At 41.7% G+C, this 57,671-nt stretch carries 57 protein-coding genes (1 of these 57 cut by a window edge); 18 read left to right on the forward strand and 39 right to left on the reverse strand.

The window, feature by feature from the left end; translation table 11 throughout:
* Positions 1 to 414 precede the first annotated feature (414 nt).
* Both D0T57_RS08795 and D0T57_RS08800 read left to right on the forward strand, forming a co-directional pair.
* The gene (locus D0T57_RS08795; RefSeq protein WP_163272961.1) at positions 415 to 1,035 is read left to right on the forward strand and encodes an inorganic pyrophosphatase; all 621 of its coding nucleotides are present in this window, start codon (positions 415 to 417) and stop codon (positions 1,033 to 1,035) included.
* Positions 1,036 to 1,881: a metallophosphoesterase gene (locus D0T57_RS08800; protein ID WP_163272962.1), complete on the forward strand. Its 846-nt coding sequence runs from the start codon at positions 1,036 to 1,038 to the stop codon at positions 1,879 to 1,881.
* 1 nt (position 1,882) lies between these two features.
* Here the strand turns inward: D0T57_RS08800 and D0T57_RS08805 are convergent, their stop codons facing one another.
* Positions 1,883 to 2,761, reverse strand: coding sequence for a LuxR C-terminal-related transcriptional regulator (locus D0T57_RS08805; RefSeq protein WP_163272964.1), 879 nt, complete (start codon positions 2,759 to 2,761; stop codon positions 1,883 to 1,885).
* Positions 2,762 to 3,159: 398 nt separating this feature from the next.
* Between D0T57_RS08805 and D0T57_RS08810 the strand changes: the two genes are divergently transcribed.
* Positions 3,160 to 3,735: a superoxide dismutase gene (locus D0T57_RS08810; protein WP_185154652.1), complete on the forward strand. Its 576-nt coding sequence runs from the start codon at positions 3,160 to 3,162 to the stop codon at positions 3,733 to 3,735.
* Positions 3,736 to 3,933: 198 nt separating this feature from the next.
* The gene (locus tag D0T57_RS08815; protein ID WP_163272968.1) at positions 3,934 to 4,716 is read left to right on the forward strand and encodes an isochorismatase family protein; all 783 of its coding nucleotides are present in this window, start codon (positions 3,934 to 3,936) and stop codon (positions 4,714 to 4,716) included.
* Here the strand turns inward: D0T57_RS08815 and D0T57_RS08820 are convergent.
* The 3 genes from D0T57_RS08820 to D0T57_RS08830 all read right to left on the reverse strand — a co-directional run bounded on the left by D0T57_RS08820 (position 4,713) and on the right by D0T57_RS08830 (position 7,259).
* Positions 4,713 to 5,366 carry an EcsC family protein gene (locus tag D0T57_RS08820; protein WP_163272970.1) on the reverse strand — a complete coding sequence of 218 codons (654 nt, stop codon included), beginning with the start codon at positions 5,364 to 5,366 and terminating at the stop codon, positions 4,713 to 4,715. The two genes, D0T57_RS08815 and D0T57_RS08820, sit on opposite strands and share 4 nt — an antisense overlap.
* A gap of 110 nt (positions 5,367 to 5,476) precedes the next feature.
* Positions 5,477 to 5,833 (reverse strand): peroxiredoxin family protein, encoded by a 357-nt coding sequence (locus D0T57_RS08825; protein ID WP_368666909.1) that lies wholly within the window; start codon positions 5,831 to 5,833, stop codon positions 5,477 to 5,479.
* A gap of 400 nt (positions 5,834 to 6,233) precedes the next feature.
* A complete protein-coding gene (locus tag D0T57_RS08830) occupies positions 6,234 to 7,259 on the reverse strand; it encodes a hypothetical protein (protein ID WP_163272973.1) in 1,026 nt (341 codons plus the stop codon).
* Between the two features lie 781 nt (positions 7,260 to 8,040).
* On the opposite strand from D0T57_RS08830, the gene D0T57_RS08835 reads away from it, so the two are divergent.
* The 6 genes from D0T57_RS08835 to cydB all read left to right on the forward strand — a co-directional run bounded on the left by D0T57_RS08835 (position 8,041) and on the right by cydB (position 12,725).
* Positions 8,041 to 8,466: a YbaN family protein gene (locus D0T57_RS08835; RefSeq protein WP_163272975.1), complete on the forward strand. Its 426-nt coding sequence runs from the start codon at positions 8,041 to 8,043 to the stop codon at positions 8,464 to 8,466.
* Between the two features lie 15 nt (positions 8,467 to 8,481).
* On the forward strand, positions 8,482 to 8,796 hold the full coding sequence (locus D0T57_RS08840; RefSeq protein WP_163272977.1) for a DUF3467 domain-containing protein: 315 nt from the start codon (positions 8,482 to 8,484) through the stop codon (positions 8,794 to 8,796).
* 267 nt (positions 8,797 to 9,063) lie between these two features.
* The gene (locus D0T57_RS08845; RefSeq protein WP_185154653.1) at positions 9,064 to 9,297 is read left to right on the forward strand and encodes a DUF4492 domain-containing protein; all 234 of its coding nucleotides are present in this window, start codon (positions 9,064 to 9,066) and stop codon (positions 9,295 to 9,297) included.
* Between the two features lie 33 nt (positions 9,298 to 9,330).
* Positions 9,331 to 10,896, forward strand: coding sequence for a cytochrome ubiquinol oxidase subunit I (locus D0T57_RS08850; protein ID WP_368666911.1), 1,566 nt, complete (start codon positions 9,331 to 9,333; stop codon positions 10,894 to 10,896).
* 132 nt (positions 10,897 to 11,028) lie between these two features.
* Positions 11,029 to 11,253, forward strand: coding sequence for a hypothetical protein (locus tag D0T57_RS08855; protein ID WP_163272983.1), 225 nt, complete (start codon positions 11,029 to 11,031; stop codon positions 11,251 to 11,253).
* A 326-nt stretch (positions 11,254 to 11,579) separates the two neighbouring features.
* Positions 11,580 to 12,725: a cytochrome d ubiquinol oxidase subunit II gene (gene cydB / locus D0T57_RS08860; RefSeq protein WP_163272985.1), complete on the forward strand. Its 1,146-nt coding sequence runs from the start codon at positions 11,580 to 11,582 to the stop codon at positions 12,723 to 12,725.
* A gap of 61 nt (positions 12,726 to 12,786) precedes the next feature.
* Here cydB and D0T57_RS08865 read toward each other — a convergent pair whose 3' ends face one another.
* From D0T57_RS08865 to D0T57_RS08880, 4 genes are all read right to left on the reverse strand, one after another.
* A complete protein-coding gene (locus D0T57_RS08865) occupies positions 12,787 to 13,479 on the reverse strand; it encodes an NUDIX domain-containing protein (RefSeq protein ID WP_163272987.1) in 693 nt (230 codons plus the stop codon).
* A 172-nt stretch (positions 13,480 to 13,651) separates the two neighbouring features.
* On the reverse strand, positions 13,652 to 14,449 hold the full coding sequence (locus tag D0T57_RS08870) for a tetratricopeptide repeat protein (RefSeq protein WP_255490550.1): 798 nt from the start codon (positions 14,447 to 14,449) through the stop codon (positions 13,652 to 13,654).
* Positions 14,450 to 14,489: 40 nt separating this feature from the next.
* Entirely contained in the window at positions 14,490 to 15,296 is an 807-nt protein-coding gene (locus tag D0T57_RS08875; protein WP_163272989.1) for an energy transducer TonB, read from the reverse strand.
* A 246-nt stretch (positions 15,297 to 15,542) separates the two neighbouring features.
* Positions 15,543 to 16,301: an META domain-containing protein gene (locus tag D0T57_RS08880; RefSeq protein WP_163272991.1), complete on the reverse strand. Its 759-nt coding sequence runs from the start codon at positions 16,299 to 16,301 to the stop codon at positions 15,543 to 15,545.
* Between the two features lie 304 nt (positions 16,302 to 16,605).
* Here D0T57_RS08880 and D0T57_RS08885 point away from each other — a divergent pair, with 304 nt between their 5' ends.
* The 6 genes from D0T57_RS08885 to D0T57_RS08910 all read left to right on the forward strand — a co-directional run bounded on the left by D0T57_RS08885 (position 16,606) and on the right by D0T57_RS08910 (position 22,399).
* Complete coding sequence (locus D0T57_RS08885) at positions 16,606 to 17,712, forward strand: SPFH domain-containing protein (RefSeq protein ID WP_163272993.1); 1,107 nt, start codon at positions 16,606 to 16,608, stop codon at positions 17,710 to 17,712.
* A 9-nt stretch (positions 17,713 to 17,721) separates the two neighbouring features.
* A complete protein-coding gene (locus tag D0T57_RS08890) occupies positions 17,722 to 18,828 on the forward strand; it encodes a hypothetical protein (protein ID WP_185154654.1) in 1,107 nt (368 codons plus the stop codon).
* 90 nt (positions 18,829 to 18,918) lie between these two features.
* The gene (locus tag D0T57_RS08895) at positions 18,919 to 19,557 is read left to right on the forward strand and encodes an outer membrane beta-barrel protein (protein ID WP_163272995.1); all 639 of its coding nucleotides are present in this window, start codon (positions 18,919 to 18,921) and stop codon (positions 19,555 to 19,557) included.
* Positions 19,558 to 19,726: 169 nt separating this feature from the next.
* A complete protein-coding gene (locus D0T57_RS08900) occupies positions 19,727 to 20,503 on the forward strand; it encodes a LiaF domain-containing protein (protein WP_163272997.1) in 777 nt (258 codons plus the stop codon).
* Positions 20,503 to 21,309 (forward strand): LytTR family DNA-binding domain-containing protein, encoded by an 807-nt coding sequence (locus D0T57_RS08905; protein WP_163272999.1) that lies wholly within the window; start codon positions 20,503 to 20,505, stop codon positions 21,307 to 21,309. Before D0T57_RS08900 ends, D0T57_RS08905 begins: the two co-directional genes overlap by 1 nt.
* Before the next feature lie 268 nt (positions 21,310 to 21,577).
* On the forward strand, positions 21,578 to 22,399 hold the full coding sequence (locus D0T57_RS08910) for a tetratricopeptide repeat protein (RefSeq protein ID WP_163273001.1): 822 nt from the start codon (positions 21,578 to 21,580) through the stop codon (positions 22,397 to 22,399).
* 5 nt (positions 22,400 to 22,404) lie between these two features.
* Here the strand turns inward: D0T57_RS08910 and D0T57_RS08915 are convergent, their stop codons facing one another.
* From D0T57_RS08915 to D0T57_RS08960, 10 genes are all read right to left on the reverse strand, one after another.
* Positions 22,405 to 23,304 (reverse strand): DUF4835 family protein, encoded by a 900-nt coding sequence (locus D0T57_RS08915; protein ID WP_163273003.1) that lies wholly within the window; start codon positions 23,302 to 23,304, stop codon positions 22,405 to 22,407.
* Positions 23,304 to 25,289, reverse strand: coding sequence for an OmpA family protein (locus tag D0T57_RS08920; protein WP_185154655.1), 1,986 nt, complete (start codon positions 25,287 to 25,289; stop codon positions 23,304 to 23,306). Before D0T57_RS08920 ends, D0T57_RS08915 begins: the two co-directional genes overlap by 1 nt.
* Positions 25,290 to 25,486: 197 nt before the next feature.
* Positions 25,487 to 26,122 (reverse strand): trimeric intracellular cation channel family protein, encoded by a 636-nt coding sequence (locus D0T57_RS08925; RefSeq protein WP_163273005.1) that lies wholly within the window; start codon positions 26,120 to 26,122, stop codon positions 25,487 to 25,489.
* 33 nt (positions 26,123 to 26,155) lie between these two features.
* Positions 26,156 to 27,226, reverse strand: a complete 1,071-nt coding sequence (mnmA, locus tag D0T57_RS08930; RefSeq protein ID WP_163273007.1) for a tRNA 2-thiouridine(34) synthase MnmA — start codon at positions 27,224 to 27,226, stop codon at positions 26,156 to 26,158.
* A 1-nt stretch (position 27,227) separates the two neighbouring features.
* Entirely contained in the window at positions 27,228 to 27,743 is a 516-nt protein-coding gene (locus D0T57_RS08935) for a hypothetical protein (RefSeq protein WP_163273008.1), read from the reverse strand.
* Between the two features lie 36 nt (positions 27,744 to 27,779).
* Positions 27,780 to 28,721 carry a DMT family transporter gene (locus D0T57_RS08940; protein WP_163273011.1) on the reverse strand — a complete coding sequence of 314 codons (942 nt, stop codon included), beginning with the start codon at positions 28,719 to 28,721 and terminating at the stop codon, positions 27,780 to 27,782.
* 41 nt (positions 28,722 to 28,762) lie between these two features.
* Positions 28,763 to 29,389 (reverse strand): DUF2238 domain-containing protein, encoded by a 627-nt coding sequence (locus D0T57_RS08945; RefSeq protein ID WP_163273012.1) that lies wholly within the window; start codon positions 29,387 to 29,389, stop codon positions 28,763 to 28,765.
* Positions 29,390 to 29,403: 14 nt separating this feature from the next.
* Positions 29,404 to 29,958, reverse strand: coding sequence for a nitroreductase family protein (locus D0T57_RS08950; protein ID WP_163273019.1), 555 nt, complete (start codon positions 29,956 to 29,958; stop codon positions 29,404 to 29,406).
* A 3-nt stretch (positions 29,959 to 29,961) separates the two neighbouring features.
* Positions 29,962 to 30,561: a riboflavin synthase gene (locus tag D0T57_RS08955; RefSeq protein ID WP_163273021.1), complete on the reverse strand. Its 600-nt coding sequence runs from the start codon at positions 30,559 to 30,561 to the stop codon at positions 29,962 to 29,964.
* Between the two features lie 103 nt (positions 30,562 to 30,664).
* Positions 30,665 to 31,396, reverse strand: a complete 732-nt coding sequence (locus D0T57_RS08960) for a phosphodiester glycosidase family protein (RefSeq protein WP_221412298.1) — start codon at positions 31,394 to 31,396, stop codon at positions 30,665 to 30,667.
* Between the two features lie 322 nt (positions 31,397 to 31,718).
* Here D0T57_RS08960 and D0T57_RS08965 point away from each other — a divergent pair, with 322 nt between their 5' ends.
* On the forward strand, positions 31,719 to 33,215 hold the full coding sequence (locus D0T57_RS08965) for an acetyl-CoA hydrolase/transferase family protein (protein ID WP_163273023.1): 1,497 nt from the start codon (positions 31,719 to 31,721) through the stop codon (positions 33,213 to 33,215).
* A 101-nt stretch (positions 33,216 to 33,316) separates the two neighbouring features.
* Positions 33,317 to 33,997, forward strand: a complete 681-nt coding sequence (locus D0T57_RS08970) for an RluA family pseudouridine synthase (RefSeq protein WP_163273025.1) — start codon at positions 33,317 to 33,319, stop codon at positions 33,995 to 33,997.
* 690 nt (positions 33,998 to 34,687) lie between these two features.
* Here D0T57_RS08970 and D0T57_RS08975 read toward each other — a convergent pair.
* The 21 genes from D0T57_RS08975 to D0T57_RS09075 form a co-directional block, all read right to left on the reverse strand.
* Positions 34,688 to 35,545, reverse strand: coding sequence for a gliding motility protein GldN (locus D0T57_RS08975; RefSeq protein ID WP_163273027.1), 858 nt, complete (start codon positions 35,543 to 35,545; stop codon positions 34,688 to 34,690).
* A 21-nt stretch (positions 35,546 to 35,566) separates the two neighbouring features.
* Positions 35,567 to 37,138 (reverse strand): gliding motility protein GldM, encoded by a 1,572-nt coding sequence (gldM, locus tag D0T57_RS08980; protein WP_163273029.1) that lies wholly within the window; start codon positions 37,136 to 37,138, stop codon positions 35,567 to 35,569.
* 38 nt (positions 37,139 to 37,176) lie between these two features.
* On the reverse strand, positions 37,177 to 37,977 hold the full coding sequence (gldL, locus tag D0T57_RS08985; protein WP_255490551.1) for a gliding motility protein GldL: 801 nt from the start codon (positions 37,975 to 37,977) through the stop codon (positions 37,177 to 37,179).
* A gap of 190 nt (positions 37,978 to 38,167) precedes the next feature.
* A complete protein-coding gene (locus tag D0T57_RS08990) occupies positions 38,168 to 40,357 on the reverse strand; it encodes an SUMF1/EgtB/PvdO family nonheme iron enzyme (RefSeq protein WP_163273040.1) in 2,190 nt (729 codons plus the stop codon).
* 259 nt (positions 40,358 to 40,616) lie between these two features.
* The gene (gene nifJ, locus D0T57_RS08995; protein ID WP_163273042.1) at positions 40,617 to 44,165 is read right to left on the reverse strand and encodes a pyruvate:ferredoxin (flavodoxin) oxidoreductase; all 3,549 of its coding nucleotides are present in this window, start codon (positions 44,163 to 44,165) and stop codon (positions 40,617 to 40,619) included.
* Positions 44,166 to 44,259: 94 nt separating this feature from the next.
* Entirely contained in the window at positions 44,260 to 45,450 is a 1,191-nt protein-coding gene (locus D0T57_RS09000; protein ID WP_368666910.1) for an ATP-binding protein, read from the reverse strand.
* 219 nt (positions 45,451 to 45,669) lie between these two features.
* Positions 45,670 to 46,482 (reverse strand): transporter substrate-binding domain-containing protein, encoded by an 813-nt coding sequence (locus D0T57_RS09005; protein ID WP_163273046.1) that lies wholly within the window; start codon positions 46,480 to 46,482, stop codon positions 45,670 to 45,672.
* Positions 46,483 to 46,496: 14 nt separating this feature from the next.
* Positions 46,497 to 48,569: a putative porin gene (locus D0T57_RS09010; protein WP_163273048.1), complete on the reverse strand. Its 2,073-nt coding sequence runs from the start codon at positions 48,567 to 48,569 to the stop codon at positions 46,497 to 46,499.
* A gap of 98 nt (positions 48,570 to 48,667) precedes the next feature.
* Positions 48,668 to 49,783 carry a bifunctional histidinol-phosphatase/imidazoleglycerol-phosphate dehydratase HisB gene (hisB, locus tag D0T57_RS09015; RefSeq protein WP_163273050.1) on the reverse strand — a complete coding sequence of 372 codons (1,116 nt, stop codon included), beginning with the start codon at positions 49,781 to 49,783 and terminating at the stop codon, positions 48,668 to 48,670.
* 15 nt (positions 49,784 to 49,798) lie between these two features.
* On the reverse strand, positions 49,799 to 50,521 hold the full coding sequence (locus tag D0T57_RS09020; protein WP_163273052.1) for a hypothetical protein: 723 nt from the start codon (positions 50,519 to 50,521) through the stop codon (positions 49,799 to 49,801).
* A gap of 5 nt (positions 50,522 to 50,526) precedes the next feature.
* Positions 50,527 to 51,252 carry a hypothetical protein gene (locus D0T57_RS09025; protein ID WP_163273054.1) on the reverse strand — a complete coding sequence of 242 codons (726 nt, stop codon included), beginning with the start codon at positions 51,250 to 51,252 and terminating at the stop codon, positions 50,527 to 50,529.
* Positions 51,253 to 52,281, reverse strand: coding sequence for a histidinol-phosphate transaminase (hisC, locus tag D0T57_RS09030; protein ID WP_163273056.1), 1,029 nt, complete (start codon positions 52,279 to 52,281; stop codon positions 51,253 to 51,255).
* Positions 52,282 to 52,309: 28 nt separating this feature from the next.
* A complete protein-coding gene (locus D0T57_RS09035) occupies positions 52,310 to 52,759 on the reverse strand; it encodes a cupin domain-containing protein (RefSeq protein ID WP_163273058.1) in 450 nt (149 codons plus the stop codon).
* 5 nt (positions 52,760 to 52,764) lie between these two features.
* Positions 52,765 to 53,202 (reverse strand): GNAT family N-acetyltransferase, encoded by a 438-nt coding sequence (locus D0T57_RS09040; RefSeq protein ID WP_185154656.1) that lies wholly within the window; start codon positions 53,200 to 53,202, stop codon positions 52,765 to 52,767.
* Positions 53,202 to 54,476, reverse strand: coding sequence for a histidinol dehydrogenase (gene hisD / locus D0T57_RS09045; RefSeq protein WP_163273062.1), 1,275 nt, complete (start codon positions 54,474 to 54,476; stop codon positions 53,202 to 53,204). The genes D0T57_RS09040 and hisD overlap by 1 nt, the downstream gene beginning before the upstream one ends.
* A gap of 3 nt (positions 54,477 to 54,479) precedes the next feature.
* On the reverse strand, positions 54,480 to 55,007 hold the full coding sequence (locus tag D0T57_RS09050) for a GNAT family N-acetyltransferase (protein ID WP_163273064.1): 528 nt from the start codon (positions 55,005 to 55,007) through the stop codon (positions 54,480 to 54,482).
* Entirely contained in the window at positions 55,004 to 55,858 is an 855-nt protein-coding gene (gene hisG, locus D0T57_RS09055) for an ATP phosphoribosyltransferase (RefSeq protein ID WP_163273066.1), read from the reverse strand. The genes D0T57_RS09050 and hisG overlap by 4 nt, the downstream gene beginning before the upstream one ends.
* 397 nt (positions 55,859 to 56,255) lie before the next feature.
* Positions 56,256 to 56,498, reverse strand: a complete 243-nt coding sequence (locus D0T57_RS15855) for a hypothetical protein (RefSeq protein WP_255490552.1) — start codon at positions 56,496 to 56,498, stop codon at positions 56,256 to 56,258.
* A 13-nt stretch (positions 56,499 to 56,511) separates the two neighbouring features.
* Positions 56,512 to 56,871 carry a hypothetical protein gene (locus D0T57_RS09065; RefSeq protein WP_163273068.1) on the reverse strand — a complete coding sequence of 120 codons (360 nt, stop codon included), beginning with the start codon at positions 56,869 to 56,871 and terminating at the stop codon, positions 56,512 to 56,514.
* Positions 56,872 to 56,943: 72 nt separating this feature from the next.
* A complete protein-coding gene (locus D0T57_RS09070) occupies positions 56,944 to 57,495 on the reverse strand; it encodes an RNA polymerase sigma factor (RefSeq protein WP_163273070.1) in 552 nt (183 codons plus the stop codon).
* 38 nt (positions 57,496 to 57,533) lie between these two features.
* Positions 57,534 to 57,671 carry the 3' portion of a tetratricopeptide repeat protein gene (locus tag D0T57_RS09075; protein ID WP_163273072.1) on the reverse strand. Its footprint extends 900 nt past the window's final position, so 138 of the gene's 1,038 nt are visible here — the last part of the coding sequence; its start codon lies beyond the right edge, outside the window; the stop codon is at positions 57,534 to 57,536.

The following is a 57,671-nucleotide window of genomic DNA, read 5'->3' on the forward strand; positions in this document are numbered from 1 at the left end:
ACAAGAGTTTGCGATAACACTCGTCGTGCTTTAGCCAAGCGCCCTTAGTTTTGCGTACGGGGCACCCACGCGGTGCAGGCGGCGTAGAATGAAGTGGGGTTGCTGTTATACAACTTTGCTAAGTCAACAGATGGCATACTGTTAGTTCACTTCATTCAGCCGTCAAGGCGCAAAGTGGGTCGTACGGCGAAGCGGGGCGCAAAAGCATTTTTGGTTCCTTTTGGGGCTTTGGCCAAAAGGGACGCAAGTAATCTGTGATTGCGCGCAGTATATAAAAAGAACATATAATTCAACTACTGATTGACATTATTAACATTTACACCCTTACAGATTTAGGAGATAAGCAAATATTGCTGTAACTTTGTATCCCGAAAATAACAAATGTGTAAAACAAAGGACATTCTTACTTACAAAATGAAGAATCATAGATTTAAAGCCCATCCTTGGCATGGAATCAGCATCGGGGAAAATGCACCAGAGGTTGTAACCTGCTTTATCGAAATAGTGCCAACCGATACTGTAAAATACGAAGTAGACAAAGAGACAGGTTACCTGAGTATCGACCGTCCGCAAAAATACTCGAACATAATTCCGGCCTTGTACGGCTTCATCCCTCAGACATATAGTGCCGACCGTGTAGCCGACATTACCAACAATGCACTGAACCGAAACGACATAGAGGGCGACAACGACCCTGTAGACATCTGCGTACTTACCGAAAAGGATATTACACATGGCGATATTATCGTAAAGGCGCGCCCTATAGGTGGTTTCAGACTATTGGACCACAACAAGGCCGACGACAAGCTGATTGCGGTACTCGAAGACGATGCCATCTACAGTTCGTTCAAAGACATAAAAGATGTGCCTGCCGAAGTAATAAACCGGCTGAAACACTACTTTACTACCTACAAAGACCTGCCGGAAGACAAATCGCCCCGTTGCATACTCACCGCTACCTATGGTGTGGAAACGGCTTATGAGGTGATCCGACGGTCGGTAGAAGACTACGACAATGAATACAGGAATAAGTAAATGAGCAAAAAAATTAAAATATTCATTTTATTGCTTCTCATCATTCTACCCTGCCTGATAATGGGTTATGCCCACTATGAGGCAATGAATGTACAGATCAAAGAAATGGTATTTTCCCACAAAGACATCCCACCGGCATTCGATGGGAAGAAGGTGGTGTTCGTTTCCGACATTCATTTCAACAGGTATTTTGCAGAAAAAGAACTGGCCTCGCTCGTAAACCGCATCAACGGGCTCAACCCCGACGTAATACTGCTTGGCGGCGATTATATATCTTCCGATACTTTAGATGTTGCCCCCTTGTTTGCAAGCTTGGCTAAGTTGCAGGCAAAATATGGAGTCTATTCCGTACTTGGCAATCACGACCATTGGGAAGATGCCTCTCTTATGCAGGCGGGATTGGAAAACAGCGGCATCCATATAGCCGACAACAATTCTTTCTGGATAAAAGAAGGTGCCGACAGCATCAAGATAGGCGGCGTAGGCGACTTCTGGGAAGATGAACAGCTAATAGAAAACACAATAAACGATATAAAAACATCCGATTTCTGTATCTTACTATCTCATAATCCCGACTATATGGAGGTTCTCGATTCGGAAGAAGTAGACCTCATGTTGTCAGGGCATACACATGCCGGACAAGGTACATTCTTCGGGCTGTGGGCACCGATAATGCCTAGCTCTATGCATCAGGAATATATTCAAACAGGGCAAAAATACCGTTACGGATGGAAACAGAAGGGCGAAATAAGCCTTTACGTGAGTTCGGGCGTGGGAATGGGGAAAATACCGTTCCGTTTCTTTGCATGGCCCGAAATCGCTGCGATTACCCTAAAAAAGAAATAATTTACAATTCGGCCTCATCGGCAGATATATATCCGTGCGAGATGCAGTAGAAAATCAGTCCCGACACGGTTTTTATTCCGAGTTTCGCCGTAATATTCTTTCTGTGCGACAATACAGTATTGAGGCTTATATTCAACTTATCAGCAATCTCCTTATTTATATGCCCTAAGGCTACAAGCCGCAAAACATCAAGTTCGCGTTGCGAAAGCGTGTGGTCTTTATTTTTCTTCGTATGACGATTGGCTGCTATAAGTTCCTGCAAATCTTCGATACCCGATTCGGATAATTCATCGAGCATGGGTTGCAATACTTTTTCGCGTATCCGGTTATGCTTCTCCAAATCTTTCTGCAAGCTGTCTATTGTGAATATTACAGCATAGCACATATTTTCGTTGAAGCTACCCGATATATGTTTGATAATGATGCTTTTTAGGTCGGTAAGTAAGGCCAGAGGCATATCTCCTTTCACCATTCCCTGCTCAATCTGCCTGGTCAGTTCGTCTTTGAACTCGCAAAATAGTTTCCCTATCAGCTTCAGTTGCGAATTGTTAGGATCGCTCATCGAAAGGAAAGCATTGACGTGCTTTTCCATATTATATAGCTGCCCGTGAAGCAAATATGCATCTGTTTGCTTGATATAATTGAGGACAAGTTCTATATCGAACTTTTGTAGTTTACGTTCAGGGAAATAATCTTCGTTCAGGAAAGTATTCAGGATGACAAGGAAGAAATCCGTATTTATGTTTGCCGTGCGGCAGATGTCGCCTATAGTTTTATCTCCTAATCCCAGCTTAATGCCAAAACGGTTGATTATCGGAATCAACTGGTGGTTTTCTTCTATAACTTCTGACAGTATGGACGAGGCGTCTAAAAATAACATGGGTAGGAGTTTCAAAATTCAATAGCAAAAATACACAAATCTTTTTTCATCCGGCAGAATCTTCGCATCTTATTATGAAGGTTACACGTATTATGAATACCATTCGTCCGGATGGATTACAAATATTGAAAGATGAAGGACAAGAAAAAAGTAATACCCTTATCCTCACAAGCTTCCGCCCGGTTATAGATTTTAACAATATGCAGTTAAAAATCATTTATATAAATTATCAGCTTTTTGGTAAACATTAATCTGTATGGATTGTTAAATTTGTATCAATGATTAATAAAGAGCACTCGGTTATGAAGAAAACTATTTTAGCATTAACAATACTTTTTGTATTTGCTTTTAATACACTAAGTGCCCAGAATAATAGTAACAAACAAAATAAAAAAGCTATGAAATTTGAATTACCTAAGTTGCCTTATGCAACAAACGCGTTAGAACCGGTTATTGGCCAGCAAACAGTAGAACTGCACTATGGCAAGCATCTACAAACGTATATCACCAATCTGAACAACCTGATACAAGGTACCAAGTTTGAGAATACAGATTTGGAAACAATAGTAAAAGAGAGCGATGGCGCCATCTTCAACAATGCAGGCCAAACGCTGAACCACAATATATACTTCCTTTCTTTCAGCCCGAAAGGCGGAGGCGAACCTAAAGGAAAACTTGCTGAAGCCATCAACAAGCAATGGGGTTCGTTCGACAACTTCAAGAAAGAATTTAATGCAGCAGGTACTTCACTTTTCGGTTCGGGATGGGTATGGCTGGCTAAAGATAAAGACGGTAAGCTGGAAATAACAAAAGACCCTAACGCCGGAAATCCTATTACGAAAGGACTGACTCCGCTATTGGGATTCGACGTATGGGAGCATGCTTACTATCTTGATTATCAAAACCGCCGTGTCGATCACCTGACAGAACTCTGGAAGATAATAGACTGGGATGCAGTTGGCGCACGCTACTAAGCAGAAATGTAAGGCAGATTGAAATATTCGAAAGCAACTTCTTGTTTGGGAGTTGCTTTTTTTTATTTCGCCAAAGTAGATAATTCGTATATTTGTTGACTAAGTAACTAGAGTTTATCTAAGAGCCTGTTTAAATTTTATCGAAATTTTATCTTGTAGGCTCTAAATAGAAACGAAAACAATATAGAAATACAACACATGAAAAGAACAGCAATACTCGGAATAGACCTGCAAAATGATTTTACTTCCCCATCGGGAACACTCTTTGTGCAAAATGCAGATATAGATGTAGTGCGAATAGCCGACTTTGTCCGCAAACAGGGAAGCAAAATTGATTATATTGCCCTTTCGCTCGATTCGCACCAACCGATACATATAGCACACCAGATATATTGGAAAGACAAAGAGGGTAATCAGCCCGACCTGTTTTCTGTTATAAAAACGGAAGATGTACAATCGGGCAAGTGGATGCCTCGATACAACAAAGATCTGGCTCTGACATATCTACAGCAATTGGAGGCGAAAGGCGATGTTTGCACCATATGGCCAATGCATTGCATACTAGGCACATCGGGATGGGCTATAGACAAGGCGGTCACAGATTCGCTGTCCGACTGGGCTATAAATACGGGAAGGTCTTACGGGCTGTTTTACAAAGGGTATTCGCAATCGACTGAGCACTATAGTATATTCAGGGCTGCTGTAGAGTGGGAAAACGAACCGGAAACATATCTGAATACGACATTACTAGACAGGCTCAACACATTTGATGAGGTTTTGCTCGTCGGGGAAGCTGCCGATTACTGTGTAGCCAACTCCTTAAATGATATATTGGACGAATGCAGCGAACTGGCAAAGAAAATCGTGGTTCTCACCGATTGTATGTCGTGGATCAATCCCGAAAACGAAAAGGCAAAGTATATATTCGAAAAAGCTGAAAAACAGGGTGTGCGTTTTACTACAACAGAGCAGTTTTCCTAATCATTTTCCACATCTAGGTTTATCACCTCCACCGTATTTTTGCCGGCAGGGTCTATAAATATCTTCTTGGCAACCTTTCCCACAGCATTTGTGGTAACGGCATCGAAAGAACCGCCGACCAGGCCGCCAACCAAAGGTATAGCTTTGCCCAGCGAAGCCGTAGCCTTGCCGCCGATACTTGCTGCCAGTTTTGCACTCACCTGCTCCAAAGCTTTTGTAGCAAGTTTCTCACCGGCTTTCACACTTATATCTTTCAGCAACTCCTTTGCGCCGTTGCCTACCATAGACATATAAACCAGCGACTTCACTTTGTCGTCGCTAATGTCGTGCCCGCCCATATAGGCTATGGCTGCTATCATCCTTATTTGCAGGTAAAGTACACTGGCTATATTAGCCGGAATAGTAAGGGGCATGACGGCTATCCCGCCCAATCCGGTGACAAAGCCACTGGTAGCCGCTTTTGCCACCTGCCACTTTATAAGCGAATCGACCTGTTCTTCCAATGTCCCCTTTTGGTTCAGGTAGCTATTGCCCAGTTGATATGCCGAGTCTGCACCAGTGATGCCGCCGATAGCTTTAGAGTATGCCCAATCGAGCGTTTTGGCTATAAGCCCTTTGTTTATTTCTGTATTTTGATTTTTTCCTGCCATTGTTTAATAATTTTCCGTATATTAAAAACAATAACTGTGCCACAGTAGCTAAAAGAATAAAGCGTTTTATCCCTAGAGATAAAACGCTTTAAATACAAAAGTCGAAATTGTTACTTCTCATTCATAATTCGATCTAAGCCCGATGGCGTAAGGTTTACTGCTATAATTACACCTTCTTCATCAAGAAGGAAATTCTTAAACCCTCGCTCTAACTCATAAAAATTGAACAGGCTCGACGACACATTATCTTTAGCCATAAATTGATATTTACTATCAATCTTGTCCATCAACAATGTCTTTTCGTACACCGCTTCATTTTTGTCAAAAGATACTGATACCATGTGTAAAGGATATTTCTTTTTGTCTATCATGTGCGAAAATAACACATTATCCTTACGTGAATAGGCATCGTATGCAGCCCAAAAATTTATCAGCACTTTTTGACCTCTCAGATCTGATAAATTCATTCTTGTTCCTGACTTGTTTTCTAAATTTTTAATATCAGGAAACTGGTTTCCCGGATAAATACCCTCCGAAAGACTAGAAGTTCTTGACACATTGGATGAAAAACTCATAAAAGTTATCCCTGCAATCAAGAAGTACTTCAAATACTTCATAAAATAATTATTTGGTTACCACTAAAGCCAAAATCCTCACTTCCTCACAGAAAAGGATAAAGACCCTCCCAACTTTTGGGAACAAAACAGTGTATCTACTCTTAAATACCGCCTTGTTTTGCATTTTATCGGCTGCAAAGATAATACTTTTTATCGTATCACACCAAATTTGCCCGATTTTATGTTAACAAACATATCTCAGGAATTGTTTAATTAATGTAAAATATTATTTTATAGATCCCATACTTACCTATTTATCAGGCATGAACGTGAGCGACCCGTTTAGATGATCTACAAGCATGATTCCATATACAGTATCGCCCTGCCCCACTGCCGCACCAATAAAAGCTCCTACCAAACCGAATCCGACAGCCAAGCCTACTTGCAGCCCCGTATTAGCAGGCCCCATAGTAGACGAACGGATAAAGAAATCGTCATTTTCATGGTCTAGCGAATAAAATCTATTTCCGGCTGCTATATATGGCCTACCTTCTACTACTACAGCATAACATTCTTTCGGTTTCACCTTTGTCCACTTCCCTGCCTTTTGGCTATTCGGTATTTTTACTTCTTTCAGCAGCCCGGTTTCTTCACCAAACTTGAATTGCAATTCGGTTTGTGCCGGCAACAAGCGGGAGAATGTGTGGTAGTCATAATATACACCGTCGGGAAGGATTTCTGTATTGTAAAGAGGAATACTGTTTTTCTCCAGTGCATCTATTTCGCTCAGGCTTGTTTTGGTGAGGGGCGTACTATAATCTTCGGCCTGTAAAAAGACATGCTGTATAAGGGTAGATGTTATAACATTCGATGCTTCTTTCAGCAATTTGCCTGTCACATCCATTGCTTTCACTTCCACCAAGGTATCAATAGTGCTGACAAAATGAAGCATTCCGCCTTTTTCTTCGAACAACGACATCCTTATTTTGCAGAAACCTTTTTCGGAGGTAGACTTTGTTTGTTCACTGAATTTTATATTCCTGAGTTGTACGACCAGAGAACCGCTTTGGGCATCGTTATCAATTACGCTATCGAAAAAGACTTGCAATTGTTCTGTCAAAGGTACTTTTGCCGTTACCGGAGTATATTTATTAAGCATCCCGGTTTGCACAAAGCCCAAGTCTTCGGGATTTGCCTGAGAATCGATGATTTGGAATTTGTTGTAAGGACAATCGCGAACCTTAATTTCAGGTATTTTAATTTCAAACGCCTTTTGCGCCAACAGATAGTTAATAGCAAAACAGCACAAGGCCAGCAATAAAATGATTCTTCTCATACTTACTAAGATGTAGATAAAACAATAATAGTTCTCCGATTTAGAAATGCTAATCGATCAAAGATAGATTTTATTTATATAGAAATAAAGTTTTTTTCAATCAATATATTCACTTTTTTTCATTCCTTTGTTAGTAATGCAAATCAGCAGTTAGAGTCTGACTGTAAAACGTTCTTTTAAATACTGCGCGCAATCATAGATTGGCTCCGCTTCGCTCTGCCGAACGGTGTTTGCTTGCGTTCCTTTTGGCCTAAGCCCCAAAAGGAACCAAAAACTCTTTTGCGCCTCGCTTCGCCGTACGACCCACTTTGCGCCTTGCCGGCTGAATGAAGTGAACTAACGACAACCCTTTGTTGCTTAGCAAAGTTGCATAACAGCAACCCCACTTCATTCTACGCCGCCTGCATCGCGTGGGTACCCCGTACGCAAAGCTAATGGCGCGGGCTGACGCCCAACAAGAATTTGCGATAACCCTAGTCGTGCGTTAGCCGACGTACATCAGTTTCGCAGGCGGGAACCTGTCCGGTGGAGGCGGCGGAGAAAGGGATGGGGCGGAGCCCGTTTATCCCTTTCAGCCGGCAAACCGTTGACAGGTCGCCGAGGGACGGAGCACTAGCCTTTTGGCCTAAGCCAAAAGGGAGGGCAAGCCCGGGAGGGCGCGGCAGGATGAGCTAAAGATGAAATATCTAACTCAAGATTGAGTTTATACATAAAAAAAGAACAATATTTAATTACTGATTAGCATTATTAACCATTATTCATTAGTCGATTTATTTCTGCAATGAGGTATTTGTATATAATATTAGGATCTGTCAGTCTGGCAATAGGTTTGCTTGGCATAGTGACCCCCGGGTTGCCGACTACTCCTTTTATCCTGCTGACAGCCTTCCTGTTTGCCAAAGGTTCGCCAAACTTATACAGGAAATTGCATGAACACAAACTAACAGGCAGCTATATAAAAAGGATAAACGGACGCATCAGCACCAAAGCCCTCCTGATATCCTTATCTATAATGTGGGCTATGATATGCTTTACTACATTTGTTGTATTCAGTTCGGAAACCAAACGGCTGGTTATGCTTGGGCTAGGCCTTATAGGAACAATCTCTCAAATTGTCGTATTCATTAATAAAAGAAGAAAATATGCAGCTAATATTGCCTTAAGCAATGACAGCCTTGAAGAGAAGAAAAACATTACATCGTATTAACTAAAATATAAATTCATGGAAAACAAAAACGAACAAGACGGCCAAATACAAATAGAACTACCTGAAGAAGTAGCACAAGGCACATATTCCAACCTTGCAATAATTGCACATTCTTCTTCCGAATTTGTGATTGACTTTGTACGTATATTACCGGGATTGCCAAAAGCGAAGGTAAAATCGCGCATAATACTGACTCCGGAACATGCCAAACGCCTGCTATATGCACTGAATGATAATATCAACCGTTTTGAGGCACACAACGGAGTAATATCAGTAGAAAACCCTGCCGGATTTATGCCTCCCATCAACGGGCCGATAGGGGAAGCTTAAAGTATATTCTTCGCCAATGCTCCCCTACCCTATACCTTGGCATTAGCCAATATAAGCAGGGAAGGAGCTTGCAAAAATCACCCCTATTTGCACCGGGGGTGAACATTATAAAAGGAGACATTGTTTACAAAGCAGTAGCCTGCACCTTTGGCTTCGGCTATAAAAAGTATTAACAAATAGACCCCTGTCCTTCAAACGGGCAGGCGTCTAAAATTCATTATCACAGATTAAGCAGCAACAACCTTGTTATATAAAACCGGTATGACTATGAAAGAACCATTGCCGAAATTCAATTTCTTTACTATGTTTAAAGATGGATTTAAAAACATGACCTTGGGCAAAACTTTATGGGCGCTCGTGATTATAAAACTTATCATCATGTTCCTCATTCTCCGTCCGTTTTTCTTCCCCAACTTCCTCAATTCTAAATTCGACGATGCCGAGAGCAAATCCGAGTATGTTAGCCAGGAGTTGATAAAACGGTCGACAGTCAATGAATAGAAACTTCAAAGAATATTTACATATAAAACTAATATTATGGAATTACTAAGTACATCGTTGATAGACTGGTCGAGAGCACAGTTTGCAATGACGGCAATGTATCACTGGTTGTTTGTCCCCCTGACGCTGGGTCTGGGTATCATCATGGCAATCATGGAAACAATGTATGTGCGCACGGGCAACGAGCAGTGGAAAAAAACCGCAAAATTCTGGATGACCATCTTCGGTATCAATTTTGCCATCGGGGTGGCTACGGGGCTTATCCTCGAATTTCAGTTCGGAACCAACTGGTCTAACTACAGCACGGTGGTTGGCGACATTTTTGGCGCACCACTGGCCATAGAAGCCATCGTGGCCTTCTTTATGGAAGCAACATTTATCTCCATCATGTTTTTCGGATGGAAACGTGTAAGTAAGAAAGCCCATCTGGCAGCGACATGGCTCACAATAACCGGGGCTACCATTTCGGCGCTGTGGATATTGGTTGCCAACGCATGGATGCAATTCCCTGTGGGAATGGAATTTAATCCTGAAACATCGCGCAACGAGATGGTCGACTTCTGGGCTATCGCCCTGTCGCCTGTGGCTATCAATAAGTTTTTCCACACTGTTATTTCCAGTTGGATACTAGGCTCGTTGTTTGTAGTCGGAGTATCTGCATGGTATATGCTAAAGAAGCGCAATATGGAGTTTGCCCGCCAAAGCATGAAAGTAGCTACGGTTTTCGGGCTTATAGCTTCTTTGCTTACCCTATACACAGGACACGGATCGGCAGTACAGGTAGCAGAAAAACAACCGATGAAACTTGCCGTGATGGAAGGATTGTATGAGGGTGGAACCAACGAAGGACTGGTTATATTCGGTATCCCGAATCCTGATAAAGAGTCGTACGACGACGGAAAAGATGCCTTCCTGTTTCCTCCTATAAAATTCCCCGGAGGACTTTCTTTAATAGCCTTCTACGATACAGAAGCATTCGTTCCGGGAATAAACGACATTATAAAAGGAGGTTATCTTCTGCCCGATAGTACAATCGCCTTATCTTTTGAAGAAAGGCAGGCAAAGGGTAAAATAGCTATTGATGCACTCAGGGATTACAGAAAGGCGAAAAATGAGGGAAATAATCCTCTTGCCGAGCAACATAAAGAAACCTTGTTGGCCAACTATGCCCATTTTGGCTACGGATACCTGCAAAATCCGGGACAAATGGTTCCCGACCTTGTAAAAACCGTGTACTGGACATTCCATATAATGGTTTATCTGGGTGGATATTTTATAGCCTTATTTTTAGCCCTTACTTTCCTTATTTACCGTAAGGAGGAATGGCTCTTCAAATGGAAATGGCTATTGTGGATATGCGTATTTACTATTCCATTGGGATACATTGCCGGGCAAGCGGGATGGATGGTTGCGGAAATCGGCCGCCAGCCGTGGGCTATACAGGATATACTGCCGCTTCAGGCTTCGGTGTCGGCTATATCGAGCCAGTCGGTAATAACTACATTCTTTGTATTCCTTGCCTTGTTTACGGCTTTGCTTATTGCCGAAATACGTATTATGCTCAACCAGATACGCAAAGGGCCGGAGGATGCCCACTAATAATTGGGACCGGTAATTGCAGAATATTGGGATTGATTTATCTATATAGGGAGTCCAAACCACCTCCCCCGACCCCTGCAATGGGAGGGGCTGTTAAGTTCTAAACGAAATAATACTTTAAAAGAATAAAATATGACACTGAGATACACGAAGAAGCCACTGAGAAACACTGAGGGAGAAAAAATCTCATCAGAACTTAACAGCCCTACTCCAATGAGGGGAGTAAGGCAAAGCCACGCCAAGAGGAAGAAAAAAGTAACAAGAAAAAAAGGAGAATGGGTGTTACTTGTGTTACTTTTTAGAAAGACACAAGATACCAGTAGACGAGTTAATGAGTTGGTTTCTATTAAAATATGAGCTTGTACCTCGTATCTTGTTTACTTGTATCTAAAGAAAAAAGTAACAATAGAAAAACAGCTAAAAAGCGTTACTTGTGTTACTTTTTAGAAAGACACAAGATACCAGTAAACGAGTTAATGAGTTGGTTTCTATTAAAATATGAGCTTGTACCTCGTATCTTGTTTACTTGTATCTAAAGAAAAAGTAACAATAGAAAAACAGCGAAAATGGTGTTACTTGTGTTACTTTTTGGGTTTGCAATGGAGAATGAGGCCTTGTAACTAAAATGCAATTATCGGTTGACTATAATAAATGATTTTATCAACTAAAAAAAGAATATAACTATGGATTATTCATTTTTACAACATTATTGGTGGTTCCTAATCTGTCTTATAGGCGGTTTGCTGGCATTCCTTCTCTTTGTACAGGGTGGGCAGTCGATGTTGTTTTCATTGGCTAAAGACGAAAAAGAGCGCAAGATACTTGTTAATGCCTTAGGACGTAAATGGGAATATACATTTACCACGCTGGTAACTTTCGGAGGGGCATTCTTTGCGTCTTTCCCCTTGTTTTATTCTACCAGCTTTAGCGGGGCATACTGGGTGTGGATGCTTATATTGTTCTGCTTTGTGATACAGGCTGTTTCATACGAATTTCAGTCGAAACCGGGCAACACCTTCGGACAAAATACATACCGTATGTTTTTGTTTATAAACGGATTGCTGGGCACTTTCCTTATAGGGGCAGCACTGGCTACTTTCTTTACGGGTTCCGACTTTGTGGTAAATAAGGCGAATATGGCCGATATAACGAACCCTACAATCAGTCGTTGGGGCAGCGAATGGCATGGCTTAGAAGCTTTGGCCAATCCCCGCAACTGGATGTTGGGGCTTGCCGTATTCTTCCTTGCACGCACTCTTGCCTGTCTGTTTTTTATCAACCGTTTGCAAGACGAAGGTTTAGTAGCCCGTTCGCGGAAGTTCCTGCTTTACAACGGGATGCCATTTGTCGTATTTTTCCTTGTTTTTGTTATCTGGTCTTTTCTTTCGAACGGTTTCGCCGTAAACCCTGAAACGAAGGAAGTATTTTTGCAGCCATATAAGTATTTCAACAATCTGATTGAGATGCCGGTTGTAGGCATAGTATTCCTTGCCGGGATTGTTTTGGTTTTGTTTGGAATAGGTAAAACCCTGCTGAGCAAAGACTTCGACAAAGGCATATGGTTTACCGGAGTGGGAACAGTGCTTACTGTATGTATGCTATTGTTGATAACCGGTTACAACAATACTGCTTACTACCCGTCGGCAACAAACCTGCAAAGTTCGCTCACTATCGAAAATTCATCTTCCAGCGAGTTTACCCTCACCGTGATGAGTATAGTATCGTTATTGGTTCCATTCGTGCTGGCATATATAATATACGCATGGAACTCATTGGAAAAGAAGAAGTTCAAGATAGAAGACCTGAAAGACGACGGGCACGTATATTAGTGTATGTTGGATATAAAAAATAAGAGAGGGTGCTCCCTCTCTTATATATATTAATTATCAATCAAATAGAAAAATAAAAGCCGCTTTGTAACAACTGGTCGTATTTTTCTTTATTGAACTTATAATAGAAAGCTCCTCTTTTGGAACCGGACTTATCTTTCTCATCCAGTTTTTCCAATATATTCATTTCCAGTATTTTCTTCCGGAAATTCCTTTTATCTAAAGTTGTCTGATATATGGCTTCGTATAAGGATTGCAGTTGAGGCAGGGTAAATTTTTCGGGCAACAGATTGAATCCAAGAGGTTGGGTCGCAGCTTTCTTCCTCAATATATTGATAGTGTCGTCCAACATCTGGTTGTGGTCGAATACCAGTTCGCCGACCTTTTCTAGTTCTTCCCAGCGGGCGTTATGAACTTTGCACAATTCTTCGTTGAAGAACTCTAAATTGAGAAGGGCATAGTAGGCTATGGATACAACCCGTTCGCCGGCATCGCGGTCGATATCGCCGTAAGTACCGACTTGTTCCATGAATACGTCTTGTATTCCTGTATATTCATATAATACGCGAGAGACAGTTTGAGAAAGGCTTTCGTTCGATTTCAGGAATCCGCCCATTAGCGTATCGGCACCTTCCAGGGGTTCGAATTTACGCTTTGAGATAAGTAGATATAACTTTCCTTCTTTGAAGCCAAGGATTATACAGTCTACCGATACATAGAATTTGTCTTGTTCTCTATAAAATAATGGAGCCATTCAATATATTATTATTAAGCTACAAAGGTAGTGATTTTTTAGAAATGAGGTATTATCCAGTAGGATTGAACAGGGCAACCCCTTCAACGATTGCAACTCACAGATCAGCAAGCTTCATCCACCGGCTTAACCGGCACCCGAAGACGCAATATATGCCTATATCTCTTCGGCACTATAATTTAGCCTCAACAGCTTTTATACCGATTTCTATCTCTTTCTTAAAATCAGGCTGGGTTTCACCATCAATATACTCCAATGCCATACGGTAATCACCGAGGGATGCAGTATAATCTTCCATCTGGAAATGGGTGTTTCCCCGGTTGAAGTAGATGACAGCCGAAGGCTCTATGGCTATAGCCGCATCGAAATCGGCAAGCGCTTCGCCGTAATGCTCCATCTTTTCGTGTACCAGCCCGCGGTTGTTATAAGCGCTGGCATAGTCGGGCAACAGCCCTACAGTCGTATTGAGGTCGGCAAGAGCCTTATCGTACATCCCCATATCGCTGTAGATAGACCCGCGGTTGTAGTAGGCCATGCTGTCGGTGTCGTCGAGCCCTATAATGTCCGACATGGTGTGCAGGGCTTTCATTCGGTCGCCATTCTGGTAGTAGGCTGTAGCCAAAAACGAGTATGTCTTGGCAAGTACCTTGTCGCGCCACTGGGTATCTTTCTTATATTTCTCGTCGTTGTTGATACGCTCTATCAGCTTGTTGAGCATATTTATCTTCTGCTGGGGGGTGCTTAGTTTGCCGAGGGCAACAGCTACATCGTTTGCAAACTTCACAAGGCTTTTGTCTCCTTGTTTGCGCCTGCGGGCTATAAGGTAAAACATCAGGGCAAAGAGGATAAACATCAGGGCGAAGAGCGTCACAACCCCGGCTATGCCATAGCCCAGGAAATTGACATTGCACGATGGCAGCAAAACCAGCAGTGCGATAGCGGGAGTATATATGCGTATATATTTCATCATAGAGGTAATTGATATTCGATACTATTTTAGCCGATGGGTTTTACTTAGGCAGTTCGAACGGAATGGGTAGCACTACGTTCATAGCCACAGGCTTGCCGTCTTTTGTTCCAGGAATCCACTTAGGCATTTTCTTTATCAGGTAAAACGCCTCTTCGTTGCAATCTCTGAAGACGCCTTTGAAAAGCCTGATATTGGTAATCTCACCGTCGGGCATCACCGTGATGTTGTACACCACCCTACCCTCTATGCCATATTCTATTGCCAGTTTAGGGTATTTGAGGTTTGCCTTGAGGTAGGCGTCCAATGCTTCCTGGCCTCCGGGGTATTGCGGGTCGCGGTTTTGCGAATCGGGAGCGAGTTTGGTCTCTGCTTTCTCTGCCATATGTTCTTCTTGACAAAGGCATATCCTATCTTTTTCCTTCAGTGTGCCATCTTTCTGTTGTTGCTTAAGCGCATCGTTGAGGGCAAACGAAACTTGCAGGTAGTACGAAAAGGCTTGGTCGCTATTTTGTGGAATTTTGCAAGCTGCCAGTTGTACTGCACTTACCACCTGTTCGTCAGCTAAAGGGTCGAAGCCTTTTAATATCTTTATATTCGATGCTTTCTTTTGGTCATTCACATCGAACTGCAAGTCTACTTCTCCTTCCATTTCTATCTGGATAAGTAGTGACGGGTAGTTGATGATATCTTTCAGATGTTGTACAAACGTTTTTGTTTCATCATTGTCTACAATCCGGATATCATTGGTGCTTCTATCCTGTTTATATATTTTTATGGAAATTCCGTCATCGGCAAAAAGGCCGCCAGTGGCGAGGAGTAAGAATATTGCAAGTACGGTAATACGCATTTTCAAGTGGTTATAAAATTCGGTTACAGTTTATTGTTGCACAAATATAATGAAAAGTAAAAGTATAATGGAATTTTAGAACCTGTTTAAATTTTAGCTAAATTTAAATATTTGAAGGTCGATACAGCTAATTCTTAGCAACTTTTCTCTATTCTTTTAGTACATACTCGTACAAAAAAAGCATTGCACAGACAGAGGAAATCCTTTTGCCGTGCAATGCATTCAATTATAATAAAAAGCTTCTACTTACTTGCTAAAGTGCATGATAGTCTTATTATCTTTTCTGAGAACCAGCTTGTTGCCATCCTTGTCGATGTCGATCCTTCCTGTAAATGTCTTGACAAATTCTTGTTCAACATCCATCTTCGGACACATCATTCTGGTAGTGACCAGCGGTTTAAGTTCCAGCACATTGTTTTCGAGCGAGAAACCGCCATTGTAATTATTACATCCTGTAGATCCGTGGAGACGGTTTTCTACGAAATTAAATTCCAGTGTAGGAGTTTTCACCGCATCACCTTCGCTTATGCTTTTGCCATTCATCGACACCAGCTTCCATGTGCCCGCCAGATCGGCAGCCGACAAAGGTTTTGCACGTTCAAACATCATTACAGGCTTATTGTCTTGCAAGAAAACCAGTTCGCCGTTCACCAACGACAACTTCGATTTCTTTCCCAACAATTTCAGTAGGGTCGATTCTTCCGAAGCATCGGCACAAGCCATCATTGTAGAAATGAGGTTGGAGGCTACAAATTCGCCCCCATTGTAGGTAAACTTGCCCGAATATGTATTACAGCCGCCGTTTCCGGACACTTGGTCTATATCGAAGTTGAACAGCAGGTAAGGAGTCCTGTTGGGAAACGCATCAGCCGCAAGCCGGTTGTTAATGGATTTAAGCATCCACTTGTCGGCAAGTTGTTCTTTGGTAACATTTTTTACCGAACTACAGCCATAAAGCATAAACATGGCAATACTAGCCATAAATAGAAATTTGATTGTTTTCATAAACCTAATATTTTGATTGTTGATTATATTTTCTAACAATATAACGCTATTAACTAAAAAAATGTTGAAAAAGCATCTCTCTTTTACCATCTTTTATAGATATTCCCCCACTACCAGAGGTATTTGTTTGGGTTTGGGTTATTCTGTCCTGCTTTATAAGACTTTTCAGACACAAGATTCTTTCTATAGACAACATGGCAGAGATATATCCGGAGCTTATTTTTGCCCCTATATTCTGTTCAATAGTAAAAAATAACTTATATTTGAAAACCGAAAAAACAATAACCCAAAATAAGATATAATTATGAGCTTATTCAAAAAACTAAGAGGCGAATTTATTGATATAGTCGAATTTCTCGACAATACGCAAGACACCATAGTACACCGTTTCGAAAGGCACAACAACGAGATAAAGAACAACGCCAAGCTAATAGTGCGCGAAGGACAAATGGCGGTATTCGTGAACGAAGGGCAAATAGCCGACACCTTCTCGCCCGGCACGTACAACCTCAATACCGAAAACCTTCCTATCCTCTCCACCTTGCAGGGATGGAAATACGGTTTCAACAGCCCGTTCAAGGCAGAGGTATATTTTGTAAGCACCAAAAACTTTATCGACCAGAAATGGGGTACTAAGAATGCCATCATACTCAACGACAACCGTTTCGGCATGGTCGAGATACGCGCATTCGGTATCTATACATTCAAGGTGACCGATGCCGCTACGTTTATCAGGGAAATAGTAGGTACCAACCAGACTTTCACCACCGACCATATAAAAGAACAGCTTAAGAGCATCATCGTTACCCGCTTTACCGATGCTACAGGCGAATCACAGATCCCGGTAGAGCTTTATGCCGCCAATCTCAACGAGCTGTCGGAAGCCATCTTCGGCTATATGAAAGACGACTTCAACGCCTATGGCATGGACGTTACCAAATTCCTTATCGAAAATATATCCATGCCCGATGAGGTAAAGAAAGAAATATTCGAACTCAGCCGCTTAGACAAGATAGACCTCGACAAGCTCACCAAACTGAAATCGGCAAAAGCAATGGAAGCCGCTGCCGAAAACCCGTCCGGCACGGCAGGCATGGGCATCGGACTTGGTGCAGGTATGGCTATGGCAAACCAGATGACACAGGCTATGGCAAACCAGGCACAAAACAATCAGGGCACGCAGCAGACCCCTCCACCTATACCGGGGGGTACTTCGTACTATGTAGCTATCGACGGGCAGCAATCGGGCCCATACAACAAAGCAGGGCTTAGCGACCTGGCAGCCAAACAAATGCTGACAAGAGAAACGCTGGTGTGGAAGCAAGGTCTTTCCGACTGGGTTCCTGCCGGGGGACAAGCCGATCTGCAAGACTTGTGGACTATGACACCTCCGCCCCTTCCGAAACAGTGAGGCTGATATATGGAAGAAGAAGAATTGGCAGAAGACATCTCGCTGGGTAGTAACACTTTCCAGTGTTCCGGTTGCGGCGCGGCTTTGAAATACAAGCCGGGCACTACATCGCTGCATTGCGACTACTGCGGTGCCGACACCGAGATAGACGTACAAGCAGTGGATGAGGTAGTAGAGCTCGACTTCAAAGAATACGCCCACGATCTGGAAGAATTCAACATAAAAGCTACAAAAGTAGTCAGTTGCCGCAAATGTGGGGCAGAATCTACCTTTGGCGAAAATATGAAGTCGATGGACTGCCCCTATTGCAGCCAACCGCTTATAGAAGAAGACATACACGAAGAACGCCTCATACAACCATCGTACCTCCTGCCCTTCGGCTTTTCGGATGATGAAGTAAACGGGCATCTTTCCTCATGGCTCAGAAAACGCTGGTTTGCTCCCAATAAACTAAAAAAACGTGCGCTCTGCTCCGACAAGGTACAAGGTGTTTATTTCCCCTGCTGGACATATGACGCAAACACCACTACCAGCTATACCGGCGAGCGCGGAACCAATTATACAGTAACGGTAGGCAGCGGCAAAAATAGGCGTACCGTCGTGCGCACCCGGTGGACATATTGCAGCGGCAGGGTAAAATTATTTTTCGACGATGTGATGGTTCCCGCCTCCAATATGATACAGTCTACAGTGCTGAAAAAGATAGAAAACTGGGATATGAAAAACCTGGTAGAAGCCGACAACCGTTTCCTCAGCGGGTTTATTACCGAAAAATATGTACTCAACCTGCAACAAGGGTTCGACAGGGCTAAAGCTATAATGGCACCCGAAATAGACAGGGCTATCAGGCGCGATATCGGCGGCGACCATCAACGCATCAGTTCACAGAATACGACTTATATCGGGGTGAAATTCAAACTTATACTCCTCCCTGTCTATATGTCGTCGTACACATATAAGAACAAGCTGTACCATTTCTTTGTCAATGGGCGCACCGGACGCATAACAGGAGACAGGCCGTATAGTGTAATAAAGATTGTGTCGGCCATCGTGTGCGGGCTGGCAGCTATCGCCGCTATATGGATATGGCTTCAGGAAAACGGGTATCTTAATTAATACCGGCTATGTTGATTAGCAGTAGACAGATGTACCCGTATATCTGGAATATAATAGCTATAATACAAAAGAACATAAAAAATAAATGATATGAAGAAATATATAATCGCTTGTTTGTGTATCTGTACTCTCTGCCTGTCCCTACCTGCGCAAATACAGGTAGATTACCAACCGCTTACCTTTGGTATAAAAGCAGGAGTAAACCTTTCCTCTGCCGGAGGAGATATAAAGGGCACAAAGAGCAAGATAGCATACAATGCCGGAATCACAGTCGATTATGCTATCAATCCGGTGCTCTATATCCTTACGGGGCTTGAATATACCGTAAAAGGCTACAAATACAATATGGTAAAAATTGTAGACGGCGATAATAGTACAGACTACCAGAAAACAAACGGATACAAAAAAGCCGAAGCCGTCTTTATACAACTGCCTGTTTATGCAGCCTATAAGCTCGACCTGTCGCGCCATTCGCGTATCGTAACTTTTGGCGGTCCTTATGCGGCCTATGGCATAAGCGGCAAGACTGATACGGACGATGGCGAGGTTGATACATTCGGCGATAAGGGGCTCGACCGCCTCGACTTCGGAATCGGCTTTGGCGGCGGCATCGAAGTGCACAAGGTAGTCTTTGCGATAGGCTGCGAACTTGGCCTTGCCAACCTGAACGAGAAAGAGAATAAGGTGCGTATGGCAAATGCGTATTTTAGTATGGGATATAAGTTTTGAGGGTGGGCATAAGAATTTCCCTCTCCACGTGAAAAGTAATTTACAGCTATCGTTCGTCTTTTTCCGGCTTAGTTTCATCGGGAAATAGTATATGTTCGTCGATTTTTTATTGCCACAGAGCCTCTACAGGTGTAATTTAGCATCATCGAACAATTAAAACTTTATGATTATGGAAACAACAAACCCAGACAAAAATTACCTTTTCAAAAGAGGCGGCGGCAACGGAACGGCATTCGCTCTACTCCTTATCCTTATGGGTGGATTATTCTTACTACTAAACCTTAATATTATCCCGGCCATATACAAGCCGATACTTATTTCGTGGCAGATGGTATTGATAGTAATTGGGATGTGGACTCTTTTAGTCAAAAAGAATATACTGGGCGGGATTGCAATGCTGGCAATAGGTGTTGCCTTTATTTATCCAAAACTGAGCCAAGCATTCCCCCAACTTACACCCTTCAATATTGATATGCATACATATTGGCCTGTGTTGCTGATTTTATTCGGCATACTCCTTGTTTTCCGGGGCAGGTTTAAACCCCGCCACTCTAAATGGAACAAAGCTGAATATGAAACAAACGGCAATGCAAAGGCGAACGAAGCCGATATAATAGACAAAAACCTGATGTTTGGCAGCTCCGAGCAAATCGTACTGTCCGAAAACTTCTGTGGTGGCGAATGCAATGTCATGTTTGGCGAGATAATTGTCGACCTGCGCAGGGCTAAGATGGCAGAAGGCATTCACCAGTTGGAAATAAATGCAATGTTTGCCAGTGGGGTTATTTATGTGCCAGCCGACTGGAAGATAGAGGTGCGGAGCAGCGCGATATTAGGTTCTGTCGACGACAAACGCTATCAGTCTGCTGTAGTGAGCGACGATGCAAGTTCCCAATTGATAGTAAAAGCCAGTTGTATGTTTGGTAGTTGCGAAATCAGGAACTAATGGAAAACAGGCAGATAATATTTTTTCACAACATCACAGCACTAGCGATATCCTTTATTTTGTACCTATGCATCAATCCATTGGAGCTCGTATCGCAAAAGCTACTGATAGTGGATGCCGTAGTGTCGGGTGTTATCTTGTCTGCTCTTCTTTTTGTCTTGCGTAATATCGTTGCATTCAGTCATTTTTCCATATTGTCGTTTCGCCAGAAGCTCATAAATTACAGTTCGCTGGCACTCTTATTCGCAGGTATCTGGCTTGGGGTTGGGTATATCGTACTCTACCTGTCGTTTCCGGCTGAGGACTGGCAACCTTTAACATCTTTGATTCCATTGAAAATACTGCTTGCGTTCCTCATATACACCCTTGCACTGGTTATATACCTTCTGGCAAATGGCGAAGTACAAAAGGAGGAAATAAGTGATGTCGAAGAAAAGGCTTTGCCTCAAGAGGAAAACACGGATAAAAAAGACGAAACCTTAGAACGCATAGCCATCAAGAACGGGCAAAAGATTGAAGTGATTCCTATAGATGAGGTGATATGCTTGCAAGCCGAAGGCGACTATGTGATGATCCATAGCCAGAAAGGCAAGTTTCTGAAAGAGCAGACGATGAAGTCGTTCGAGAACAGCCTTCCTTCCGATAAATTTGTGAGGGTACACAGGTCGAATATTATCAATATCGGCTATATTGCACAGATAGAGGTATATGATAAGCAAAGCCAACTGGCGAAAATGAAAAACGGACAACAGGTGAGGATGAGCCTCGCAGGGGCTAAACTATTGAAGAAGACGCTGGGATTGTGATATATATAAGAGTTTGTTTCAATTTTTCCATCCTGCAATCATTCATCCAAAACTTTATTATTCAAAACATAGAATTCAACTGAATATCAACCAATAAGAAAGAAAAAAGTATCTTTTAGGAAGTTAACTCCTTAAATAACTACATACCGAATAGGGCTATCCGACTTTTTGGACAGTCGCTTCCTTTTTAATGCTTTTTAGGCAATATATTTCCCCTTAGTCTGTTTTATAGATGTAACTTTGCATTAGTATAATTGATCACCGCACAATGAAGAAAGTATTAGCTACATTCCTTTTTCTGGTTATAACCCATAGCCTGCAAGCACAAACATACGAAGATATGGTAACCAAGTCGCTCGACCTGTTGGAACAAAACGATTACGCAGGAGCCGAAATGGCAATGGTAGCCGCGATGAGAAAAGAGCCGGGCAATCCCAACAACATCATGCTGATGGTTAACCTGGGCACCATACAACGCCAACTGGGCAAATACGACGAAGCCCTGATTTCGTACACAGTAGCAGTGGAGCGATATCCCGAAAACTCGTTCGTGAGGCACAACAGGGCGGCGCTGTATTGCGAAATGAACAAGTTTGGCGAAGCCTTAATGGATTACAACACCATACTTTTATACGACGAAAACGATGTAGAAGCCTTATACCGCAGAGGCCTTATACACTTGAGCATCAAAGACATTTTCCATGCAGAAGACGACTTCGAAAAGATCATTAAGATCGACGATAAAAACCTTAATGCGCAAATGGGATTGATAGCCATTATGAAGCTACGCAGCCTATGGAAAGAAGCCGAAGAAGCATACAGCGACCTTATATACAAGAACAAATCGAACGGCAGCCTTTACTACAACAGGGCTGAATGTTACCTGCAACTAAAGCGTCTGGCACGGGCACAAGATGATATCGCCAAAGCCATAAACCTGGGATACGACAAAGCCGAGGTGTATATCCTGCGCGGGCAACTAAGACTGGAACAATATGATAAAGAGCGTGCTAAGGAAGATTTCCTGAAAGCGAAAGAAATGGGTGCTGACGAGAAAACAATGGACGACTTGCTGCTAAGATGCAAATAAGGCGATTATTTCAGTTGGTTTATCAGCCCGCTTTTAGTAGGGAACATTTGATTCAGCAGCTTTTTTACCGATTGTTTTTCTTCCGAATTAGCCTCCGAAGCTATCCGTAGTATTTCGTCTGTTTTTGCTTCGCCTACAACAGTAAGCAGGATAGACGACGAACGGGCATCGTACATCTTCTTCAAATTATTTAAAGATTCTATTACCCTGATTCTCCCGCGGGTGGCATTTGCGGCCATTTCGTCCAACCCCATACGATGATAATCGTACCAGAATGTATGGAAATCGGCCATGCGTTCTTCGGTAAGTGCCACAGCCAGATCGTACCGGTTATTCTCTTTACCCGAAAATGCCTCCCATCCTTTCGTGCCCAGCGATTGTGCCATATTGGCTATCTCCAAAGCCCGTGCAAAGTAAGGGCTGCCGCCTTTTGGCGAAAAAGAATCGAAGTCGAGCCCGGCAACGATATTGGCGTAAAAAGCCATGACGGCAACGATATTATTATCAATAGTCATTGAACTGAACGATAGGCTTTCGCCGGGTAAATAGCTGAATTCTATCTGCGTATCGCGGTAATTGAACAGCGGGCTGGCATAAGTAGAGTTATAAACCGGACGGCGTGATGAAATTTGAATCTCGGCAGAAAAAGTATTTGCAGACAACACCTCATTGATAATAAGCGTAATGCTGCACTCTATCTTTTCGGATACGGAAAAGGTTGCATCAGTCCATTTATGTTCGTTGAGCAACTGATTGAGATTCGTCTCCAGTGTAGAGAAAAGCTGAGTATCAGGCGACTGTATGCGTTGGGTATTTATTGTCAGTTTGGCATTCAAATCCTGAGCCTGCATCCACTGTACAGAGCCGAAGACAAATAGGAAATATATGATAAAATAATGCTTCATTACTCCAGATTATAAGTTACACTCAATACCTTAAACTCTGTACGGCGGTTTACCTGATCTGCCATTTCCTGCTGCTCTGGCGGAAGCCCTTTTATAAAGTCTTCGGTAAGCACCTGGCCTTCTTCCAGAAAATCGTACCGCTTCTTTATGCCCCTCGACACCGTCTTAGGTTCAGACTTACCCTTGCCTACTGCGGTCAACCGTTCTTTTTCAATACCTCCTGCTATCAGGTAATTGACTACCGATTCGGCACGGCGTTGCGATAGGTTATTGTTATATTCTTCTGAACCTTTCCTGTCGGTATGAGCCGAAAGTTCGATGGTCACATTCGGATTTATAGTCAAAAGGTCTATCAGTTCATCCAATTCTTTCTTCGATTCGGGGCGTAGGGTAGCCTTATCGAAATCGTAGAAGATGTTTTCCAACACTACTGGCCTGTTGATAGGGGTAAGAATAAAATCGACAAAATATGTAGAGTCGCGCTCCATCTTCCTAGTGTGAAGCGACATTCTTGTGTTCAGGAAGTTTTCGGCACTGGCAAGGAAAACATAGTCCACACCCGGCTCTACATCTAAGGTATAGGTTCCGTCATTTTTGCCCGGAAAACGCTTGTTTGTACCGTCGCGCCCTACTACCCTGATGGTAGACGAGGTGATAAATTCATCGTCAGTATCTACAATGTATCCTTCTATACGGGTCTTAATCACCGGATATTCGAACGAGTAAATATGGTCGAACCCTTTGGCATCGCCACGGTTGGAACTGAAAAAGCCAATCTCCTTACTTCCTTCGAAGGTAATGCCGAAATCGTCTGCCATCGAGTTGATCGGCGATTGCAGGTTTTCTATATTCCAACGATTATATTTGCTGCTGAATGTAGCTTTATATATGTCCAGCCCACCCATTCCGATATGTCCGTCGGATGAGAAGTACAGGGTAGAATCATTGCGAAGGTATGGAAACATCTCATCGCCGGCTGTATTGATCTCCGGCCCAAGGTTCTCCACAAATTCGACCAGATCGCCCACCATACGCGCGCGCCAGATGTCTTTTCCGCCATATCCGCCTTTCATATCGGACACAAAATACAGGTAATCTCCCGTAGAGTTGATAGCAGGGTGGGCAAATACACTCAACGTATCGCGCTTGTTTATCTCAACCTTTACTCCTGCCGACCATGCCCCGCCTGTACGTTGCGAAACGTATATGGAAGGGAAAGACGAGCCTACGGAGTCTATCTTTGGCGTATGTGTATAATACATACTGCTCCCCGTTGACGAAAAGGCTGTAACACCTTCGTCCGAATCGGTGTTTATTTGCGATTCTACTACCTCAGGCTTCATCCACTTCCCGTTTTCGTCTTTTCGCGCCATGAAGATATCGTTGTACTTGGCACCCGTTATCCCGCTAATAGTATCCCCCGTAGCTTCTTTCCTGTTGGATGTGAAATAAACCTGATCGTAGTCGGGCGGCAGCAGCATTGGGCTGAACTCTCCCCTATTGGAGTTGAACAGGTTAAATTTCGCTATCTTATACAAGGTAGGGTTAGCCTTCCATTGGGGCGCGATCTTTGCTCCTTCGAGCCCGCTTTGGGCAAATTTGTTATCAGGATATAGTTTGAGAAACTCTTCGTAATATTTTGTTGCCAGCTTGTAGTCGCCTGTCTTATGCAGGGAGCGTGCATATTGCAGTGTAACAGTACTATCCTCCACTTTATACCTTATTGCGTTGGCATAGGCAGCGTTCGCCCGTTGCGGGTAGTTTATCAGCCTGTAGCTTTCTGCCATGCGCAAGGCTATGACACCACGCAGTTCCCTTTTTTGTGCCGAAGTTTTCCGGTATATCTTGCGATACATATCGGCTGCCACAAAGTACTCGCCTTGTGCAAATTTCTGGTCTGCATCTTCCAGTTTCACGGTTTTACACGAACTGAAAAATGCAAAAGTAACAAAAAGTAACAGTATGTAGCTAATTTTTATTTTCAAAATAAAACTGATATACAACAACTTAATATTAAAAAAGTAACAAAAGTAACACTTTTTCGCCCCTTTTCCGGTTGTTACCTTTTCTTACTACAATTTCGCTTTACTCCTCCCTTCGGGGATGCCGGAGGGACTTATATAGATAAATATTCTCCCTAAATATATAACTAAATTACAAACAGTATATTGTATAATAAAGATCAATCCTCACCTTTCAGTATAGGCAACCTGATTTTATAATATGTTGCCCACACCCTGATAACCACAACAAATATGGCCGTAGCCACTTCTATTATCAGCAAATCGACTTCTGCATAATGGAGTATGCCAAAAAGTATGCCACCCAATATACAAGCCACAGCATAAAGTTCCTGCGTAAATATTATAGGGATTTCGTTTATCAGTATATCGCGTATTATGCCCCCAAAAATGCCTGTAATAGTTGCCATAGACACACATACCCATACAGGGTAGTCGAGAGCCAGTGCCTTCTCGTAGCCCACGACTACAAAAAGCCCTAAGCCGATACAGTCGAACCAAAATATAGTATTATTGAGATGTACAAGAAATTTCCTGAAAAACAACACAAAAACAAATGCAAATACGGTACACCAAATATAACGGCTTGCCTGCATCCAAAATACGGGCACATCGAGCAGCAGGTCGCGAAGCGTACCTCCTCCCACTGCGGTGACAAAACCGACTACAATGGCGCCAAACCAGTCGAAACGCTTTGCCGATGCCAAACGGATCCCACTGATAGCAAACGCAATAGTACCTAAAAACTCTATTACATCTACAACCTCAATATTTGCTAAATCGCCAAAAAGGAACATAATCTGATATTATGAATTTTTGCCAAAAGGAAACTAATCGTTTGCTATCATACCGCTTCCAATACATAAGCGGGAATCGGCATCATAGACCACCCCAAACTGCCCGGCAGCTATGCCCTGTATCTTTTCGTCGGAATAGATGCGGTAGAGGTCTTCGATTTTCTCGATATAGCCATGTGTAAATTCGGGTGTATGGCGTATCTTGAAAGTAATATCCTTCCGTCCTTCAAAGTTGCCCCATACATCTTCGGTAATAAAGGAGAAACCGGCAAGGTCTACTATCTTTCCGTATTGGCTATCAGGATCGTAACCGTTTGATACATATACAATATTCTGCTCGGTATCTTTCTTGATAACGAACCAGGGGCCACCACTCAGCCCTAGCCCTTTGCGCTGACCGATGGTGTGGAACCAATAACCATTATGCTCGCCCAATATCTGTCCTGTATCCAGATCGACAATCTTGCCTTTCTTTTCGCCCAGATAACGGCGGATAAAGTCGTTATAATTGATTTTACCTAAGAAGCATATCCCCTGGCTATCCTTGCGTTGTGCAGAAGGAAGCCCCTGCTGCGCGGCTATCGCACGCACTTCACTTTTCAGGAGGTCGCCGATAGGAAACATCAGTTTCGATATTTGCAGGTAATCTATCTGGCCGAGAAAATAAGTCTGGTCTTTTACATGGTCTTTAGCAGTAGAGAGCCACGTTTTGCCACCCAACTCGGTAGTAGTGGCATAATGCCCCGTAGCTATCTTATCAAATTGGTGCCCCCATTTTTGCTCGAAACAGCCGAACTTTATCATCTTGTTGCACATCATATCGGGATTGGGTGTCAAGCCGCGTTTTACAGCCTCGATAGTATAACTCACTACGTTTTCCCAATACTCTTCGTGAAGTGAGACAACCTCCATCTTACAGCCATATTTCTTAGCTATATAAGTCGTAATCTCAATATCCTCTTCGGCAGGACAGTCTATATATCCCTGCTCGTCTTCCATACCTATGCGTATATAGAATATAGTGGGGTCGTAACCTTGTTCCTTGAGGCGATGTACAACGACCGAACTATCGACCCCGCCGGACACTAAAGCTGCTATTTTCATTTTACCAAATTTCCGTCTTTACAAATGATTTTAATGTACCCATACCAAAAGAGAATCCGGCACGGACAAAGAACTGGTGTTCGCCACCTGTTACATTGAAGTCGAACCCGCTTTTCACAAAGAAAAACTTGTAGTCGAAATACACATTAGGAGTTATTATTATCCCATCTTTTCCATGCCTGAAGTTGAACAGGTATCCGGCATCGCAACCTACAAGTATTGTCGCTTTATTTTTATTGAATAACGATTCGCTGAGGAAAGAGGTTATCTGAATAGGTTTGATATTCAATCCTGCAACCGGCGAGCTACCTCCCGTATAATCAATTCCGCTGGCAATAAATGTATTCAGGGGGTTCTTCTTATGCCATGTAGGGAAAGACACGTTGGCAGCAAACTGAAAATCGTTGCCCTTGTCTTTGGCATCGGCATACTGCGCCCCTATCCCTATAAACTGGGCGGAACTCACTAGCGGGAATAACAACAGTAATGATATTATAATAATCTTGATTACTTTCATACTTATGCTTTAATTATTGAAGTACAAAAGTACAATTTATTTTTCTACTACATTCGTCTCTTTTTCCAAATCGGCTTTCGACTTACTCATCGTCACTAGATAAACCCCTCCGAAAATAAGGATGGCAGCAATCAGTTTTTCCAATGTAAACCTGTCCATCCCCATAGAAATAGCAACACCCGAAGCTATCAGAGGTTGCATATTATTATACATGGATATGGTAGTAGGGCGGATGCGGCGCTGCGCCAAAGGTATCATCATATAAGTGAAGAAGGTAGCCCCCAACAATGTGAACGAAAGCAAAAGGTAAGGCAATATATCTGCCTGCTGAAACAATGGTGCTTCGGCCACATACCTGAACCCGATAGGCAGATCGGCAATGGCAGCAAAAAGAAACATCCATTTCATCATGGTTATAGGCGAATACCGTGTAGACAAAGGCCGCGTAATTACCAGATAAAAGGCATAGAACAATTGCGCTCCCATAACTGCCGCATCGCCAAACAGGGGCGAACCGCCCTCGCCTGCCGACGCTATGTTATTACTCGTATAGACGAGGAATATCGCACCTGCACCACCCAGAAGAACTCCTCCGGCTTTCTGCATTGTGATAGGTTCTTTCAAAATAATGGCGGCCAATATCATGGCAAACAGAGGCCCGCTGGTAGTTATTATCGAAGCATCGACCGAAGATGTCTGCCCCAGCCCTATGGCAAAAAGACTCTGGTTGACAAGCATTCCGCTTAGCCCCCCGATAACGAGGATCAGAAAATCTTTCTTCGTCACTTTCTCTTTTTCGGTAAAAAGAGAAACCAGCCAGAAAGCAATAGCTGCAAACCCCATACGCAGCAAGGTCATTGCCATAGGCGACAACAGCCCTTCGGCATATAAATATTTATTTATGGGAATATTCAAACCAAAAATGGTCATCACGGTAAGCATAATGAGATGACCTTGTTGTTTTTGCGAAAGTGTCATTTACGAATAATTTAATATGGCAATGAGCCGACAATAAGACATTAATTACGAGGGCCTTCCCTTTGTGATATTTTTTCTATTTGCCTGTTCTGCAATCGCGAGAACAACAGAAGCATACAAACAGCCCCTATCGTAGCCATAAGCATATCCGACTGGGTATCCCATTCATAACCCTGCATACCGAGAAAATCGTCTGCCCCATCGCCCGATAAGACGGCTACCCACCATTCTATCAACTCGTAGAAAGCACTTATAGCCATACAGATGCAGACAACAACAAACGGAATCCATGATCGCTTCTTAAAAACATCTAAACGGATAAGAAGTTCACGAGCTATCATGGCAGGGATAAAGCCTTGTGCAAAATGTCCTACCTTGTCGTAATTGTTGCGGCTCTGGTCAAACACTTCCCTTATCCAGTCGAACAACGGCACACGCGCATATGAGTAGTGGGCGCCTACAAGAAGGATAATCATATGAATCAGGATAAAAACATACGTCATATCCGTAAACCTGAACTTATTGAAAGTAAAGATAAGGATGGCAACGCCTACAAGGCACATTCCTGCTTCGAGAAACCAAAGCCCGGTCTCATATGCACCGATACCCGACCAAAGGGCTACCAGTATAAAAAGAACGAGTAGTAGCCAATATTTTGCATATCTCATTTCTGTGTGTAGTTTTACTTGTATGTATTGAAGGAAATAATTTCTTCCGGCGATTTACGTTTCTTTTCGCGTAAGGGTTGTGCAGGATAACCGATAACGATATCGAGAACGACGCGTTTATTATCAGGAATAGTCAACAATTTCTTCATTTTCGACTCGGCAAACCAGCCAAGTATGCAACTTCCCAAACCTTCGGCCTCGGCAGCCAGGCAAATATGGGCGGTAGCAATGCCGATATCGAGGAATGCAAAATGCTTATCTTTCACCAGCCCTCCGATTCCCGACGACAGGTTTACCTTTTCTTCTACCACAACGATATGCACAGGTGCCTGTTTGGTAAAGTGATTCATACCCAACAGACGTGCCGAAGCGGCATCGGCCACCTTGTTTTTCAGTTCGGGTTCATCCACTACGATAAAATGCCACGGCTGCGCATTGCAAGCCGAAGGCGACATGCGTCCGGCTTCTAATATGCGAGCGATTGTCTCCCTGTCTACTGTACGCGAAGCATCAAAAGATCGGGTGCTCTGGCGATGGTTCACCAAATCGTAAAATTCTTGCTTATCCATTTTTTAAAGTTGAGTGATGCGGCTGATGTATTTGCCTATGATGTCAAATTCGATATTTACCATACTGCCAACTCTGAACTGGTGAAAATTGGTATGTTCGTATGTATAAGGAATGATAGCGACCTCGAATGTATTATTGGTAGGGGCAACTACTGTAAGGCTCACACCGTTGACGGTAACCGAACCTTTGTCTACAGTCAAATAACCTTTTTTTGCCATTTCGCGGTCGAACTCGTATTCAAATTTGAAATACCAGCTACCATCGGCTTCGCGTATTTCCACACATTTTGCCGTCTGGTCTACGTGACCTTGTACGATATGCCCGTCGAGACGGCCATTCATCAGCATGCTGCGCTCCAGATTTACTTTATCTCCAACTTGCAGCAAACCAAGGTTCGACCGTTCTAATGTTTCCTTAATAGCCGTAACGGTGTATTTATCATCATCGATATTCACGACTGTAAGACATACACCGTTGTGCGAAACGCTCTGGTCTATTTTAAGCTCGTGAGTAAATGAACATTTCATTGTCAAATGCAGGTTTTCTGCTTCTTTTTGCAACGACACTACAGTTGCCGCTTCTTCTACTATACCTGAAAACATGTTACTTACAATTTGAATTAATTATTCTTTTTTCGTTGTGCAAAGGTACATATTTATTTCAGCCTTACACTTTTCTTTTAGCAAAAGTTGGCAAGCAAAAATTTCACCGGGTTATCGCAATCATGACGCCAAATTTGCCATCTGTCTGCACCCAGTCTTTAGCCGGGAAATAGGTACGCGACACATACCCATCCAGATACAAGGCATTGCTACAACCCAGCGACAGGAAATAATCGGCAAAATCGTAGAAATTGACTTTCTCTTTCGACATAACAAAGACAAGCTGTCCGTCGGGAAAAACCCCGACCCCGTTGCGTATATTCAGATTTGCCGATCCGTTCTTGAATGCAGGATGTATTTGCCCGTCAATTACCAGCATAGGCCCCGACTGTGTGGCATATTTCACTTTTCCGTCATTTACGAAGTTGCCAGTTGGACATATTGCCGGCGCTCCATTTTCTTTTATATAAAAAACACCATTGGGTTTCAGATAGAAATTCCCATAGCCTTGTATGGTATCCAATGGGCTCATCACCTTATAACTCTCAATATAAAGCCCTTGAGGTGAATAATCGGGAGCAAACATTCCTCCATTGGCAGCAAATACGAGTGCCCTACCCTCCGCTTCCACAAATTCTTTCAAACGGGAAAAATCCCCCAGATTTTCTCCGTTTTTATCCTTCCAGTAAAATTCGATATTGTTTGAATACGGGTCAACGAAGCAACTAATGTATTTATCGCCGGAAGGATAACCCCCACCCACAATCAATACAGTGCAAAGAGTTAGCAACAAAGACATTATAAGCACTATCAGGATTTTTTTATTATTCAGCATTAATGTAAAGATAGCCAAAAATACTAATTAACACATAACGCCAATACAATTCAATATCCGGACACGAAAATAAGGACACCGCCAAACTACCCAAACCGCCCAAAGTGCCTATATACACACTCCTCCGAAAACTGTTTGCGCACACATATTTAAAAGAAAAAGAAAGGTATATAAACCATTGCAGAAAACTACCTTTTAATACGTCAATCCGTGCATTTTTATTGGCTTTGCTTAGTACATCAGTATTTAATTTTGTACCTTTGCAGCGGCAAAATCAGAAGACCAGAAAATGAACAATTATATATATAAAACACTCTAAACAATGGCTTTAAAATTTATGTCTGCTGAAGAAGCAGCAGCACTTATCAACCACAACGACAATGTGGGTTTTAGTGGCTTTACTCATGCCGGATGTCCAAAAGTAGTTCCGGGATTTATAGCTAAACGGGCGGAAGAAGAGCACGCGAAAGGCAATCCTTTCAAAATAAATGTTTTCACAGGAGCCTCTACCGGCGACAAGCTCGATGGCGTTTTAACAAGAGCTGATGCAATTAATTTCCGTGCACCTTACCAAACAAACAAAAGCATGCGCGAAGCCATCAACAACGATGCTGTAAAATTCTGCGACCTGCACCTTTCTACTATGGCACAGGATATTCGTTACGGCTTTTATGGCAACATCGACTATGCAATTATCGAAGCTTGCGATGTTACAGAAGATGGCGAAATAGTACCTACTTGCGGTGTTGGCATTTCGCCTACAGTAAGCCGTTTGGCAAAGAAAGTTATAGTTGAGCTGAACGCATGGAATCCGAAAGAATTGCGTGGCATACACGACATTCCAGAACCAATGGATCCTCCTCGCCGCCAAGACATCCCTGTTTATGCAGTTCGCGACAGAGTAGGCAACAGCCATATCAAAATCGACCCTGAAAAGATAATAGTAGTAAAAACAAACGAGCCCAACGAAGGTAGCGGATTTGCTCCTGTAGATGAGGTTACAGCCAAAATAGGTGAAAACGTAGCCAATTTCTTTATCAAAGAAATGGCAGAAGGACGTATGCCGAAAACATTCCTACCTGTTCAGTCGGGTGTAGGTAATATTGCAAATGCCGTATTGGCTGCAATGGGCGACAGCAAAGAAATTCCAGACTTCGATGTTTATACCGAAGTTATCCAGGATGCGGTTATCGGGCTGATGGAATCGGGACGCGTAAAATTCGCCAGCGGATGTTCGCTCACTGTAAGCAACCCTTGCATTGAGCATATCTATCAAAACCTCGACTTCTTTAAAGATAAGATAATACTTCGTCCTTCCGAATATTCGAACAATCCTGAGGTTGTGCGCCGTTTAGGTGTGATTGCTATCAATACAGCAATAGAAGCTGACATCTATGGCAATATAAACTCAACCCACGTAATGGGTACAAAAATGATGAACGGCATCGGCGGTTCGGGCGATTTCACCCGCAGTGCTTACGTATCTATCTTTGTTACCCCATCGGTAGCAAAAGACGGAAAAATCAGTTCTATCGTACCGTTGGTAGCCCACGAGGACCACAGCGAACACTCAGTAAAAATCATTGTAACAGAATACGGGGTAGCCGACCTTCGTGGCAAATGCCCGCAAGAACGCGCACAAGAGATTATCAACAAGTGTGCCCATCCGGACTATCGCCCATTGCTACAAGAATACATAAAAAATGCTCCTAAAGGGCATACACGCTTCGATATGTATAATGCCTTCGCATTCCACGAAGCATTTATGGAAACCGGCGATATGAAAAATGTAAAATGGCGTAAGCCAAATAATGCATAAGCACAAAGAAGCTTAAAAAGCACAATAAAGAAAAGCCTTCCGATATGATTTCGAAAGGCTTTTTCTTTGTAATTTTGCACGCAAACCAATATATGCAATAAATGACAGTCCTTTACGAAGACAACCATATAATAATAGTAAATAAAGATGTTTCGGAAATAGTGCAGGGCGATAAAACCGGAGATAAGACGCTCGCCGATACTGTGAAAGAATATCTGAAAGAGAAGTATAATAAACCGGGTAATGTATATCTGGGAGTCGTACACAGGCTCGACCGCCCAACAAGCGGAATAGTGGTATTTGCAAAAACAAGTAAAGCCCTTCCCCGTCTCAACGAAATGTTTAAAAACAAGGAAATAAAGAAGACCTATTGGGCCATAGTAAAAAATGTGCCAGAGAAGCCAGAAGGCACATTAAGGCATTTTTTAGTCAGAAATGAGAAGCAAAACAAGTCGTATGCATATGATACTGAAAAGCCAAACTCGAAACTGGCAATACTTCACTATAAATTAATTGCCAAATCGGACAAATACACCCTATTGGAGATCGACCTGGAAACCGGACGCCATCACCAGATTCGTTGCCAACTTGCCAAAACGGGTTGCCCCATAAAAGGAGATTTAAAATATGGCTACGACCGTTCGAACCCGGACGGGGGAATAAGCCTTCACGCACGCAAGATAGCTTTTATTCATCCTGTATCTAAAAATGCAATAGAGATAGAAGCTCCTGTGCCAAACGAAAAATTGTGGCAAATCATGCAAAACAGCACAAATATATAAGAAAAGTATTTACTGTATTGCCCTATAATTAACAATCTATATATCAATGAGAAAAATATTATTTAGAATTTAATTGTTTTAATTTGAAAAATTAAAACAAAATTGTAATTTTGCATTACTAAGCAGTAATAGTAGATAATACACAAACAGAGCTATCAGTAACACAAACGAAATACTACTGATAAATATATACAATTTAAGGGAACTGTATATTTCCAGAACATTAACATATAGATAAATAACAATCATAATTTTATCAGATAGTAAATATCAGAGGATAATTCAATCTATCATAGAGATATAAAACCAATGCTAAGATATATTCGGATATATTGGGCATTTATTACTCCGGCAATGGCTTTCTGAGATAAATACGCTTTGTATTATTGCTTGTGAAAGTAGTGATTTGAAGCTGCCATTGAACATCTTATGCATTGGTTTTTTTTGACAAAAAGAAAGCGGCAGAAAATATTCCTGCCGCTCTTTTTATATGCGTTTACTTAGTAACTGTTTAAATTTTATACGAATACTTTATTATTACTTTTTCTTCATTCATTTTCAGTCTGTTTTCGGCTAATTTCCCCCTTCACTCAGCTCAAGTAGCCCGCTACTATCGCTTCGCGCATGAAAAAATTATCTCTAAAACAGTTCTAAAAATTAGAATGAATAAAATTTAAACAATTACTTATTTTATCTTCTATTTTGTGCTGCATAGAACTTGGCTTGAATGTAATCCAATTCATTCTCTATGCGTTTACGCTCATTAATCAGATCTGTCATGTCAGGGAAATAACGTGAAAGTTGCCTCATTCCAACTTGATAGATACAACCTCTGTACCATCTGTTGCGTATAATATCAAATATCGAAGCATTGCTCAATACAGGAGTAATATGGGCTACAGCAACCGGCGATTTAGCTCTTGCCAAATATACGCTCACATCATCAAAAGCAACCCAGAATAATGGATAATATTTTCCTTTTTCGAAAAGAACCGGACATATATGTGTTACCCTCACGTCTCCTTTAAAAGTCTTAATATCGAAATACCATCTCTCTTTCACCAGATAATGCGAAATCTTATCGGACGGAACATCCTCCATTTTATATGCCAAAGAAGCACTATCGGCAGTGATCATATTTTCATAAAGCAAGGCTTTAGAGTCTAATGCCATATAAGCAGATTCGTCGGGATAAGCATCATACTTGTAAGCTTTTACCGTATTCGTACTGATTAAGTTGATCAATATAGAAAACAGGTTTGCTCTGGTTTCAGACGAACGGTTTGGCCAGAAAAACGTTTCATTACCTTCAATATCCGCAAGTTGACGAAATATTTCCCTCGACCATATTGTTGAAGAATAATCATTCATTGAATTTTCCATCACATGGAGTTCGCGAGTAGATATATCTGTAACCTGGTCTTCTATAGTATTAGTCACCACATCTACCTGATCCAGAATCCGAGGTCCGTTATCCGCCTTATTTTGAGCAATAAGCGAACCGGAAACAAACAGGCTGCATAAAAATAATGAAACTAAATATTTCATAATATCGTATTTTTGTGTTAATTAATTTATTCTTACTTCCATAGGGTAAACGTCCCGCTCTATTCCATCAGGCCCTTTTGCCTTGATGCCTGTAATAAAGAACTGGGATCCCCTTGTCATTTTTCTTATCTGATCAAGCTGTCGTGATGAGAAATTAGCACCTTCCGACATTTCAGGGCTTACATTGCCCATAGCATCTATGGCAATAGTTCTAAACCTCAATATTTGAAATGGTATATTCAATATTCCGTCATCTATAGAGGCTTTTATTCCTGTTGTACCTAAGATTACAGATCTGGCCAAAGCTCCTTTCCTGAATATCTTAGTATTACCATTCTGGTCTTTATATTCTATGTATGGCAATGGTTCAGGCAATGCCCGTATTCTAAACTCCTTAGACGCAATCTGCTGGTTTACTCCGTTGACATTGGCTGAAACAGAAATCATAAACTTCTTTCCAATATTAGACGGAGATGGTTTTGCAACCCACAACCCGTTAGCACTTGGAGTTAATGTACCCCCATCAACAACTCTGGCCGACACATCTTTTGTTGCCACCCCGGGAACCGATATGCTTACAGGGTTATCAATACCGGCATATACAACATCCATGAGAAGCGGAGCAATAGTAGCCATAGGCTCCATTACTGTATATTGCTGTTTAAATTCCCGTCTGAGAGGATTGCCCATTCTATCCATCAATTCGATAAAACCACTGAATGACTGGGTGCCTGTCCCTCCTGCCGGGCGCTGATAAGAACCATTATTTTCGACAGGCAACTCTTTGCCGTCAATTACTATTCTGGGGCGCTGAGTAGTATCTACAGCCGCCAATATGATGTTAGCTTTATATGTAGTACCTCTCATCACCATATTCGACTGAGGTATTACAAACGCCGTTAATTCATTCACTCTTATATCTTTGACATCAATACTTTGAGCCAATGAGTTTAAAACTTCTCCTTCTGCCTGCCGAAGATTTAATTGCATTTCGGAGAGAAAAGACAGAGTTGCAATACTTGGCATTTTTTCGAATGTAGCTACCAGCCAGGTTTTCCCATCTTTTTTCGCTCTTTGCGAAGGCTCAGTAGAAAGTGTTTTGGCAATGATACTCCTTTTCGACTCATCTTCTATCTGCAAAAGAATGGAATCGCGATATTGGTCAATTCTTCTTTTCAATTCATTCCCCTTTCCTCTGACAGGGGATAGCATGACTTCCGAAGCTGCATCCAAGTCATCTTTTGCATCCAGATTATTCACATCAGCATCAGAACCATCTGTTTTTTTTGCTATTTCTACCTTTAAGTCCTGAATATAATTAAATAAAGAATTTGTCTGAACCTTTACATCGTTAGCTTTATTATACGCATCTTCTGTTTTCGTGGAATTTGCTTCATATGATGCTGCAATATCCAAATATATTTTCTCATTTCTTTCTTCAGCTGCTGCTATTGCATCCTGAAGCTTATCATTCATCAATACGAACCCATCAAGTACCTCGGTCGATATATTCAAGGCTAACATTGCGATGAAAACGAGATACATCAGATTTATCATCTTCTGCCGCGTCTGTTGCCCTTTTGTTAATGCCATCAGTTCTTAACTTTTTAATTTACAGCCGATAAAACCGACTAAAAATTATTATTGTTCATATTGTTGTTATTTGTTGTCATTGCTTGTAATAAGCGTGCATAAACGTTATTCAAGGCTTCTATATGCCGGGTCATCTTGGCAGATTCCTCTTTAAACATATAGCTATCTCCAATAGCCCCATCATATATATTTTTCATTCGCAGCAAGCTATCATTAATGTACCTGATAGTTGACATTTGCTCTGTTATAGTTTGTAGCTGGCTACTGAAAATCTCATTTAGTCCGCTTACATTTTTATTTAATGTAGCCAGATTCTCTGCAAATCCGTTATCTCCTGATACAGATTTATAGGCGTCCAACAACTCCTGAGACACACCTTTCAGCGATTGAACAGTTTCGGTAAAGCCCTCTAAATCTTGGTTTACTACAGGCATAGAAGACGCAGGAACAGACATAGAAGGTGTATAATTACCCGAAGGACTCCCTTGATGTCCAATGGAAGCACTACCTCCTGACACAACGCCAGTTGGCGTTGAAATGCTTGCACCCGCACCTACTGAGCCAACAGTCCCCCCTCCTCCGACAACAATTACAGAAGAGCCTCCTGTTGTTCCCGGACTAGAATTTGCACCAGAAGCTACAGAAACTTTTCGTTGTTTTATATCATCTTCCGGAATATCCATATCGGGGATGGCGCTACCTGTTCCAACTACAATATTTGCATTTACATCCGAATTTGCAGCCGTTATAGTAGCATAGTCAAGCCCTGCTATAAGGAAGACAATCACTTCAACGATCATTCCTCCCATTAGAACCCAATTGCCCCAAGAAACATGCATAATTTTAAACATAGCACCTGCAATTACAACAGCTGCGCCCCAACTATACAGGACATTAAATAATATCTGCCCTCTGCGACTAGCCAGAAATTGTTTAAAATTATGCATCTTGCTCATAAGTGTAGTATATTTAATTCGATAATTTTTTCAGATCTCTAAAATAGAACGAATAATTAAGAGATTTATTATATTATCTGAATCGTCCTTTATTATCAACGCCCCAGGCTCTCACGCATCTGAACCCGATAAACGAACGGCCTTTATCCTGAAACTCGACAGAACGCTCTCCGCCTCTTACTGTAGCATCTTTCCAAGAACCTCCTTTTATTATCTTACGTTTAAGGATAGCCGGGTCAGACAATACTGCACGATAGCTAAAATCAGGATTTGCTTCATCGGCCATCTTATCTACAGATTCGGTGAAAGTTGTGGTAGTCCATTCGGCAACGTTACCAGCCATATCATATAGTCCGAAACGGTTTGGAAGGAAAGTCGCTACCGGCGAAACCAAGTCTTTCAAGTCTTGAGATGCTCTAAAGTTGGCATGAGCCAATCCATCGGTAGTATGAGTTTCGTTCGAGTACCAAGGATAATCCAATTCCGAACGTCCGTTGCGAGCTGCAAATTCCCATTCTGCTTCCGTCGGCAAGCGGTATCCCTCAAAACCTTCTGTTCCACATTTTGGATTTGCCATATATTGTTGGGTACGCCAAGCACAATATGCGTCAGCAGCCTCCCAGGTAATACCAACTACAGGGAAATTATCAAACGCTTTCGACCTGAAATATTGTTCAACATATCTTTCACTCTTTGCGTTCGCGAAGTCTGTCATCCAGCTCATTTCGTCCGGATATATATTTACAATATATGTATTGGTAAAGTCAGCCTTATCGCCATAAGATATTCTTGACAATGTTTCGCGCACGATATCACCTCTGTTTGTAACATAAGCAGTATCTTTTGTTATCACAATAGATTCGGCTTCATTGTCGCGCACCTTAGCCAAGAATGCATAATAGCTTTTTGTATCAAACCAGTCGTATTGATAATTGATTACCGATGGTATTATACCATTCTTATCTGTACCAACAACCGATGCAATAGCTTCTGCTTCTCTTGGTGTAGGAGCTTTCCAAGGTATAGGTTTCAACCAGTTTATGCGCTGTTTGATATCAGACACATTTACATTCGAAGAATCCGGACGTACCAGAACTTTATATGTAGGGTCTCCGCCATACATAGGGTCAGCCAGTCTTTCTCTGATAATCGAATCTCTCACCCAATATACAAATTCGCGATATTGCTTGTTCGTAACTTCAGTCTCATCCATCCAGAAAGGACTCACAGCTACCAGTTTGCGCGGAACCGAGTCACCCCAAAGAGGGTCGATGCCTGTACCCATTTCTATATTACCTCCGGGAACAAGAACCATATCGTCGCAAGCACGAGCTATATTGTAAGGAAGGTTCAAACGTGTTTCGAGAGCTGGGTCGATATATTTAGGCTCACCAAATTTATATGTAACCCCTAGTGTTACCTGGCCGATACCATTGTTACTCATATCCCCATTTTGTCCGTCGAAAGAGTCATTTACCATAACTCCACGCATCTCACCGTATCCATAAATATTTTTATAAACTTTTACGGCTCCGTGCATACCAAAACTAACACCCATAAAGGTATTATTCAAGGTTCCTCTATGTGCAAAACGTTGATACCAACCGATACCCAGGAATGGATAGAATTCGAATACTCGGTGAGGCTTATAACCTTGTATCAAGTTCAATACATTAAGTGAAACATCTCCCGATGCACTGAAATAGCGAAGATGCTGCATATAAAACTTCTCATTCTCACCCCACTTAGGACGGTAAACCGGCTCGCGAGAACCATCAACAGGAACACGGGCATAAGACCCGTCAGGCCATTCTGACACAGTCATTGGCGGGTTTTCGAGTTCTTTCCACCCCATATAATCCCATGATGGGTCTTTTGTTAAGCGGCCAACATCATCGCCTCCTGTACCATCTTTCCACCATCTGGTATAAGTTCCGTTCCATCCATCATTGAATCCATGCAACGATCCTCCGGAAAACTGTACACGAAGAGTTATTATATTACCCATACGACGACCGATTGTTAAAGTCGGAGCCATTGTCAATCTTTTGTGAAGGCCTATACGGTTTCCAGGCACTCCATTATCATCTTCTCCGAAATAGGTTTGGGCACCTAATCCTAAAGAGATAAACCATAATGGATCCTTAAGCAAATATTCGTTCTTCGAGGGAACCGAATATTGCCCAACGCCTCCAGTTTGAGCTAAGGATGCTACTGATACGCAGATCAATAGCAGTGAAGTCAGTAAAGTCTTTTTGTTCATATATTATGTATAAATATTACAACTATATATCAGGTGATGCAAAGATAATACTTATTTTTCAAATTATTAATGTATGAATATATTAAAATAGTCTTTTTAAGATTTGGACACGTGATGAAACAGGAGAGAAACGCGCTCTAAGAAAGGTGTACAAGCACCTATTAGACAATATTTTACAAAGACTAAAATAAACAAAAACGGAACCAGGCATTTACCCGGTTCCGTAATTTGAAAGTATCGAATCGTGTTCTTTTTAACTTTATGCTTCAGAGGTATTTACATCCGCTGCCATACGTTGATAGCTCTTATATCTCCACATTGCATTTTCCTGTGCTGCTTTGTAGAGTTCCTGAGCTTCAGAAGGGTTCGATTTTTGCAATGAAGTATAGCGAACCTCACCTCCCAGGAAGTCTTGGAACTTACTCCAATCCGGCTCTTTGCTATCCATTGTAAATGGATTTTTGCCCTCTTCTTCCATCATTGGGTTGTAACGCCACAAATGCCAGTATCCACAAGCAACTGCTGCCTTCTCTTCATCTTGGGCATGTCCCATACCTCTACGCAATCCGTGGCTGATACATGGAGAATATGCTATAACCAAAGATGGGCCTTTATATTCTTCAGCTTCTTTGATTGCCTTCAAGCATTGCCCCTGATTAGCACCCATAGCAACCTGAGCGACATATACATATCCATAGGTAGTAGCAATCATACCAAGGTCTTTCTTCCTCACTTTCTTACCTGCGGCAGCAAATTTAGCAACTGCTGCTACCGGTGTAGATTTTGAAGATTGGCCTCCTGTATTAGAGTAAACCTCGGTATCGAGTACCAGAATGTTTACATCTTCGCCCGAAGCGATAACATGGTCGAGACCACCGAAACCTATATCATAAGCCCAACCGTCACCTCCGAATATCCAGATAGAACGTTTGATTATATATTGTTTCAAAGAGTAAATTTCTTTGCAGTAATCGCAATTTTCTTTCTCTTTTTCCAACAACGGCATGATTTGAGCGTGCAGTTCTTTTGTTTTTTCTGCTTCATTCTTGTTCTCAATCCACTCTTTATATAATGCTTTCAATTCAGGCGAACATTTATCGCAATCCTGAGCCTGAGTCATCAATTTAACAAGCCTGTCGCGCATGGTCAGGTTTGCCAAAGCATATCCCATACCAAATTCAGCATTATCTTCGAACAGAGAGTTAGCCCAAGCCGGACCTTTTCCTTCTTCGTTTTTACGATATGGTGTTGCCGGTGCAGAACCTCCGTATATTGACGAACAACCTGTTGCATTTGCAATCAACATGCGGTCGCCAAACAGTTGTGTAATTAACTTAACATAAGGGGTTTCTCCACAACCGGAACATGCTCCTGAGAACTCGAACAATGGAGTTGAGAACTGAGAGTTTTTCACATTCAGCTTAACATCAACCAAATGAGCCTTGCTCTTCACGTTCTTAACCATGAAGTCCCAATTTTTTTGCTCCTCGAACTGAGTTCCGATTTCTACCATCTTAAGAGCAGAATTACCTTTCTTGCCCGGACAGATATCAGCACAGTTGCCGCAACCAAGACAGTCTAATACGTCTACTTGTATGCGGAATCCCATTCCTTCGAACTGTTTTCCTTGTGCTTTCAGCAAAGTTATATCCTGAGGTGCTTTTGCCTGTTCGTCGGCATCTAACACAAACGGACGGATAGTAGCGTGAGGACAAACATAGGCACATTGGTTACATTGAATACAGTTTTCGGCATCCCAAACAGGAACGAACGCTGCAACACCACGTTTTTCGTATTCAGTTGTACCATGATCCCATGTACCGTCTTCGCGGCCTACGAATACCGATACCGGCAGGTCGTATCCTCGTTGTGCATTTACAGGGCGGACAACTTTCTTGATAAACTCAGGTGCATCGTCTTCTTCCGGCTTGCCAATTACTACATTAGCCCATTCTGCAGGAACTTCTACTTTTTCTACTTCAACACCGCGGTCTACAGCTGCATAGTTCTTATTTACAACGTCTTCACCTTTCTTGCCATAAGACTTAACGATGAATTTCTTCATTTGCTCTACAGCAAGGTCGTAAGGTATTACATTGGAAATTTTGAAGAATGCTGATTGCAATATTGTATTTGTGCGTCCGCCAAGGCCAATTTCGGTAGCAATCTTCGTTGCATTGATGATATAGAAATTGATATTGTTTTCTGCCAGATATTTTTTGATGTGATCCGGTAGGTAATTGCCTACTTCTTCTTTACTCCATACAGAGTTCAAAAGGAATGTACCGCCTTTTTTCAAACCTTTAGTTACATCGTAAAGGTGAAGGTAAGCCGGAACGTGGCAAGCCACAAAGTTTGGTGTATTTACCAAATATGTAGAACGGATAGGATTGTCGCCAAAACGAAGGTGAGAAGCTGTAAATCCTCCCGACTTCTTAGAGTCGTATGCAAAATATGCCTGACAGTATTTACTTGTATTGTCACCGATAATTTTTACTGTATTTTTGTTTGCACCAACAGTACCATCCGAACCTAGTCCGTAGAATTTAGCTTCGTATGCCGACTCGTCTACTGCTACCTCCTCTTTCATAGGAAGAGACTTGAATGTAACGTCGTCGACGATACCGATAGTGAAATCGTTCTTAGGCATAGGTAACGCCAGGTTTTCGTAAACCGACATTATTTGAGCCGGAGTAGTATCTTTAGACGAAAGCCCATAAATACCACCAACGATAACCGGAGCGTTTTCTTTTCCGAAGAAGCTGTCCTTTGTATCCATGTACAATGGTTGTCCCGGTGCTCCCGGTTCTTTCGTACGGTCGAGTACTGCAATTCTTTTAGCTGTTTTAGGAATAGCACCAAGGAAAGCCTCTACTTTGAACGGACGATACAAGTGAACTGCAACCAATCCTACCTTCTCGCCTTTAGCATTCAGGTAATCAACTGTTTCTTTGATAGCCTCTGTTACAGAACCCATAGCAATGATTACCCGGTCGGCGTCTTCTGCTCCGTAATAATCGAACAGGTTATATTTACGTCCTGTGATTTTAGATATTTCAGCAAGATACTTTTCTACTATTTCGGGTACTGCATCGTAGAATTTATTAGCAGCTTCGCGCGACTGGAAGTAGATATCATCATTTTGAGCTGTTCCGCGAGTAACCGGATTTTCAGGATTCAAAGCTCTTTGACGGAATTCAGCCAAAGCTTTTTGGTCGATCAATGGGATAAGATCTTCTTGATCCATCTCCTCTACCTTTTGAATTTCGTGAGAGGTACGGAAACCGTCGAATATATTCATAAACGGAATACGGGCTTCGAGGGTAGCCAGATGAGGCACGGCCGACAAGTCCATAACTTCCTGCACCGAACCGGAGAAGAACATTGCAAATCCTGTTTGACGTGCTGCCATTACGTCTTGGTGGTCGCCAAATATAGAAAGTGCCTGAGCTGCAAGAGCACGAGCTGAAATATGGAATACGCTAGGAAGAAGTTCCCCTGCAATTTTATACATATTAGGAATCATCAACAACAGACCTTGCGAAGCTGTATATGTAGTTGTCAACGCTCCGGCCTGCAACGAACCGTGTACTGCTCCGGCAGCACCTGCTTCCGATTGCATTTCCTGCACTCTCAATACTTCGCCGAATATATTCTTACGTCCGGCGGCAGCCCATTCATCAACGTATTCAGCCATAGTTGACGACGGGGTGATAGGGTAAATCGAGGCTACTTCGCTGAACATATATGAGATATGTGCAGCGGCCTGATTTCCGTCACATGTTAAAAATTTCTTTTGTTTTGCCATACTTTTAGTATTTGTTGATTTACTTTCTTTAATTGACCTATATATAATCGAAACAAGGCTAGCCTTGCCTCATTTGATTTGATTGCAGCGCCAGTTAATACAGGAAGCCGAACAGCCAGAGTGGAATAATATTTTTCTCGCCTTTCTCCAGTGTCCCCACCGCATAAAGTGTATCAGGCTTATTTTTACCTCTTCCTTTATTTCCTTCTATCTTAAATTTATATTTCTTCCCGTTATTCTCTACTATGAAACTACCCTCTTTTGCGCCTTTGTTCAACTTGCTGTCGCTATGGTGTATCTGGTTGTAAAAGAATGTTTCTCTCAATGCCTGATCTTCTACCGGATCCATTTTCAGGGGGAACATCAGGTTTGTATTGTGCATATATACCAAATCCGGTTTTTTGGGAAATTCATCCCCTTCGCTATACAGCATATTTATCAAACGGGCACTTTTCAGGTATTCCAGATAATTGGTAACTGTAGCTCTTGATATTTCGCAATCTATACTCAACTGGCTGATATTAGGCTTACCCGGCGCAAACTGGGAAATAAGGTAAAGCAATTTCCTCATCTTAGGCAGGTATGCCTGCTCTATTTGCCTGATGGAAAGAACATCGACCTCAAGCATCATATTTACCGTTTTCAGCAGGTTTTCCGAAAAATTCCTCTTTTCCAGGAAAAATGGGTAATAGCCATGATGCATATACGACCACAAATGATCGAGTGGGTTTACCTGTGTACAAATATCTTCGGCTATACGATGATGATTCTCTATGATGTCTTCCAGCGTATAATGCTTAAACTTTTTGTCGAGTATGGTATTCAGAAACTCACGGAACGAAAAGCCGCGCAGGTTATAAACCTTTACTATCGAAGATAACTCTTCGTCGCGCCCAAGTTTCATCACGGTAGAACCCGAAAAAACGATCTTCAAATGCGGAAACCGTTCATAGCAAATCCTCAACTCTTTCGACCAATTGGGATACTTATATACCTGATCCAGCAACAATGTTTTCCCTCCCCGTTCGACAAACTCTTTTGCAAAACTGGTCAGAGAGCGCACCGTAAAGTAGAACTGGTTCATATTGATATAAAGGCAATCTCTGCGGTCGAGATTAAAATATTGCTTTGCATATTGAAGCAGGAATGTTGTTTTCCCGACTCCACGCGTGCCTTTTATAGCAATCAAACGTTGAGACCAATCAATTTGATTCATTAACAACCTGGGAATCAACCCATCAAGGTGTTCTACTAAATACCTATGTGTACGAAAAAAAGGTTCCACAAATTTTTGCTATATTAAACTCGACGAAGATACTCTTTTTTCATGGCATTGCAAAGTACAGATAGCAAATTTAATCATTATTTTCGCAAAAAATGGAAGAAATAATAAATATCGGTATTATAACTATCACTAAAATAGATTAGGACAAAATATAAATCAATATTATCAAAAATAGATTTTTTAGATAGAAAATTCTAAATCGGATTCGGAGAGGAATAATTATTTATAATATTTATCGTACAGGCTTTTATACTGTTTTGTATTCTTTACCTGCTTTATCCAGACATTCATAGAGTCGAGCAAAACCGGCGACTTATCGCTTACCGCCCACGCTTCGAGATGGGTAAAACCTATAAGCGTAGTATAATCAATTTCGGGCAACGAACGGGCTACTCTGGCTGCAATCATCTCGTCGCATACAGCAAAATCTATATCTTTGGCAGCCACCATCATTACTAGCTGCTCAGCCCCGTACAGTTTGTCTTCTTCGATATAAATCGTATCGCCTATTTCGTGCGAAAGGTTGTTTATCCGCAATATTGCAGGCGAATTGAGTGGGACATACAATGTCTTTTTAGCTAAGGCCAGATGGCTGCGAAGTGGTTCTACTCCATCATTAAATTCTTTTTTGCGTTGCACGAGTACCTGACGGTTTTCGGTAACAGGTTCGGTAAAGCGCAACGACTCCCGCAATTCCGACGTTATTGGTATATTGCGTACAAGCACGTCATACTTACCAGATTGAAGCCCTTCTATGCTTTTATCCAGACTGGATTCCAACAACACCTCAACCCTGAGAGGAATACGGGATTTCAGTAGCCGAAGTAATTCGTAGTTGAACCCTGCAATTGTGTCTCCGGATACATAGTAACCAACCGGGCTATAATCGGTAACGACCTTCAAGACTCCGGCCTTTTCTATTTGCGCAAAATCTTTAGGTTCCTTATTCTTCCCTATTGCCACCCATAAGGCTACAAACATTACGAGAATAGGTGAAAACATCAAGAAATAAAGACTTTTTTTCTTTTTCATAGCCGATAAATGGTTTAATTGTTAAACTGCCACGATATACCCATTTTCAGTATGCTCGGATTGACCGGATAACGGAACAAAGAGAAAGATTCTGCATTACCCATGCCATTCAAAGCATTGTAATACATAATGAAGAAACGCGTATATTTAAGGTGCAGGTTTGCATATGCAGTAACTAGTGGGAAACCGCCCAATTTCATTTCATCCTGGTTGTAAAACTGCATAGTCAACGGCTCGTAACCAGACATATAATATTTGGAATGATAGCGAACATCGCCACCAAGCTGCACTGTGAGCACTTTTGCTATCTTTGTTTGCAAGTATATGTTTGAGTATGCACTTATAGTAGGCAAAGGAATTACCTCATCTTTCGATGTTTTCTGGAATACGAGTTGATTATCCCAATGGAATATGCCTGCCTTGAAATTCTGGTCGAGCCTCAAAGCTACCACCTGCACACTACCCGAGTGCTGGGCGATAAGCCTGTTTGCACCGTAATATATATAATTCTGGATATTTTCTACGCCTCCGCTTATTTTAGTCGACGAAAACGAAAATTCAGGGAATACTATTTCACCGCCAACATATACTCTACGGGTATCATCAAGCCCTAGGTTTGACCAGTTCCAATACTTTGTCGAAAAATTATTCTGAAAAAAGTTCGGGCTAATATTTTTTATGTAAGCATTCGCTTTTGCCGAAACCTGCTTGCCAAAAAGATTAAGCATGGTAGAAACCTCGCCTTCCGCTTTGAAATCACTATTTAAGAAGTCTTTTTCGACAGTAGCCCTATAGCGAAGATATTTTCCTTTTTGCTTGGATAATACACCTCCTACTATCAAGGCATCTTCGCTCTCGCGCCCTCGCAATCCGGGTATAGCACCAGGTATAGAGTATTTCCTCATATCGTATTCTACAAAGGCAGTAAGCCCGAATTTCATCCAGTTGCGGAAACCTTCGTTCATCGCCAGCGCGAAAGTATTCTTGAATGAATAATATGACATGAAATCGTTTATGGTTTCCATATATTTTACACCAGAAACATCTTCCCCGTTAAAATTATATGGAATATATAAACCATCTAAATTGCCATCGTCGGACGTAATACGTCTGCGTTGGTCTGTATAATGCGTAGTAAGAATTGCACTTGCCAGAGGAACATAGTTCTCTTTCTTGCGCCAAGCCATTGTAGTATCGTTCACCGCATATTGCTCCATATCGTTGCCTAAATCGTAACGATTGGTAACATAGAAATGCCGCCCCCGCATTTTATTTTTGGTATTCTCCATACGGGTGGGAATCACTTTGGTATCGCCATTATAATTGTAACCCTGGCTTATTTGCTCCAGATCGGGATTGGTAATGAATAAAGTATCTTTTATACCTCCATTTTCTATATTGGTGAAGTTGTTGTTGTGAAAAAAGGCATGCATCTTATATTTATCACCTATATAACTGGCTGTAAAATCGTAGCTTATCTGTTTATTAGACAAAGAATTATAGTAACCTCTGGAATAAAGGTAATCGAAATCGAACCCTACATTCAGCTTTTTATTCAGGTTCATAGACAATACGGTCTGCAAACGCTGCTCGGCAGACTTACCGCCGCCACCTGTCTGGTATTTGGCATTAGAGTATGGAATCTTTGTATTGAGGAATTCCTGGTCTTCCGGATTCTTTCGCCACAGGTACATGGCATCCAGAAAATTGAAACGAGATGGTTCGGGACGATCGAAAAAGATCTTCGATTGAGCGGGCGAACCCACATTTCCCAAATATCCCATAGCTACGCCCTGCCCATCGACAAGCGAGCTTTGATGAAAATTGTACAATACTGTATCGCGTGGCACAAAAATACGCTCGCCCAAACGCGGAGTTATTTTCCATGCATAGATATTGGGGACATCTACATGAGTTGTATCTATTTTAGTTTCACTCTTGGGGAACAACTGCTTCTCGACCGGCAACGAATCTGCGGCCATAGCCTCAGCCTTCTGCGAAGGCCTTCTCGGCGCCCTTTGCTGCGCCTGAACAACCTGACAAGCAACCGCAAATAAAAAGAATGCTAATAGTATATATTTTTTCATCGGTGCAAACTTACACAAAAAATGAAAAATGAGACGTTAATCTTTCTATAAATAACAGGTTAGACCTGCAATTTATTGCCCCAGACTTATTCTCCTTATCAAATCATGCCTTTGGTAGAAGGTAGTTCGTAGTTGAATATATCGCGTTTTTTAGCCATTTTTATAGCTCTTGCCAATGCCTTGAAGATGCCTTCTATTTTGTGATGTTCGTTTGCTCCTTCTGCTTTTATATTCAAATTCATTTTGGACGCATCGCTCAATGATTTGAAAAAGTGCAGAAACATTTCGGTGGGCATATCTCCTACCCTTTCGCGGTGGAACTCGGCATCCCATACCAGCCACGGACGTCCTCCGAAATCGAGGGCTACACTGCACAGGCAATCGTCCATCGGCAAACTGTAGCCATAGCGTTCGATGCCTCTTTTATCGCCCAGAGCCATATGTAATGCTTCGCCTAATGCCAGAGCAGTATCTTCTATAGTGTGGTGTTCGTCTACATCGAGGTCGCCTTTTACGCTGATAGTCAAATCCATACCGGCATGCTTACCTATTTGCTCTAGCATATGGTCGAAAAAGCCCAATCCTGTAGATATATCGCAACTGCCTTTGCCATCCAGATTAAGGGATATATAGATATCCGTTTCCTTCGTTGTGCGCTTAACTTCGGCTTTTCGTTCCCCGGCAAAGAGAAATTCGCTTATGGCATCCCAATCTGTAGACTGTAATGCACAAACATCCTTTAGTTCGATAGGAATTTCTACATCTTCCCGAAGAAAAATGGCTTTTGCTCCCAGATTTTTAGCCAATTCTACATCTGTCAGGCGGTCGCCGATAACAAACGAATGAGCCAGATCATAATCTTCTGTAAGGTACTTACCCAGCATTCCTGTACGGGGTTTACGGGTAGGCGCATTATCTTCAGGAAAACTTCTGTCGATAAGAATATCATCGAAAGTAATGTCTTCGCCCTGCAATGTTTTCATCATCAGGTTATGAACAGGCCAGAAAGTATATTCAGGAAAAGAATCTGTACCCAACCCATCCTGATTGGTAACCATTACAAATTCGAAATCCAGATTTTTGCGGATAAAATATAAGTTACGGATTACTTTGGGATAAAACTCCAGTTTGCCGTAACCATCTAGTTGGTAATCAATTGGCGGTTCTACTACTATTGTACCATCACGATCTATAAATAATGCTCTTTTTTTCATTTGTATAAATTTATCTTAATCGGTAGTAATAATACCCCTTTGTTTTATATCATAATCGAAATAGGTTATGTCAGGCCTATTATCTAAATAATAAGTATAATAGCCATTATATTTACTATTGCATACCCTTATAAAATACTCCTGCATATTGTATCCGGTAATAATATAAGTATCATTATCGAGCCAAAATGCAGCTTCGGCAAATTCGCTTGCACCCATCCACAATACCATATTGTCCGTCTTATCTTTTCTGTCAGTCAGGTAAATCTCCTGACAATCGTCGCCTCCTTCATAGTAGTATTTACCATCTTCCTTATTTCTGAATACACCGGAGGTTTCTCGTATGTTCAGGTATTTCTGCCTATTGGGAGAATAGTCGTAGAGAATAGGGTTGTAGACATTGTCAATAGCTTCGTCATACCCGCGATAATGTATGGATGCTGTGTCCGGTTCTACAGACGGATAAGAAGAAACATCTACCAAAACCCCTCTGAATGCATATATATCCAGTTTGTAGTATTTGAGCCATTTGCTGATGGCTGACTTTATTTTATCCGCATTTTTTTTATCTATAAGAGGCAACTCGGGATCGGGATCAACTTCTTTTTCCTTTAATGAAAGTTCATTTTCTTGCAATAAACCAGGTACTTCAAGTTTTACAAAGTCTTTATTAGCATTACTACATGATAATGAAGATATAAGAAAAGATAAAAAAACAAATAATATAATTCTATTCATAGCAGTCATTCATTTTCTGAATATATAGGGTCTTTCACACCCTTACGTTTACCATCGTAATAGAAGAATGAACCTGTATCGGGACGTGCATTTCCTTCTACTGCATATATCTTCTTATTTTCTTCTTCGGAATCATAAATAACAATACTGTATTCATTATCATAATTTGTAAGCAGGACAAACGAATTATTATTAATCCAGAATACCGCATCGCAAACGCCGGATGGCCCGGTAAACCACACTTGATATGCCTTTTGGGCTTTTATATCGTATAACCAGACTGCCTGATCGGGTTCTCCTCCAAATACAACAGTGCCCCTCTTTTCGTCGTAGCTTTCATAGTAATACATATCTATCAGCTTACTTCTGTCTGGCGAAAATGCATATAAATCCCGAAAAGGGTCTGCCTTTAGTTCATCTGGTGAAATCTCAATATCCTGAGTATAACAATTCTGCAAATAGAATACAGAGCTATCTGAAAGCGTAAAATCACTGATATCCAGACTGTAATACCTGAGCCATGCCTGAGCCTTTGGTTTTACTTTTGCTATAACATCGGCTGTAATAGGTATATCTACAGTTTCTATTTCTGTCGATTCTGCTTTTTGAATAAAAACAGAATCGATGATAGTAGATTTTTGAATATTATCTCCTGTTTGCTTCTCATTATTCCGGCAGGAGAATAAGAAAACAAATAGGAATAGGAACAAAGCCAATGCAAGATATTTCATTTACAATCCCAGTAAGGTATCAATCAATATTTTATTCTCCTCATCTGTTCCAACTGTAATACGCAAACACCCCGCGCAAAGCGATACTGAGTTTCGGTTGCGGACTATAACTCCCCTATCGGCCAGTTTCTTATACAATCCATTCGCATCATCCACTTTTGCCAATATAAAATTGGCATCGGTAGGATATATTTTTTCTACAAAAGGCAACTTTGCCAATTCTGCATTCAAATAATCGCGTCCTTTCAGCAATGTATCTACCCATTCTTTGCGAAGTGCTGCTTTATCGAGTTCTTCATTTACAAAATTTTGCGTAAGAATATTTACATTGTAAGGATATTTTACCTTGTTGAACAGCTTTATTATTTCGGGCGAGGCAAAAGCCATTCCCAGACGTACGGCAGCCAATCCCCATGCTTTGGAAAAAGTCTGCAAAACGACGAGGTTGGGATAGTTGCTTAATTCGTTGAGCCATGTAACTTCGGAGGCAAAGTCAATATAAGCTTCGTCGATCACAACAATGCCTTCGAAAGAATCCAGCACTTTCACTACCTCCGTCCTGTTCAACAGGTTGCCGGTAGGATTGTTGGGTGAACAAAGAAAGATAATTTTAGTATCCTCATCTGCCCTATCCAACAACGCCTGTGCATCGAGATCGAAATTTTCATTGAGCAGCACTTTCCTGTATTCCACATCGTTCACCTCTGCACATACCTGATACATACCATATGTGGGGTCGATGGCTACAATATTGTCGATACGCGGTTCGCAGAAAACACGGATAACCAGATCGATAGGCTCATCGCTACCATTACCCAGAAAAATATATTCGGGGGCTACACCTTTTATTTCCGCTATTTTTCCTTTCAAAGCCCATTGCAATGGATCGGGATAACGGTTATACCTATCGTTCAACGGATTTTCGTTTGCATCAAGGTAGACGGATGCCTCACCTTTAAATTCATCTCTGGCTGATGAATAAGGCTTCATATTCCATACGTTTTTGCGTACCAGTTGTTGTAGGTTCATTCTTTTAAACGACTTGATGTTTTTATTTTTATTCTTTCTCGAAAGTAGTAACTACAAATATAATCAAAGGCTCGTCGCCTGTATTGATAATCGAATGATAATTTCCTTCGCCTTGTATGGACGTCACATTTCCCTTTTTTATTTGGAATTTGCGGGTAATATTTTCCATACCTTCGCGTTCGATATATTCTCCCTGCCCATGTACTATTACATAAAGCTCCTGCTCTTTCTTGCCGAAATGTTCGTGAAAGCCCGCCTGATCCCCTTTGTTGAGCAATACCATATAAGTACCGATACGGTTGTTTACCAGTTCTCCTTTTTCGAATATGGAAAGCATATAAACTACGCCATTGCCATCGTACATCGGGTCGCGTTTTTCTACATCTATTACCCCACGTTGCGGTTTGCCAAAGGGAGTAAGGGTTATATCTACATATTGGGATACAATGTCTAATACTTGTTTTTTCTCGTTTTCCATCGTGTTTATATTAATCGTTTTATCATTTCATAATGAGGGATGCCGACTTCGGCAAATTGGTCACTCTCGATAGTATAACCATGATGCTTGTAAAAGTCGACCGCCACCTTGCGGGCATGGAGGTATAGATACTCAAACCCTCTTTCACTTGCTGTTTTTTCGGCAAATTGCAGCAATTCGGAACCTAAACCTTTCCCTTGATAGAAGTCATCTACAGCCATCTGGCGCAGCTGGACAGTGATGGAGGAAAGAGGCGTCAAAATACAGCAACCAACCATCTGTTCCGATTCGGGAAAATAGGCAGCCAGCAGGATGTCGTTTTTATCCCTGTCGAGATCGTCTTCCGAAAAAGTCAAGCCTAATGGCTTACGAAGAATCTTCGTTCGGAGTGCAACCATCTGGTCGTAGCCGGAAGACATATATCCGATTACTTTAAAATCCATCAATCTTTCAATCTTAATGTCACTGCATTTTTGTGCGCAAAAAGCTCTTCATTTTCCGCCATCACTTCGATAGCCGGCCCTAAATTACAAATACCCTCCTTTGTAATCTCCTGAAAGGTTATCTTTTTGACAAAACTATCGAGATTTACACCGCTATATGCTGTTGCATATCCATTTGTCGGCAGAGTATGGTTTGTGCCCGAAGCATAATCGCCGGCACTCTCCGGCGTATAATTACCTAGAAAGACAGAACCGGCATTCACTATTTGCTCTGCCAACTCCATATAGTCAGCCGTTTCTATTATCAGGTGCTCAGGTGCGTACTCGTTTGTTATATCTATTATTTCCTGCTTATCTTTCAACAAGATTAATTTGCTGTTCGACAGAGCCTTTTCAGCCATTTCCCTTCGCGGAAGCACTGCCAGTTGTTTTTCTATTTCAGCTTGAACATTCTTTATCAGTCCTTCGCTGGTAGTAGCCAATATCACCTGGCTGTCGGCACCATGCTCTGCCTGAGATAATAGATCTGCCGCTATAAATGCAGGATGAGCATTCTCATCGGCAATCACCTGTACTTCCGATGGTCCGGCAGGCATATCTATTGCCACATCTTTCAGGCTTACAAGCTGTTTGGCAGCCATCACATACTGATTGCCCGGCCCGAATATTTTATACACTTTCGGCATAAAGGCACCGTAAGCCATTGCTCCTATTGCCTGCACACCTCCCAGTTTAAATATCCTGTTCACTCCGGCAACCTTTGCGGCAAAAAGTATGGCAGGGTGTATTTTTCCTTCCCTGTTTGGTGGCGAACACAATATTATCTCCTTGCATCCGGCTATTTTTGCAGGGATAGCCAACATCAGCACTGTAGAAAAAAGCGGCGCAGTACCTCCAGGTATGTAAAGCCCTACTTTTTCTATAGCTACAACTTTTTGCCAACAAGTGACACCCGGCGTTGTTTCTATCTTCTTTGTTTCGAATATCTGGCTTTTATGGAACAACTCGATATTTGCTTTGGCTTTCAAAATTGCTTCTTTCAGTTCTGCCGAAACAAAAGACTCTGCTTCTGCTATTTCGTCCTGCGATACTGTAAAATCAGACAATTCGACTTTATCAAATTCAAGAGCATATTCCGAAACAGCAGCCTCGCCTCTGTTTTTGATATCTATAAGAATATCGTTTACCTTATCATAGAGCGACCTGACATCGAAGGTAGGGCGTTTGAGAATCGTAAGCCAGTCTTGGCGTCCGGGATATTTAATTACCTGCATATATTATTTATTATATTCCCTTTTCAACAAACTATAAACAATAATATCTGTATATACGTCATCCACAAGCAATTCGCCATCGCGTTCAATACCTTCTGACGTAAATCCCAGTTTTTCCGGAATACGGCGGCTTTTCTGGTTTCCTTCGGCCACTTTTATCTGGATGCGGTTCATACCCATTTCGGTAAAAGCATAATCTATCAGCTTTTCTACACAAGCGGTCATTATACCCTTACCCTGAGCAAATTGCGAAAGCCAATATCCTATTTCGAGCTTTTTGTTAAGCATATCAGTATCTTTGAAGCCTGTCAGCCCTACAAACTTTCCTTGATAGTAGATCGTAAATTGCTTATCTCCTGTTTCCAATACATAATTTACAAAGTTGGCAGTATCTTCTTCCTCGCGCGTGGAATCGACAAAAGGAAGCCATTCGCGCATATATTCCCGCTCTGTATTTATTGTGTTGAAAATCTTAAATATATCGTCTATCGACAGGGGATTCAACACAATGTCGTCTGTAACCTGTATCATAATATCATCTTTTCTATTGGTAATACAATTATGCCCTCGGCGCCCAAGCTTTTCAGTTTGCTGATTATTTCCCAGAAACGTTTATCGTCAATTACCGACTGCACCGAGCACCAGCCTTTTGTGGCCAAGGGTGTTATAGTAGGACTACGCATTCCGGGCAAAACGTCTATTATTTCGTCAATCCTGTCTTCGGGCGCATTCAAAAGTACATATTTTTTGTCAGTTGCAGTTTGTACAGCTTCTATTCTGAATATAAGTTCATCTAAAATAGCTTTTTTATCATCCGATAACTCTTTATTGGCAATCAACAAAGCTTCCGACTGCATGGCTATCTCCACTTCTTTCAGTCGGTTGCTCACCAATGTACCGCCGGAGCTTACAATATCGAAAATAGCATCCGACAAGCCAATACTTGGCGAAATTTCTACCGAACCGCTTATTATATGAATTTCCGAATTTACTCCCTTTTCTTTCAAATATTTACCAAGAATATGGGGGTAAGAAGTTGCTATTTTTTTCCCTTCGAACCATTTTACATTATCATATTTCTCATCTTTGGGGATGGCTAGCGACAGGCGGCATTTGCTGAACCCTAGACGCTTGACAATACAAGCATCCTCATCCTTTTCTACATATTCGTTTTCGCCCACTATACCAATATCGGCTACCCCTGTGGCTACTGCCTGAGGGATATCGTCATCGCGAAGGAACAGCATTTCTACCGGAAAATCCTTGGCCGGGATAAGCAATGTACGCTTTTTGTTATTTAATTTTATACCGGCTTCGCCGAGAAGCTCCATCGATTCTTCAAATAAACGTCCTTTAGACTGAACTGCGATTCTTAGTGTCATAGTGTGTATATGTTTAAGTTTTTTTGTTGCAAAAAATAAGAGCTTACCATTATTGGCAAGCTCTTTTATATTTCTGTCATAACATCACATCAATACCTGTTACTTACCATTGGCAGTAATATATAAATGATGGTGATGTAGGTTATTAGTCATAATTAATCTCTTTACAGAAACAAAAGTATATATTTTTTACAATAAAACAAACTTTATGTAAACATTTTACCAAATTATTTCTTCGGATGATTTTTTCTATGCTCTTGCAGCATCTTCTCCTTAAATTTGAGATCGGCAGTTCTATACTTTTCTATTTTATGTGCGGGCAATACTTCTGCAAATTTCCTGTAATATTCTATCTGTAGCTGCGATCCCCGTTGTTCCGATTCCAGATTAAGCTGCGTTATACGCTGATAATCGGCATCCGGGCATTCCGGTTTACTTCATACTTTTTTTGTGTAAATTCAGCTTCCAGTGGCAAGAAATTCTTGGCTTCCTCTTCGGTCAGGCTCAGTTCTTTTTTCAGAAACTCGGCCTTCTCTTTTCTTATTTTCTCAATATCAAAGCCCGGTCCATGCCTCCTTTGTGCCGAAAGGGAAACTGCAAGACACATGAGTAGCAGCAATAATATATTTTTCGATTTCATATATAAGTTTTGTTTAGTTACTACTATAAAGCAAGTCTTTATATCTGGCTCTTGTCACTTCTTCTTCGAGGAATGCGTAATAGTATTCCTCATCGTCGGAATAGGCCATACCTTGAGAGATTACCGAATCGGGCTGTGCCGCGGCAATATCAGGGCTCGTTGTCGAAGTTGCATCGAAGACACCTGTTAGGAAAAGAACCCCGATAAATGCTGCTGCAACCGCTGTCCACGGGGCAAGCTTTTTCCACAATGGCACAACCTTCCTTCTTTCTTCTTTTGCCGGAAGCTTATCCATTATCTCAAGATTAAAGTCCCGGAAATAGTTTTCAGGCACTTTAAACGGATTCTTATTTTTATCAATATCATTCAACATAGTTACACACTTTTCTTAATACTAGCTTATTTTATCACGTCTATTATATAGACTCTAAATATACAAAAAGGTTTAATTCTGAGCGGCTAAAAATTCTTCTATTTTTTTCACTGCGTGGTGATAAGAGGCTTTTAATGCGCCAACCGATGTATCGAGTATCTCCGACATTTGCTCATATTTCATCTCGTCGAAATATTTCAGGTTAAATACGATCCTTTGTTTTTCGGGTAAAGTAAGTATGGCCTTTTGTAGTTTCATCTGTGCTTCATCTCCATCGAAAAACTCATCGCCTTCGAGTTTCGATACCAAAAACGTATCTGCATCGTCCAATGATACATTATTGGCCGAGCGTTGCCTGTTCAAGAAAGATATAGCTTCGTTAATAGCAATACGGTACAGCCATGTAGACAACTTGGAGTCGCCACGGAAATTATCTATGCTCGTCCATACTTTGATAAAGGTGTTCTGCAATACGTCGTTGGCATCATCGTGGCTCAAAACTATTTTTCGTATCTGCCAATAGAGAGGTTCACTGAATTCTTTCACCAACACGGAAAATCCCTGCCTCTGTGTATCAGGATTTTGAAGCTGTCCTATCAATTTACTCTCTGTATCTTGTTGCATTATTTTCTATTGTATCTCTCTGTTTTATATCATTATACCTATTTGACATTATCTGTTTCGTCACCGAAATAGGCATCTTCTTCGCTTCCATTTTGTCCGTTTTCGAACCAATCGATAAAATTGTCTACCTGCGTTTTATTTTTCTCCCACCAGCTTAGCGATTCGGGGAAATACGA

The organism is Dysgonomonas sp. 511 (genome assembly GCF_010501105.1).
In the GTDB taxonomy this organism is placed as follows: Bacteria; Bacteroidota; Bacteroidia; order Bacteroidales; family Dysgonomonadaceae; genus Dysgonomonas.

What these genes read in the sequence shown, in the direction of transcription:
- D0T57_RS08865 (WP_163272987.1), bottom strand. Translation starts at nt 13,479, where the DNA reads ATGGCTCCATTATTTTATAGAGAACAAGACAAATTCTATGTATCGGTA.
- nifJ (WP_163273042.1), bottom strand. Translation starts at nt 44,165, where the DNA reads ATGGCAAAACAAAAGAAATTTTTAACATGTGACGGAAATCAGGCCGCT.
- D0T57_RS08950 (WP_163273019.1), bottom strand. Translation starts at nt 29,958, where the DNA reads ATGGATAAGCAAGAATTTTACGATTTGGTGAACCATCGCCAGAGCACC.
- D0T57_RS08830 (WP_163272973.1), bottom strand. Translation starts at nt 7,259, where the DNA reads ATGAGAAGAATCATTTTATTGCTGGCCTTGTGCTGTTTTGCTATTAAC.
- cydB (WP_163272985.1), top strand. Translation starts at nt 11,580, where the DNA reads ATGGATTATTCATTTTTACAACATTATTGGTGGTTCCTAATCTGTCTT.
- D0T57_RS08945 (WP_163273012.1), bottom strand. Translation starts at nt 29,389, where the DNA reads ATGAGATATGCAAAATATTGGCTACTACTCGTTCTTTTTATACTGGTA.
- gldM (WP_163273029.1), bottom strand. Translation starts at nt 37,138, where the DNA reads ATGGCATTAACAAAAGGGCAACAGACGCGGCAGAAGATGATAAATCTG.
- D0T57_RS09035 (WP_163273058.1), bottom strand. Translation starts at nt 52,759, where the DNA reads ATGGAAAACGAGAAAAAACAAGTATTAGACATTGTATCCCAATATGTA.
- D0T57_RS08810 (WP_185154652.1), top strand. Translation starts at nt 3,160, where the DNA reads ATGAAATTTGAATTACCTAAGTTGCCTTATGCAACAAACGCGTTAGAA.
- D0T57_RS08925 (WP_163273005.1), bottom strand. Translation starts at nt 26,122, where the DNA reads ATGTTCCTTTTTGGCGATTTAGCAAATATTGAGGTTGTAGATGTAATA.
- gldL (WP_255490551.1), bottom strand. Translation starts at nt 37,977, where the DNA reads ATGCATGTTTCTTGGGGCAATTGGGTTCTAATGGGAGGAATGATCGTT.
- D0T57_RS09025 (WP_163273054.1), bottom strand. Translation starts at nt 51,252, where the DNA reads ATGAAATATCTTGCATTGGCTTTGTTCCTATTCCTATTTGTTTTCTTA.
- D0T57_RS08885 (WP_163272993.1), top strand. Translation starts at nt 16,606, where the DNA reads ATGAGCTTATTCAAAAAACTAAGAGGCGAATTTATTGATATAGTCGAA.
- D0T57_RS08975 (WP_163273027.1), bottom strand. Translation starts at nt 35,545, where the DNA reads ATGAAATATTTAGTTTCATTATTTTTATGCAGCCTGTTTGTTTCCGGT.
- D0T57_RS08970 (WP_163273025.1), top strand. Translation starts at nt 33,317, where the DNA reads ATGACAGTCCTTTACGAAGACAACCATATAATAATAGTAAATAAAGAT.
- D0T57_RS08870 (WP_255490550.1), bottom strand. Translation starts at nt 14,449, where the DNA reads ATGATGAAATATATACGCATATATACTCCCGCTATCGCACTGCTGGTT.
- D0T57_RS09005 (WP_163273046.1), bottom strand. Translation starts at nt 46,482, where the DNA reads ATGAAAAAGAAAAAAAGTCTTTATTTCTTGATGTTTTCACCTATTCTC.
- D0T57_RS08880 (WP_163272991.1), bottom strand. Translation starts at nt 16,301, where the DNA reads ATGAAAACAATCAAATTTCTATTTATGGCTAGTATTGCCATGTTTATG.
- D0T57_RS08795 (WP_163272961.1), top strand. Translation starts at nt 415, where the DNA reads ATGAAGAATCATAGATTTAAAGCCCATCCTTGGCATGGAATCAGCATC.
- D0T57_RS08900 (WP_163272997.1), top strand. Translation starts at nt 19,727, where the DNA reads ATGGAAACAACAAACCCAGACAAAAATTACCTTTTCAAAAGAGGCGGC.
- D0T57_RS08955 (WP_163273021.1), bottom strand. Translation starts at nt 30,561, where the DNA reads ATGTTTTCAGGTATAGTAGAAGAAGCGGCAACTGTAGTGTCGTTGCAA.
- D0T57_RS09010 (WP_163273048.1), bottom strand. Translation starts at nt 48,569, where the DNA reads ATGAAAAAATATATACTATTAGCATTCTTTTTATTTGCGGTTGCTTGT.
- D0T57_RS08820 (WP_163272970.1), bottom strand. Translation starts at nt 5,366, where the DNA reads ATGGCAGGAAAAAATCAAAATACAGAAATAAACAAAGGGCTTATAGCC.
- D0T57_RS09065 (WP_163273068.1), bottom strand. Translation starts at nt 56,871, where the DNA reads ATGTTGAATGATATTGATAAAAATAAGAATCCGTTTAAAGTGCCTGAA.
- D0T57_RS08845 (WP_185154653.1), top strand. Translation starts at nt 9,064, where the DNA reads ATGAAAGAACCATTGCCGAAATTCAATTTCTTTACTATGTTTAAAGAT.
- D0T57_RS08875 (WP_163272989.1), bottom strand. Translation starts at nt 15,296, where the DNA reads ATGCGTATTACCGTACTTGCAATATTCTTACTCCTCGCCACTGGCGGC.
- D0T57_RS08835 (WP_163272975.1), top strand. Translation starts at nt 8,041, where the DNA reads ATGAGGTATTTGTATATAATATTAGGATCTGTCAGTCTGGCAATAGGT.
- hisG (WP_163273066.1), bottom strand. Translation starts at nt 55,858, where the DNA reads ATGACACTAAGAATCGCAGTTCAGTCTAAAGGACGTTTATTTGAAGAA.
- D0T57_RS09070 (WP_163273070.1), bottom strand. Translation starts at nt 57,495, where the DNA reads ATGCAACAAGATACAGAGAGTAAATTGATAGGACAGCTTCAAAATCCT.
- D0T57_RS08890 (WP_185154654.1), top strand. Translation starts at nt 17,722, where the DNA reads ATGGAAGAAGAAGAATTGGCAGAAGACATCTCGCTGGGTAGTAACACT.
- D0T57_RS09050 (WP_163273064.1), bottom strand. Translation starts at nt 55,007, where the DNA reads ATGATACAGGTTACAGACGACATTGTGTTGAATCCCCTGTCGATAGAC.
- D0T57_RS15855 (WP_255490552.1), bottom strand. Translation starts at nt 56,498, where the DNA reads ATGAAATCGAAAAATATATTATTGCTGCTACTCATGTGTCTTGCAGTT.
- hisD (WP_163273062.1), bottom strand. Translation starts at nt 54,476, where the DNA reads ATGCAGGTAATTAAATATCCCGGACGCCAAGACTGGCTTACGATTCTC.
- D0T57_RS08825 (WP_368666909.1), bottom strand. Translation starts at nt 5,833, where the DNA reads ATGAATTTATCAGATCTGAGAGGTCAAAAAGTGCTGATAAATTTTTGG.
- D0T57_RS08895 (WP_163272995.1), top strand. Translation starts at nt 18,919, where the DNA reads ATGAAGAAATATATAATCGCTTGTTTGTGTATCTGTACTCTCTGCCTG.
- D0T57_RS08990 (WP_163273040.1), bottom strand. Translation starts at nt 40,357, where the DNA reads ATGAACAAAAAGACTTTACTGACTTCACTGCTATTGATCTGCGTATCA.
- D0T57_RS09020 (WP_163273052.1), bottom strand. Translation starts at nt 50,521, where the DNA reads ATGAATAGAATTATATTATTTGTTTTTTTATCTTTTCTTATATCTTCA.
- D0T57_RS08910 (WP_163273001.1), top strand. Translation starts at nt 21,578, where the DNA reads ATGAAGAAAGTATTAGCTACATTCCTTTTTCTGGTTATAACCCATAGC.
- hisB (WP_163273050.1), bottom strand. Translation starts at nt 49,783, where the DNA reads ATGAAAAAAAGAGCATTATTTATAGATCGTGATGGTACAATAGTAGTA.
- D0T57_RS09040 (WP_185154656.1), bottom strand. Translation starts at nt 53,202, where the DNA reads ATGGATTTTAAAGTAATCGGATATATGTCTTCCGGCTACGACCAGATG.
- D0T57_RS08915 (WP_163273003.1), bottom strand. Translation starts at nt 23,304, where the DNA reads ATGAAGCATTATTTTATCATATATTTCCTATTTGTCTTCGGCTCTGTA.
- D0T57_RS08800 (WP_163272962.1), top strand. Translation starts at nt 1,036, where the DNA reads ATGAGCAAAAAAATTAAAATATTCATTTTATTGCTTCTCATCATTCTA.
- D0T57_RS08940 (WP_163273011.1), bottom strand. Translation starts at nt 28,721, where the DNA reads ATGACACTTTCGCAAAAACAACAAGGTCATCTCATTATGCTTACCGTG.
- D0T57_RS08905 (WP_163272999.1), top strand. Translation starts at nt 20,503, where the DNA reads ATGGAAAACAGGCAGATAATATTTTTTCACAACATCACAGCACTAGCG.
- D0T57_RS08815 (WP_163272968.1), top strand. Translation starts at nt 3,934, where the DNA reads ATGAAAAGAACAGCAATACTCGGAATAGACCTGCAAAATGATTTTACT.
- D0T57_RS08960 (WP_221412298.1), bottom strand. Translation starts at nt 31,396, where the DNA reads ATGCTGAATAATAAAAAAATCCTGATAGTGCTTATAATGTCTTTGTTG.
- D0T57_RS08935 (WP_163273008.1), bottom strand. Translation starts at nt 27,743, where the DNA reads ATGAAAGTAATCAAGATTATTATAATATCATTACTGTTGTTATTCCCG.
- D0T57_RS08855 (WP_163272983.1), top strand. Translation starts at nt 11,029, where the DNA reads ATGACACTGAGATACACGAAGAAGCCACTGAGAAACACTGAGGGAGAA.
- D0T57_RS08805 (WP_163272964.1), bottom strand. Translation starts at nt 2,761, where the DNA reads ATGTTATTTTTAGACGCCTCGTCCATACTGTCAGAAGTTATAGAAGAA.
- hisC (WP_163273056.1), bottom strand. Translation starts at nt 52,281, where the DNA reads ATGAACCTACAACAACTGGTACGCAAAAACGTATGGAATATGAAGCCT.
- mnmA (WP_163273007.1), bottom strand. Translation starts at nt 27,226, where the DNA reads ATGAAAATAGCAGCTTTAGTGTCCGGCGGGGTCGATAGTTCGGTCGTT.
- D0T57_RS08840 (WP_163272977.1), top strand. Translation starts at nt 8,482, where the DNA reads ATGGAAAACAAAAACGAACAAGACGGCCAAATACAAATAGAACTACCT.
- D0T57_RS08965 (WP_163273023.1), top strand. Translation starts at nt 31,719, where the DNA reads ATGGCTTTAAAATTTATGTCTGCTGAAGAAGCAGCAGCACTTATCAAC.